Source organism: Mycobacterium sp. NGS33 (assembly GCF_059812885.1).
In genome coordinates this window covers 1-57671 of record NZ_JCALDN010000023.1, presented here as the reverse complement: position 1 = coordinate 57671, position 57671 = coordinate 1, and the positions used below count along the sequence as shown (strand labels likewise).

At 68.2% G+C, this 57671-nt stretch carries 51 protein-coding genes and 2 riboswitches (1 of these 53 running past the window's edge); of the genes, 16 read left to right on the top strand and 35 right to left on the bottom strand.

The annotated features are described in order from the left end of the window. On the top strand, positions 1-17 hold the 3' portion of the coding sequence (locus AC5Y5B_RS23195; RefSeq protein WP_500006889.1) for an NAD(P)/FAD-dependent oxidoreductase. 1369 nt of this gene lie to the left of the window's left edge; only the last 17 of its 1386 coding nucleotides appear in the window; the start codon falls outside the window, past its left edge; it ends in the stop codon at positions 15-17. Positions 18-64: 47 nt separating this feature from the next. Here AC5Y5B_RS23195 and AC5Y5B_RS23190 read toward each other — a convergent pair whose 3' ends face one another. Continuing rightward, complete coding sequence (locus tag AC5Y5B_RS23190) at positions 65-460, bottom strand: PaaI family thioesterase (RefSeq protein WP_500006921.1); 396 nt, start codon at positions 458-460, stop codon at positions 65-67. A gap of 347 nt (positions 461-807) precedes the next feature. On the opposite strand from AC5Y5B_RS23190, the gene AC5Y5B_RS23185 reads away from it, so the two are divergent. From AC5Y5B_RS23185 to mbtN, 7 genes are all read left to right on the top strand, one after another. Continuing rightward, complete coding sequence (locus tag AC5Y5B_RS23185) at positions 808-1227, top strand: BlaI/MecI/CopY family transcriptional regulator (RefSeq protein WP_112633444.1); 420 nt, start codon at positions 808-810, stop codon at positions 1225-1227. A 14-nt stretch (positions 1228-1241) separates the two neighbouring features. Further along, entirely contained in the window at positions 1242-2192 is a 951-nt protein-coding gene (locus AC5Y5B_RS23180; protein WP_112633443.1) for a M56 family metallopeptidase, read from the top strand. Positions 2193-2291: 99 nt separating this feature from the next. Next, positions 2292-3761 carry an NADP-dependent phosphogluconate dehydrogenase gene (gene gnd / locus AC5Y5B_RS23175; protein ID WP_500006882.1) on the top strand — a complete coding sequence of 490 codons (1470 nt, stop codon included), beginning with the start codon at positions 2292-2294 and terminating at the stop codon, positions 3759-3761. A 50-nt stretch (positions 3762-3811) separates the two neighbouring features. After that, a complete protein-coding gene (locus tag AC5Y5B_RS23170; protein ID WP_500006879.1) occupies positions 3812-5248 on the top strand; it encodes a GuaB1 family IMP dehydrogenase-related protein in 1437 nt (478 codons plus the stop codon). Between the two features lie 53 nt (positions 5249-5301). Next, on the top strand, positions 5302-5577 hold the full coding sequence (gene mbtL, locus AC5Y5B_RS23165; protein ID WP_112633440.1) for a mycobactin biosynthesis acyl carrier protein MbtL: 276 nt from the start codon (positions 5302-5304) through the stop codon (positions 5575-5577). After that, positions 5570-7132 (top strand): long-chain-fatty acid--ACP ligase MbtM, encoded by a 1563-nt coding sequence (mbtM, locus tag AC5Y5B_RS23160; RefSeq protein WP_500006875.1) that lies wholly within the window; start codon positions 5570-5572, stop codon positions 7130-7132. The genes mbtL and mbtM overlap by 8 nt, the downstream gene beginning before the upstream one ends. After that, a complete protein-coding gene (mbtN, locus tag AC5Y5B_RS23155; RefSeq protein WP_500006871.1) occupies positions 7133-8317 on the top strand; it encodes a mycobactin biosynthesis acyl-ACP dehydrogenase MbtN in 1185 nt (394 codons plus the stop codon). On the opposite strand, the gene AC5Y5B_RS23150 is transcribed toward mbtN, so the two are convergent. Then, on the bottom strand, positions 8284-8901 hold the full coding sequence (locus AC5Y5B_RS23150) for a GNAT family N-acetyltransferase (protein WP_500006866.1): 618 nt from the start codon (positions 8899-8901) through the stop codon (positions 8284-8286). The two genes, mbtN and AC5Y5B_RS23150, sit on opposite strands and share 34 nt — an antisense overlap. Positions 8902-9208: 307 nt before the next feature. On the opposite strand from AC5Y5B_RS23150, the gene AC5Y5B_RS23145 reads away from it, so the two are divergent. From AC5Y5B_RS23145 to AC5Y5B_RS23120, 6 genes are all read left to right on the top strand, one after another. Further along, on the top strand, positions 9209-10579 hold the full coding sequence (locus AC5Y5B_RS23145) for a hemolysin family protein (RefSeq protein WP_112633436.1): 1371 nt from the start codon (positions 9209-9211) through the stop codon (positions 10577-10579). Continuing rightward, complete coding sequence (locus AC5Y5B_RS23140) at positions 10576-11616, top strand: hemolysin family protein (protein WP_500006859.1); 1041 nt, start codon at positions 10576-10578, stop codon at positions 11614-11616. Before AC5Y5B_RS23145 ends, AC5Y5B_RS23140 begins: the two co-directional genes overlap by 4 nt. Positions 11617-11907: 291 nt before the next feature. Next, a complete protein-coding gene (locus AC5Y5B_RS23135) occupies positions 11908-14115 on the top strand; it encodes a malate synthase G (RefSeq protein ID WP_112633434.1) in 2208 nt (735 codons plus the stop codon). A gap of 98 nt (positions 14116-14213) precedes the next feature. Next, positions 14214-16274, top strand: coding sequence for a substrate-binding domain-containing protein (locus tag AC5Y5B_RS23130; RefSeq protein ID WP_112633433.1), 2061 nt, complete (start codon positions 14214-14216; stop codon positions 16272-16274). Positions 16275-16570: 296 nt separating this feature from the next. Continuing rightward, a complete protein-coding gene (locus tag AC5Y5B_RS23125; protein WP_500006856.1) occupies positions 16571-17461 on the top strand; it encodes an oxygenase MpaB family protein in 891 nt (296 codons plus the stop codon). 33 nt (positions 17462-17494) lie between these two features. Continuing rightward, complete coding sequence (locus AC5Y5B_RS23120) at positions 17495-18187, top strand: TetR/AcrR family transcriptional regulator (RefSeq protein ID WP_500006854.1); 693 nt, start codon at positions 17495-17497, stop codon at positions 18185-18187. Positions 18188-18203: 16 nt separating this feature from the next. On the opposite strand, the gene gcvP is transcribed toward AC5Y5B_RS23120, so the two are convergent. The 12 genes from gcvP to AC5Y5B_RS23060 form a co-directional block, all read right to left on the bottom strand. Then, the gene (gcvP, locus tag AC5Y5B_RS23115) at positions 18204-21041 is read right to left on the bottom strand and encodes an aminomethyl-transferring glycine dehydrogenase (protein WP_500006853.1); all 2838 of its coding nucleotides are present in this window, start codon (positions 21039-21041) and stop codon (positions 18204-18206) included. Between the two features lie 51 nt (positions 21042-21092). After that, positions 21093-21218: riboswitch (glycine riboswitch) on the bottom strand. Continuing rightward, a riboswitch (glycine riboswitch) is annotated at positions 21219-21316 on the bottom strand. 61 nt (positions 21317-21377) lie between these two features. Then, complete coding sequence (locus AC5Y5B_RS23110; protein ID WP_112633428.1) at positions 21378-22007, bottom strand: MerR family transcriptional regulator; 630 nt, start codon at positions 22005-22007, stop codon at positions 21378-21380. A gap of 329 nt (positions 22008-22336) precedes the next feature. Then, positions 22337-22831, bottom strand: coding sequence for a bifunctional nuclease family protein (locus AC5Y5B_RS23105; protein ID WP_007771374.1), 495 nt, complete (start codon positions 22829-22831; stop codon positions 22337-22339). 111 nt (positions 22832-22942) lie between these two features. Beyond that, on the bottom strand, positions 22943-23695 hold the full coding sequence (ftsR, locus tag AC5Y5B_RS23100; RefSeq protein ID WP_112633427.1) for a transcriptional regulator FtsR: 753 nt from the start codon (positions 23693-23695) through the stop codon (positions 22943-22945). Beyond that, positions 23695-24156: a glycogen accumulation regulator GarA gene (garA, locus tag AC5Y5B_RS23095; protein ID WP_369806961.1), complete on the bottom strand. Its 462-nt coding sequence runs from the start codon at positions 24154-24156 to the stop codon at positions 23695-23697. The genes ftsR and garA overlap by 1 nt, the downstream gene beginning before the upstream one ends. A 296-nt stretch (positions 24157-24452) precedes the next feature. Then, positions 24453-24851, bottom strand: coding sequence for a glycine cleavage system protein GcvH (gene gcvH, locus AC5Y5B_RS23090; protein ID WP_112633426.1), 399 nt, complete (start codon positions 24849-24851; stop codon positions 24453-24455). A gap of 28 nt (positions 24852-24879) precedes the next feature. Beyond that, positions 24880-25776: a DUF881 domain-containing protein gene (locus AC5Y5B_RS23085; RefSeq protein ID WP_112633425.1), complete on the bottom strand. Its 897-nt coding sequence runs from the start codon at positions 25774-25776 to the stop codon at positions 24880-24882. Positions 25777-25834: 58 nt separating this feature from the next. Next, on the bottom strand, positions 25835-26167 hold the full coding sequence (locus AC5Y5B_RS23080) for a small basic family protein (RefSeq protein ID WP_007170008.1): 333 nt from the start codon (positions 26165-26167) through the stop codon (positions 25835-25837). Positions 26168-26222: 55 nt separating this feature from the next. Next, positions 26223-27149, bottom strand: a complete 927-nt coding sequence (locus AC5Y5B_RS23075; protein ID WP_112633424.1) for a DUF881 domain-containing protein — start codon at positions 27147-27149, stop codon at positions 26223-26225. After that, on the bottom strand, positions 27142-27771 hold the full coding sequence (locus AC5Y5B_RS23070) for a CDP-alcohol phosphatidyltransferase family protein (RefSeq protein ID WP_112633423.1): 630 nt from the start codon (positions 27769-27771) through the stop codon (positions 27142-27144). Before AC5Y5B_RS23070 ends, AC5Y5B_RS23075 begins: the two co-directional genes overlap by 8 nt. Positions 27772-27867: 96 nt before the next feature. Continuing rightward, positions 27868-30198: an accessory Sec system translocase SecA2 gene (gene secA2, locus AC5Y5B_RS23065; RefSeq protein WP_500006844.1), complete on the bottom strand. Its 2331-nt coding sequence runs from the start codon at positions 30196-30198 to the stop codon at positions 27868-27870. A gap of 37 nt (positions 30199-30235) precedes the next feature. After that, the gene (locus AC5Y5B_RS23060) at positions 30236-31879 is read right to left on the bottom strand and encodes an acetolactate synthase (RefSeq protein WP_500006842.1); all 1644 of its coding nucleotides are present in this window, start codon (positions 31877-31879) and stop codon (positions 30236-30238) included. Between the two features lie 93 nt (positions 31880-31972). Here AC5Y5B_RS23060 and bacA point away from each other — a divergent pair, with 93 nt between their 5' ends. Next, complete coding sequence (gene bacA, locus AC5Y5B_RS23055; RefSeq protein ID WP_112633420.1) at positions 31973-33892, top strand: vitamin B12 ABC transporter pemease/ATP-binding protein BacA; 1920 nt, start codon at positions 31973-31975, stop codon at positions 33890-33892. A gap of 3 nt (positions 33893-33895) precedes the next feature. Here the strand turns inward: bacA and AC5Y5B_RS23050 are convergent, their stop codons facing one another. From AC5Y5B_RS23050 to AC5Y5B_RS23040, 3 genes are all read right to left on the bottom strand, one after another. Beyond that, a complete protein-coding gene (locus AC5Y5B_RS23050; protein ID WP_112633419.1) occupies positions 33896-35389 on the bottom strand; it encodes an FAD-binding protein in 1494 nt (497 codons plus the stop codon). A 25-nt stretch (positions 35390-35414) separates the two neighbouring features. Next, positions 35415-35915 (bottom strand): VOC family protein, encoded by a 501-nt coding sequence (locus AC5Y5B_RS23045; RefSeq protein ID WP_112633454.1) that lies wholly within the window; start codon positions 35913-35915, stop codon positions 35415-35417. 133 nt (positions 35916-36048) lie between these two features. After that, a complete protein-coding gene (locus AC5Y5B_RS23040) occupies positions 36049-36732 on the bottom strand; it encodes a TetR/AcrR family transcriptional regulator (RefSeq protein WP_205869115.1) in 684 nt (227 codons plus the stop codon). 123 nt (positions 36733-36855) lie between these two features. Here AC5Y5B_RS23040 and AC5Y5B_RS23035 point away from each other — a divergent pair, with 123 nt between their 5' ends. After that, positions 36856-37311: a nitroreductase/quinone reductase family protein gene (locus tag AC5Y5B_RS23035; RefSeq protein ID WP_500006838.1), complete on the top strand. Its 456-nt coding sequence runs from the start codon at positions 36856-36858 to the stop codon at positions 37309-37311. 5 nt (positions 37312-37316) lie between these two features. Here the strand turns inward: AC5Y5B_RS23035 and AC5Y5B_RS23030 are convergent, their stop codons facing one another. The 18 genes from AC5Y5B_RS23030 to AC5Y5B_RS22945 form a co-directional block, all read right to left on the bottom strand. Then, entirely contained in the window at positions 37317-37994 is a 678-nt protein-coding gene (locus tag AC5Y5B_RS23030; RefSeq protein WP_112633417.1) for an Rv1815 family serine proteinase, read from the bottom strand. A 93-nt stretch (positions 37995-38087) separates the two neighbouring features. Then, positions 38088-39032: a sterol desaturase family protein gene (locus AC5Y5B_RS23025; RefSeq protein ID WP_205869114.1), complete on the bottom strand. Its 945-nt coding sequence runs from the start codon at positions 39030-39032 to the stop codon at positions 38088-38090. Positions 39033-39120: 88 nt separating this feature from the next. Continuing rightward, on the bottom strand, positions 39121-40203 hold the full coding sequence (locus AC5Y5B_RS23020) for a cytochrome P450 (protein ID WP_240631755.1): 1083 nt from the start codon (positions 40201-40203) through the stop codon (positions 39121-39123). Between the two features lie 379 nt (positions 40204-40582). Continuing rightward, positions 40583-41020 (bottom strand): hypothetical protein, encoded by a 438-nt coding sequence (locus tag AC5Y5B_RS23015; protein WP_112633414.1) that lies wholly within the window; start codon positions 41018-41020, stop codon positions 40583-40585. A 156-nt stretch (positions 41021-41176) separates the two neighbouring features. Next, positions 41177-41893, bottom strand: a complete 717-nt coding sequence (locus AC5Y5B_RS23010; protein ID WP_500006834.1) for an MgtC/SapB family protein — start codon at positions 41891-41893, stop codon at positions 41177-41179. Positions 41894-42014: 121 nt separating this feature from the next. Next, on the bottom strand, positions 42015-42332 hold the full coding sequence (locus tag AC5Y5B_RS23005) for a DUF732 domain-containing protein (RefSeq protein ID WP_112633413.1): 318 nt from the start codon (positions 42330-42332) through the stop codon (positions 42015-42017). Continuing rightward, complete coding sequence (locus tag AC5Y5B_RS23000; RefSeq protein ID WP_500006832.1) at positions 42329-43723, bottom strand: PPE family protein; 1395 nt, start codon at positions 43721-43723, stop codon at positions 42329-42331. The genes AC5Y5B_RS23005 and AC5Y5B_RS23000 overlap by 4 nt, the downstream gene beginning before the upstream one ends. Positions 43724-43728: 5 nt before the next feature. After that, the gene (locus tag AC5Y5B_RS22995) at positions 43729-44967 is read right to left on the bottom strand and encodes a PPE family protein (protein WP_500006830.1); all 1239 of its coding nucleotides are present in this window, start codon (positions 44965-44967) and stop codon (positions 43729-43731) included. A 177-nt stretch (positions 44968-45144) separates the two neighbouring features. Further along, positions 45145-45471: a DUF732 domain-containing protein gene (locus AC5Y5B_RS22990; protein ID WP_112633410.1), complete on the bottom strand. Its 327-nt coding sequence runs from the start codon at positions 45469-45471 to the stop codon at positions 45145-45147. A gap of 109 nt (positions 45472-45580) precedes the next feature. Further along, positions 45581-45904, bottom strand: a complete 324-nt coding sequence (locus AC5Y5B_RS22985) for a DUF732 domain-containing protein (protein WP_500006822.1) — start codon at positions 45902-45904, stop codon at positions 45581-45583. Positions 45905-45941: 37 nt separating this feature from the next. Continuing rightward, positions 45942-47345: a PPE family protein gene (locus AC5Y5B_RS22980; protein ID WP_500006819.1), complete on the bottom strand. Its 1404-nt coding sequence runs from the start codon at positions 47343-47345 to the stop codon at positions 45942-45944. Between the two features lie 67 nt (positions 47346-47412). After that, positions 47413-48678, bottom strand: a complete 1266-nt coding sequence (locus AC5Y5B_RS22975) for a PPE family protein (protein WP_500006817.1) — start codon at positions 48676-48678, stop codon at positions 47413-47415. Positions 48679-49774: 1096 nt separating this feature from the next. Next, complete coding sequence (gene eccA5 / locus AC5Y5B_RS22970) at positions 49775-51607, bottom strand: type VII secretion system ESX-5 AAA family ATPase EccA5 (protein WP_112633406.1); 1833 nt, start codon at positions 51605-51607, stop codon at positions 49775-49777. Next, positions 51604-52803: a type VII secretion protein EccE gene (gene eccE / locus AC5Y5B_RS22965; protein WP_500006812.1), complete on the bottom strand. Its 1200-nt coding sequence runs from the start codon at positions 52801-52803 to the stop codon at positions 51604-51606. The genes eccA5 and eccE overlap by 4 nt, the downstream gene beginning before the upstream one ends. 16 nt (positions 52804-52819) lie before the next feature. Further along, complete coding sequence (locus AC5Y5B_RS22960; RefSeq protein WP_500006809.1) at positions 52820-54661, bottom strand: type VII secretion-associated serine protease mycosin; 1842 nt, start codon at positions 54659-54661, stop codon at positions 52820-52822. Further along, the gene (gene eccD, locus AC5Y5B_RS22955; RefSeq protein WP_112633404.1) at positions 54639-56150 is read right to left on the bottom strand and encodes a type VII secretion integral membrane protein EccD; all 1512 of its coding nucleotides are present in this window, start codon (positions 56148-56150) and stop codon (positions 54639-54641) included. The genes AC5Y5B_RS22960 and eccD overlap by 23 nt, the downstream gene beginning before the upstream one ends. A gap of 260 nt (positions 56151-56410) precedes the next feature. Then, positions 56411-57313, bottom strand: coding sequence for an ESX secretion-associated protein EspG (locus AC5Y5B_RS22950; protein ID WP_112633403.1), 903 nt, complete (start codon positions 57311-57313; stop codon positions 56411-56413). 103 nt (positions 57314-57416) lie between these two features. Then, positions 57417-57671 (bottom strand): WXG100 family type VII secretion target (locus AC5Y5B_RS22945; RefSeq protein ID WP_500006805.1); only part of this gene is annotated, 255 nt, incomplete at its 5' end.

Below are 57671 nucleotides of genomic sequence, written 5' to 3'. Positions count from 1 at the left end.
CCAGACGCGCCAGTTAGCCTGTCCGACAACGCAATTCAGTGACCGCCGGGCACGGCTCGCCGGTTCAGCGGATCTCGAGGTTCTGCAGTCGCACCTGACCGCGGGCGACGACGCGGTCCTCGTCGTCGGTGATGGTGACCAACCACAACTGCTGGCTGCGTCCGCGGTGGATCGGCTCGACGGTGCCGTACACCATGCCCGAGCCGATCGAGCGCAAAAAGTCGGTGTTGTTGTTGACACCCACCACATTTCCGCCGCCGCGGGTGGCCAGCCACGTGTAGGCGGCCACGCTCGCCATGCTTTCGATCATCGAGCAGTAAACGCCGCCGTGCACCAAACCCATCGGCTGCAACAGCTTGGGGGTGACCTCGAGCTGGGCGCGCGCCCCGTCGGGGCTCAGTTCGGTGAATTGCAGCCCGATCTCGCAGTCGAAGGGTGCGGAGAAGTCCGGCGGGATCATGGCGTTCTGCGGCTCTGGCACGCCCATGTGTCTACACCATGGCTCCGCAGGCGATTGCGCAGCGGGATCTGGCCCGGAAAACGGCTGAGCCCCGTGCCTTGAAGGCACGGGGCTCGCCGATCGAGTAGACCGGGGGTCACTGCAGCCCTCAGGACTCTCACACGGTCCGTTATCGCTCGACTCGATCAGCATAGGCAAGGCTGCCCTAACTTTGCAAGGGGTATTGTTCTTCTTGTTCGCCCCGGGGGCGCGCGCGGCGGCCGACACAGTGATTTGTCAGCTTTCCGTACGACCGTCGGTAGTAAGCCGGAGTACGCTGGTTTCGACGCTCAGGAGATGAACGAACTATGGCCAAACTGACTCGGCTGGGGGATCTGGAACGGGCCGTCATGGACCACCTGTGGTCCACGCCCGAGCCGCAGACCGTTCGCCAGGTCCATGAGGCGTTGTCGGCTCACCGCGATCTCGCCTACACCACGATCATGACGGTGCTGCAACGGCTGGCCAAGAAGAACCTGGTCTCCCAGATCCGGGACGACCGGGCGCACCGATACGCGCCGGTGCACGGTCGCGACGAGCTGGTCGCCGGACTCATGGTCGACGCGCTGGCCCAGGCCGAAGATTCCGGGGGCAGGCAGGCCGCGCTGGTGCACTTCGTGGAACGTGTCGGCGCCGACGAGGCCGAGGCGCTGCGGCGCGCGCTCGCCGAACTGGAAGCCAATCAACGCAATAACTCGCCATCTGCTGGCGCTGCACCGGAGGCCTGAGGGACACTTACAGTGTGTCCGCGCTGGCTTTCACCATTCTCGCGGTGCTACTGACCGGTCCGGTGCCGGCGATGTTGGCACGCGCGCGCTGGCCGCTGCGCGCTCCCCGCGCCGCCATGGTGCTCTGGCAGGCCGTGGCGCTGGCCGCGGTGCTGTCGGCGTTTAGCGCCGGTATCGCGATCGCCACCCGACTGTTGATGCCCGGCCGCGACGGGCGTCCCACGACCAGCATCGTCGGCGCCGCCGACCGCCTCGGCTGGCCGCTGTGGACGGCATATGTCAGCGTCTTCGCGCTGACCGTGCTGGTCGGCGCCCGGCTGATGGTCGCCGTGGTCCGGGTGGCCATCGCCAACCGGAAACGACGGGCCCACCATCGCATGGTGGTCGACCTGGTCGGAGTCGGGCACGGCGCGGCGCTGTCCCAGCCCTGCGCCCGCACCCGCGACCTTCGCGTGTTGGACGTCCCCCAGCCGCTCGCCTACTGCCTGCCCGGCGTGCGCAGCCGCGTGGTGGTCAGCGAGGGAACGCTGAGCACGCTCGCCGACGCCGAGGTGGAGGCCATCCTCACCCACGAGCGCGCCCACCTTCGGGCGCGCCACGACCTGGTCTTGGAAGCCTTCACCGCCGTGCACGCGGCCTTCCCGCGACTGGTCCGCAGCGCCAACGCGCTCGGCGCGGTCCAGTTGCTGGTCGAGCTGCTCGCCGACGACGCCGCGGTGCGCGCCGCCGGTCGCGCTCCCCTGGCCCGGGCGCTGGTCGCCTGCGCGTCCGGGCGGGCCCCGTCGGGCGCGCTCGCCGCCAGCGGCCCCAGCACGGTGCTGCGAGTGCGCCGCCTGGGTGGACGCGGCAACAGTCCCCTGCTGTCGGCGGCGGCGTACCTGGCCGCGGCCGCCGTATTCGTGGTGCCCACGGTCGCGCTGGCCGTCCCGTGGCTCACCGAGCTGGAACGCCTGTTCAACCTCTGACGCCGCCAAGAACCGAGCACCCCGGGCGCGTCACTGTTCGCTGTGCCACAGTGTCACCGAAAGCTTTTCGGAAAGTTCTCCACATTGAGAGGCGACAACATGAGTCCGTCGGATGCCCACTCCGGATCCAAGACCGGCACCGCGCAGATCGGCGTCACGGGCCTGGCCGTGATGGGTTCGAACATCGCCCGCAACTTCGCCCGGCACGGCTACACGGTGGCGCTGCACAACCGCTCGGTCGCCAAGACGGATGCGCTGCTCAAGGAGCACGGCGACGAGGGCACGTTCGTGCGATCGGAGACCATCGCCGAGTTCCTGGACGCGCTGGAAAAACCGCGCCGGGTGCTGATCATGGTCAAGGCCGGTGACCCCACCGACGCCGTCATCAACGAGCTCGCCGAGGCCATGGAAGAAGGCGACATCATCATCGACGGCGGCAACGCCCTCTACACCGACACCATCCGCCGGGAGAAGGCCATCCGCGAGCGCGGGCTGCACTTCGTCGGCGCCGGCATCTCCGGCGGTGAGGAGGGCGCGCTGAACGGTCCGTCGATCATGCCGGGAGGTCCGGCCGAGTCGTACGAGTCGCTGGGCCCGCTGCTCGAGGAGATCTCCGCGCACGTCGACGGCGTCCCGTGCTGCACCCACATCGGCCCCGACGGCGCCGGGCACTTCGTCAAGATGGTGCACAACGGCATCGAATACTCCGACATGCAGCTGATCGGCGAGGCCTACCAGCTGCTGCGGGACGGACTCGGCAAGACCGCGCCCGAGATCGCCGACGTGTTCGCCGAGTGGAACAAGGGCGACCTGGACAGTTTTCTCATCGAGATCACCGCCGAGGTGCTGCGCCAGACCGACGCCAAGACGGGCAAGCCGCTGGTCGACCTCATCCTCGACGAGGCCGAGCAGAAGGGCACCGGCCGCTGGACGGTGAAGTCCGCGCTGGACCTCGGGGTGCCGGTGACCGGCATCGCCGAGGCCGTTTTCGCCCGGGCCCTGTCCGGCTCGGTCGCCCAGCGCAAGGCCACCACCGGCCTGGCTTCCGGTCGGCTGGGTGAAAAGCCAACCGACGCGGCGCAATTCATCGACGACGTGAGCAAGGCGCTGTACGCGTCGAAAATCATCGCCTACGCGCAGGGCTTCAACCAGATCCAGGCGGGCAGCGCCGAGTACGACTGGGGCATCACCCCCGGCGACATGGCGACGATCTGGCGCGGCGGCTGCATCATCCGGGCCAAGTTCCTCAACCGGATCAAGGAGGCGTTCGACGACGACGCCGACCTGCCGTCTTTGATCGTCGCGCCCTATTTCCGCAGCGCCATCGAGGAATCGATCGACGGCTGGCGCCGGGTCGTGGTGAAGGCCACCGAACTCGGCATCCCGATCCCCGGCTTCGCCTCGGCACTGTCCTACTACGATGCGCTGCGCACCGAGCGGCTGCCCGCCGCACTCACCCAGGGCCTGCGGGACTTCTTCGGCGCGCACACCTACGGCCGCATCGACGACGACCCGGCCAAGCGTTTCCACACACTGTGGAGCGGGGATCGCACCGAAGTGCCCGCGTAGCGGGCGCACCGAAGGCGTGAAGGGGGCGTGAGTTTGGTGGGGCCACTGCGATGAGGTTTCTCGACGGGCACAGACCCGCATACGACCTGACCTACAACGACGTCTTCGTGATGCCCAACCGTTCGGACGTCGCGTCCCGCTTCGACGTCGACCTGTCCACCGACGACGGCTCCGGCACCACGATTCCCGTCGTCGTCGCCAACATGACCGCGGTGGCGGGGCGCCGGATGGCCGAGACGGTGGCGCGGCGCGGCGGCCTCGTCATCTTGCCCCAGGATCTCCCGATCACCGCGGTGCAGCAGACGGTGGAGTTCGTCAAGAGCCGCGACCTGGTGCTCGACACCCCGGTGGTGCTCGGGCCCGACGACTCGGTGTCCGACGCGACCGCGCTGATCCACAAGCGCGCGCACGGTGTCGCGGTGGTGGCCTTCGAGGGCCGCCCACTCGGCCTGGTGAGCGAGTCGTCGTGCCTGGGCGTGGATCGTTTCACCCGGGTGCGCGACGTCGCGATGACCGATTTCGTCAGTGCCCCCGTGGGGACGGACCCGCGCAAGGTCTTCGATCTGCTCGAGCAGTCGCCCCTCGGTGTCGCGGTCGTGACCAACGCCGACGGCGCGCTGGCCGGCGTGCTGACCCGCACCGGCGCCATCCGCGCGGGCCTGTACACCCCGGCCGTCGACGCGCACGGGCGGCTGCGGGTGGGCGCGGCCGTCGGCATCAACGGCGACGTCGGGGCCAAGGCGCGGTCGCTGGTCGAGGCCGGCATCGACGTGCTGGTCATCGACACGGCGCACGGGCACCAGGTCAAGACCATCGAGGCGATCCGGACCGTCGCGGCGCTGCAGCTGGGGGTACCGCTGGTGGCCGGCAACGTCGTCTCGGCGGAGGGCACCCGCGACCTGCTGGACGCCGGGGCCAACATCGTCAAGGTCGGTGTCGGACCGGGGGCGATGTGCACCACCCGGATGATGACCGGTGTCGGACGTCCCCAATTCTCCGCCGTTGTCGAATGCGCCTCGGCCGCAAGGGAATTGGGGGGGCACGTGTGGGCCGACGGCGGCGTCCGGCACCCGCGGGACGTGGCGCTGGCGCTGGCCGCCGGGGCCTCCAACGTGATGATTGGGTCGTGGTTCGCCGGCACCTACGAGTCGCCCGGCGACCTGATGCGCGACCGCGACGACCAGCCGTACAAGGAGAGCTACGGCATGGCCTCCAAACGGGCGGTGGCCGCGCGTAGCGGGGCGGACACCGCATTCGACCGGGCCCGCAAAGCGCTGTTCGAGGAGGGCATCTCGACGTCGAGGATGGGGCTGGATCCGGCCCGCGGCGGCGTCGAGGACCTGCTCGATCACATCACCTCCGGGGTGCGCAGCACGTGCACCTATGTCGGAGCCGCAAACCTGGCGCAGCTGTATGACCGGGTGGTGATCGGGGTGCAGTCGACGGCGGGGTTCGCCGAGGGGCATCCGCTGCCGCAGGGGTGGTGACCCAACGCAGTAAGGCTAGCCTTGCCTAACTCAGGCTGCTAACCTACTGCGCCATGACCTCCTCTTCCCCCACCTCTTCGGCCTCCCCTTCTCAAGTCAGCGCGGAACTGCTCAGCATCTTGCGCGACGAACTCAACGTCGACCCGTCCCGCGTGACGCCCGACGCACGGCTGGTCGACGACGTCGGACTGGATTCGGTGGCCTTCGCCGTGGGCATGGTGGCGATCGAAGAGCGGCTGGGCGTCTCGCTGTCGGAAGAGGAACTGCTGAGCTGCGACACGGTCGCAGACCTGCAGGCCGCGATCGCCGCGAAACCTCGCGATGAGTGAACTGGCCGCGGCGCTGACGGACGCGATGCGCACGGGCACCAGCGAACTGGTTGTCTTCGACCGCGAGACGTCGACGTGGGGCCACCACCCCTGGCCGGAAGTGCACGGGCTGGCCGAGAGCATCGCCGCGTGGCTGCTCGATCGGGGGCGCCCGGCCGCGCTGGGGCTCGTCGGCGAGCCGACGCTGGAGTTCGTCGCCGCCATCGCGGGCGCGTGGCTCGCCGGCGCCGGCGTGTCGATCCTGCCCGGCCCGGTCCGCGGCGCCGAGGGCCGGCAATGGGCGGCGTCGACGCTGACCCGCTTCCGCGGCATCGGCGTGCGCACCGTGTTGAGCCACGGCTCGCATCTGGACGGTTTGCAGGCGCTCGATCCGCCCGGCCCCGACGACATGGTCATCGAAAGCCTTGCCGCGGCAGCGCATACGGGCCGCTCCTGCTCCGCGGTCGGCACCGGCGCGAATCCGGCGATCTTGCAGGGGACCGCGGGATCCACCGGCTCGCCCAAGACGGCCATGCTCTCGCCGGGCGCGGTGCTGGCCAACCTGCGCGGGCTCAATCAGCGCCTCGGTGTGACCTCGGCCGACGTCGGCTGCTCGTGGCTGCCGCTGTACCACGACATGGGCCTGTCCTTCCTGCTCGCCTCCGCGCTGGGCGGGATGTCGCTATGGCTGGCGCCCACCGCGGCCTTCACCGCCTCGCCGTTTCGCTGGCTGAGTTGGCTGTCGGAGAGCAGGACGACGATCACCGCCGCGCCCAACTTCGCCTACAACCTGCTGGGCAGGTATGCCCGCCGGGTCTCCGGCGTGGACCTCGGTGCCGTGCGGGTGGCCATCAACGGCGGCGAACCGGTCGACTGCGAGGGATACCAGCGGTTCGCCGAGGCGATGGCCCCGTTCGGATTCGACCCCGGCGCGGCCACGCCGTCCTATGGGCTGGCCGAATCGACCTGTGCCGTCACCGTGCCGGCGCCGGGCACCGGGCTGCGCGTGGCCAGCGTCGCCGACGAGACGGGGTCGCGTCGCCATGCCGTACTGGGCGAGCCGATTCCGGGCACCGAGATCCGCATCGCGCCGCACGACGACGCCCGGGGTCAGATCGGTGAGATCGAGATCCGCGGCGCGTCGATGATGGACGGCTACCGCGACCACCCGCCCGTGGACCGCGAGACCTGGTTCCCCACCGGCGATCTCGGCTTCTTCGACGAGGGCGGGTTGGTGGTGTGCGGCAGGGCCAAGGAGCTCATCACCCTCGCCGGGCGCAACATCTTCCCGACCGAGATCGAGACGGTCGCCGCGGGAGTCCGCGGAGTCCGGGAGGGCGCCGTCGTGGCGCTGGGCACCGGTGGACGGTCCGCGCGCCCCGGCCTGATCGTCGCGGCCGAATTCCGCGGGGCAGATCAGGCTGGCGCCCGCGCCGAGATCATTCAGCGCGTCGCATCTATGTGCGGCGTCGTTCCCTCCGACGTGATCTTCATGGCACCGGGGTCGTTGCCCCGAACGTCGTCGGGCAAACTGCGCCGGCTGGAAGTCCGGCGCACCCTGGAGGCGGTGGACTAAGTGACGACGACATCCGCGACAACCGGGGCATCCGACCCCACCCTCGACGACTACCGGCGTCTGCTCGCCGGCGCCTTCAATGACCGCGTGCTGGCCTGGACGGCCGAAGCCGAAGCGCAGCAACGCTTTCCGCGTGAGCTGATCGAGCACCTAGGCGACTGCGGTGTGTTCAGCCAGAAGTGGGGCTCCGGCCCGCTGCCCGACGTGGCGCGGCTGGTGGAATTGGCGCTCGCGCTGGGCGGGTTGTCGTCGGCCGGCATCGGAGTCGGCGTCAGCCTGCACGACTCGGCCATCTGCGTGCTGCGCCGATTCGGCAGGTCGGACTACCTCAAGGACCTCTGCGAGCGGGCAATTCGTGGCCAGGTCGTGCTGTGCATCGGGGCCTCCGAGGAATCGGGCGGCTCGGATCTGCAGATCGTTCGCACCGAAATATCTTCTCGGAATGGCGGTTTCGCCATTCGCGGCATCAAGAAGTTCGTGTCGCTGTCCCCCATCGCAGACCACATCATGGTGGTGGCGCGCAGCGTCGACCACGACTCCACCAGCAAACACGGCAACGTCTCGCTGATCGCGGTGCCCACCGCGCAGGTCAGCGTGCAGCGCCCCTACCGCAAGGTCGGCGCCGGGCCGCTGGACACCGCCGCCGTGCACATCGACACCTGGGTGCCCGCCGACGCCCTGATCGCGCGGGCCGGCACCGGGCTGGCCGCCATCAGCTGGGGCCTGGCGCACGAACGGATGTCGATCGCCGGGCAGATCGCCGCGTCGTGCCAGCGGGCGATCGGAATCACGTTGGCCCGCATGATGACTCGACGTCAGTTCGGTCACACGCTGTTCGATCATCAGGCGCTGCGGCTGCGGATGGCCGATTTGCAGGCGCGGGTCGATCTGCTGCGGCACGGTCTGACCGGCATCGCGGCGCAGGGCCGCCTAGACCTGCGGGCCGCCGCGGGAATCAAGGTGACCGCGGCCCGCCTCGGCGAGGAGGTGATGTCGGAGTGCATGCACATCTTCGGCGGCTCGGGCTATCTCGTCGACGAGACGCCCTTGGGGGCGTGGTGGCGTGACATGAAGCTGGCCCGGGTCGGGGGCGGCACCGACGAGGTGCTGTGGGAGTTGGTGGCCGCCGGGATGGCGCCCGATTACCGCGGCTACGAGGCGATGGTCGGGGCATTCAGCGCGTAGAGCGCCATGCGCCGGTTCGTCGTGTCGTGCTCACCGAGGAACTCACACCCCACGTACTCGCACAGCCTGCGCGCGGTGGTGTTGCGGTGATCGGGGTCGAACATGACCCGCCGGCACCGCGGCTCCATCGAGAAGACGCTGGCCACGATCCGGGGCAACAGCATCGGGCCCAGGCCTCGGTTCACCAGTTTCAGGTCCGCGATGGCGGCGTGCAGTCCCAGGTCGTACGGCTCGGCGTCATAATAGCGGGAGATCAAATCCTTTGCACCCCAATATAATTCGAGGTAGGCGCAATCCCTGCCGCGGATGCTGCCCAGCAATGGCAGTGAATACGTCCCGTCCAGCTGGGCGCTCAGGTGCTGCCGCCACCGCGGCGCGGGCCAGTCGTATTCCCACGCCTGCGCCAGATGCGGGCGATTCATCCACTCGGTCACCATCTCCACGTCGTCGAGCTGCGCAACGCGCATCTCGAAGGGCGGATCCAGCGTGGGGACCGGTGGTCGGGGAATGCGAGCGACCTCATCGGGGATATCGAAGCGTTCGCGCGGAAGAACATGAATGGACGGCGTCTGAGCGTCGGACATAGTGCGGCAGAGCCTACCGGGTAAGGTTAGGCAACCCATACTCTGGCCGTGCGATGAGCCGAGCTGACCGGAGTGGCCCGGACTGGGCGGCGCCGTGCGGCCGCGGCCCGGGCTAGCATAAGACAGCAAAGACGGAAGCAACCGCGACCGCCCCGCCATCTGGCAGCGAAAGGATCGACGTGCCGCAGGCACCCGTGCAGGCCATCGGCTTGCGGGCGCACGGGCCGTCAGACGAATCGCCCGACGCGGAGCCTCCCCCGGCGCGTTCCCCGCTCGTCAACGCTTTCCCGCCGGGGCGGCGTAGGCCATGAACGTCACCGTCGCCGTGATCAGCGTTGTGGCGATCGCGGTGCTCATCTTCGGCAACGCCGTCTTCGTTGCCGCGGAGTTCTCGCTGACCACCCTGGACCGCAGCGCGGTCGAGGCCAACGCCCGCGGCGGCGGACGGCGCGATCGCTGGATCCGCCGCGCCCACCACCGGTTGTCGTTTCAGCTGTCCGGCGCCCAGCTGGGCATCTCGGTGACCACGCTGGCGGCCGGTTACCTGACCGATCCCATGGTGGACGACCTGCCGCACCCGTGGCTGGATGCCATCGGCATACCCGACAACGTCGGCGACGCGATCATGGCCTTCCTGGTGCTGGTGATCGTCACGTCGGTATCGATGGTGTTCGGCGAGCTCGTCCCCAAATACCTCGCGGTGGCCCGGCCGCTGTCCACGGCCCGCGCAGTCGTGAGCGCCCAGCTGCTGTTCTCGCTGCTGCTGACCCCGGCGATCCGGCTGACCAACGGCGCGGCCAACTGGGTCGTGCGCCGGCTGGGCGTCGAACCCGCCGAGGAGCTGCGGTCGGCCCGTTCACCGCAGGAGCTGTTGTCGCTGGTGCGTTCGTCGGCGCGCAGCGGCGCGCTGGACGCCGCCACGGCCGCCCTGGTGCGCCGATCGCTGCAGTTCGGCACCCTGAGCGCCGAGGAGCTGATGACGCCCCGGTCCAAGATCGTGGCGCTGCAGACCGATGACACGGTCGCCGACCTGGTGACCGCGGCCGCCGAGTCCGGATTCTCCCGCTTCCCCATCGTCGACGGCGACCTGGACGAGACGGTCGGCATCGTGCACGTCAAGCAGGTGTTCGCCATCCCGCGCGCCGAACGGGCCCGCACCCGGCTGATCACGGTGGCCCAACCCGTTCCCAAGGTGCCGTCCACCCTGGACGGCGACGCGGTGATGGCCGAGATCCGGGCCAACAGCCTGCAGACCGCGCTGGTCGTCGACGAATACGGCGGCACCGCAGGCATGGTGACCGTGGAGGACCTGATCGAAGAGATCGTCGGCGACGTCCGCGACGAGCACGACGACGCCACCCCGGACGTGGTGCCCGCCGGCAGCGGCTGGCGGGTGTCGGGCCTGCTGCGCATCGACGAGGTGGCCGCCGCCACCGGATTCCGGGCGCCCGAAGGCCCCTACGAGACCATCGGCGGGCTGGTGCTGCGCGAGATCGGTCACATCCCGGTGGCCGGTGACACGGTCAAGCTGCCCACGCTGGACGCCGACGGCCTGCTGGACGCGGTGACCCGCTGGCAGGCGACGGTCATCCGGATGGACGGCCGCCGGATCGACCTGCTCGAGCTGATCGAACTGAGCAATCACGGCGAGGTCCCCGCCGCCGGGGGGCGCCGATGAGCGACACCATGGGCCTGCTGCTGGCCTGCCTGCTGATCGGCATCAACGCGTTCTTCGTCGGCGCGGAGTTCTCGCTGATCTCCGCGCGCCGCGACCGCCTCGAGGCGCTGGCCGAACAGGGCAAAGCGGCCGCGGTCACGGTGATCCGCGCCGGGGAGCAACTGCCGTCGATGCTGGCCGGTGCCCAGTTGGGCGTCACGGCCGCGTCTCTGCTGCTCGGGCGGATCGGCGAGTCGGCGGTGTCCAACGTGCTGCGAACCGCGCTGGGGCTCACCGGCATTCACCCGGCGCTGCTGCACACGCTGTCGTTCGCGATCGCGCTGGCGATCGTGGTGACCCTGCACGTGCTGCTGGGCGAAATGGTGCCGAAGAACATCGCGCTGGCCGGCCCCGAGCGCACCGCGATGCTGCTGGTCCCGCCGTATCTGGCCTACGTGCGCGCCGCCCGGCCCTTCATCGTGTTCTACAACAAGTGCGCCAACGTGGTGGTGCGCGCGTGCGGCGTCGAACCCAAGGACGAGCTGGAGATCACAGTCTCGCCCGTCGAGCTCAGCGAGATGATCGCGGAATCCGAATCCGAAGGCTTGCTGGACCGCGAGGAACGCACCCGGCTGACCCGGGCGCTGCAAATCCGCCACCGCGTCGTCGGTGACGTGGCGGTTCCCCTGGCCGCAGTGCATGCGGTACCGGTGGCCGCGGCGGGTTCGGGGCCGACCGTCGGGGCGGTCGAGCAGGCCCTGGCCCAGACCGGCTACTCCCGGTTCCCGGTGGCCAGCGTCAGCGGCGTGTTCGTCGGATATCTGCACATCAAGGACGTGCTGACGCTCGACGACGATCCGCTCACCGTCATCGATCTGGCGATGGTGCGGCCGCTGCCGCGGCTGTCCCGGTCACTGCCGCTGGCCGATGCGCTGTCCCGGATGCGCCGCAGCAACAGCCATCTGGCGTTGGTGACCGACGAAACCGGCGCCGTGGTCGCGATGGTGGCGATGGAAGACCTGGTTGAAGACCTCGTCGGGACCATGCGCGAGGCGTAGCGACACTGGCCGGCCGGAACGCTCGCCCGCAGCCCGTATGATCTTCACGGCTACCAGTTAAGAAGGTGCTGGAGAGCGAACGACCGCTGGCGCGCGGAACATGCGTTGCTGGACACAGATCCCGGTGCTCGCCGCAGCGTCGTTCTTGGGGCTGTCAGCGCGGCCTGACCTGCACCTGGCGGGTCGGGCGAATAACGCTTGCCACGCTGCGCTCGGTAGGCTGATGACATTGCCAATCTGGGCCCGTCCGGCCCACGGACGGTCCAGTGCGGCCCATGACGGAGGAGAATCATGACTGATCGCGTGTCGGCGGGGAACCTGCGGGTCGCCCGGGTGCTCTACGACTTCGTGAACAACGAGGCGTTGCCCGGCACCGACATCGACCCGGACAGCTTCTGGGCGGGCGTCGACAAGGTGGTCACCGACCTCACCCCCAAGAACCAGGATCTGCTGCGCCGGCGTGACGAGCTGCAGGCCCAGATCGACAAGTGGCACCGGCAGCGCGTCATCGAGCCGCTCGACATCGAGGCGTACCGCAAGTTCCTCACCGAGATCGGTTACTTGCTGCCCGAACCCGCCGACTTCACCATCACGACCTCCGGCGTCGACGACGAGATCACCACGACTGCCGGCCCGCAGCTGGTGGTTCCGGTGCTCAACGCGCGGTTCGCGCTGAACGCGGCCAACGCCCGCTGGGGCTCGCTGTATGACGCCCTGTACGGCACCGATGTCATCCCGGAAGACGACGGCGCCGAAAAGGGGTCGAGCTACAACAAGGTCCGCGGCGACAAGGTCATCGCCTACGCGCGCAAGTTCCTCGACGAAGCGGTGCCGCTGGAGTCCGGGTCGTGGGCCGACGCGACGGGCCTGTCCGTCGAGGACGCCCAGCTCAAGGTCGCGACCGCCGACGGCTCCGTCGGCCTGGCCAGCCCGGAGAAGTTCGCCGGCTACACCGGCGAACTGGGCTCGCCCAGCTGGTCGGTCCTGCTGGTCAACCACGGACTGCACATCGAGATCCTGATCGATCCGGAATCGCCGATCGGCAAGACCGACTCGGCGGGCATCAAGGACGTGGTCCTGGAATCGGCCATCACGACGATCATGGACTTCGAGGACTCGGTGGCCGCCGTCGACGCCGACGACAAGGTGCTCGGCTACCGCAACTGGCTCGGCCTGAACAAGGGCGATCTGTCCGAAGAGGTCAGCAAGGACGGCAAGAGCTTCACCCGGGTGCTCAACGAGGACCGCACCTACTCCACACCCGACGGCGATGGCGAGCTGACGCTGCCCGGCCGCAGCCTGCTGTTCGTGCGCAACGTGGGGCACCTGATGACCAACGACGCGATCGTCAGAACCGAGGCCAACGGCGAAGAAACAGAGGTGTTCGAGGGCATCATGGATGCGCTGTTCACCGGCCTGACCGCGATCCACGGGCTCAAGACCGGTGAGGCGAACGGCCCGCTGGCCAACAGCCGCACCGGATCCATCTACATCGTCAAGCCCAAGATGCACGGCCCCGACGAGGTCGCCTACACCTGCGAGCTGTTCAGCCGCGTCGAAGACGTCCTCGGTCTGCCCCAGGGCACCCTGAAGGTCGGCATCATGGACGAGGAACGGCGCACCACCGTCAACCTCAAGGCCTGCATCAAGGCCGCCGCCGACCGGGTCGTGTTCATCAACACCGGCTTCCTGGACCGCACCGGCGACGAGATCCACACCTCGATGGAGGCCGGCCCGATGATCCGCAAGGGCGCGATGAAGAGCACCGCGTGGATCAAGGCCTACGAGGACGCCAACGTCGACATCGGGCTGGCGGCCGGCTTCAAGGGCAAGGCCCAGATCGGTAAGGGCATGTGGGCGATGACCGAGCTGATGGCCGACATGGTCGAACAGAAGATCGGCCAGCCCAAGGCGGGCGCGACCACCGCGTGGGTGCCCTCGCCGACCGCGGCCACCCTGCATGCGATGCACTACCACTACGTCGACGTGGGCGCCGTGCAGGAGGAGCTCGCCGGCAAGAAGCGCACCAAGATCGAGGAGTTGCTGACCATCCCGCTGGCCAAGGAACTGGCCTGGGCTCCCGAGGAGATCCGCGAAGAGGTCGACAACAACTGCCAGTCCATCCTGGGCTACGTGGTGCGCTGGGTCGCCCAGGGCGTCGGCTGCTCGAAGGTTCCCGACATTCACGACGTGGCGCTCATGGAAGACCGTGCCACGCTGCGGATTTCGAGTCAGTTGCTGGCCAACTGGCTGCGCCACGGGGTGATCACCGAGGAGGACGTCCGGGCCAGCCTGGAGCGGATGGCCCCGCTGGTCGACGAACAGAACGCCAAGGACGCGGCATACCTGCCGATGGCGCCCAACTTCGACGACAGCCTGGCGTTCCTCGCCGCCCAGGATCTGATCCTGACCGGAACGCAGCAGCCCAACGGTTACACCGAGCCGATCCTGCATCGCCGTCGGCGGGAAGCCAAGGCACGCGGCCCACAGTCGAACTGAGCCCGCTCAATTCGGGTTCGAGCATGGCATAGGGCCGCCGGTGACTAAGATCGGCGCCGAGTTAACGATGGATCGACGGAAAGGCCGAGGGCACTGCTATGGGTAGGCACAGTGCGCCCGACCCTGACGACTCCCTCGACGAGCCATCTCGCGACGACGTCGTCGACGAGCCGTCTCGAGGCGAAGAGGCAGGTGATCGCCGCCGGGCTACCGGCCGCGACGAGGAAGCCGACCTCTATTCCGACGAGGGCGACTATTCCGACGAAGGTGACTATGCCCACGAGGGTTACTACCCGGCCGAGGATGCCCTCGTAGACAGCGCCGACGACTACCCGGAATTCCCGTCACGGCAGGCGGCCCCGTCGACTCCGGAGCCGCCGGCCGCATCGCCGTCGCTCTTTCGGGGCGGGCATCGCGGGCTCGGCGATTGGCGGGGCGGTCACCGCAGCGAGGCCGGCCGCCGCGGCGTCAGCATCGGCGTGATCGTGGCGCTGGTCGCGGTCGTGGTCGTGGTGGGATCGGTGATCCTGTGGAGCTTCTTCGGTGACGCGTTGTCCAAGCGTTCGCACAAGGCGGCCGGCGGCTGCGTCGGGGGCCAGGAAACGGTGCCCGTCGTCGCCGATCCGTCGATCGCCGACTCCATTCAGCAACTCGCGGAGAGCTACAACAAATCCGCGGGGCCCGTCGGTGACCGTTGCATCGTGGTGAACGTCAAGCCGGCCAACTCCGACGCCGTGCTCAACGGTTTCATCGGCAAGTGGCCCGCGGAACTGGGCGGCCAGCCTGCGTTGTGGATTCCGGGCAGTTCGATTTCCGCCGCGCGACTCGCCGGGGCCACGGCGCAAAAAACCGTCACCGAGAGCCATTCCCTGGCCACCTCGCCGGTGCTGCTGGCCATCCGGCCCCAACTCGCGTCGGCCCTGGCCAACCAGAACTGGGCGGCGCTGCCCGGGCTGCAAACCAATCCGAATGCGTTGGCGGGGTTGAATTTACCGGGGTGGGGTTCGCTGCGCTTGGCGCTGCCGATGAACGGCAACGCGGACGCATCGTTTCTGGCCGGAGAGGCGGTGGCGGCAGCGTCGGTACCGCCCGGCGCCCCGGTGACGCAGGGCACAGGCGCGGTGCGCAGCCTGTTGAGCGCGCAACCCAAGCTGGCCGACAACTCGCTGACCGAGGCGATGAACGCGCTGTTGAAGCCGGGTGACGCCGCGACCGCGCCGGTGCACGCGGTGGTCACCACCGAGCAGCAGCTCTTCCAGCACGGACAGTCGTTGCCGGACGCCAAGGACGCCTTGGCGTTCTGGCTGCCGCCCGGGTCGGCGGCGGTCGCCGACTACCCCACGGTGCTGCTCAGCGGTTCGTGGCTGACCCGCGAACAGGCCTCGGCGGCCAGCGAGTTCTCGCGCTTCATGCACAAGTCCGACCAACTGGCCAAGCTGGCCAAGGCCGGCTTCCGCGTCAATGGGGTCAAGCCGCCCAGCAGCCCCGTCACCGATTTCCCGGCGCTGCCGGCCACGCTGTCGGTCGGTGACGACCCGGTGCGCGCCACCCTCGCCGAGGCGATGGCCAGCCCGTCGAGCGGGCAGGCCACGACCATCATGCTCGACCAGTCGATGCCCGGCCAGGAAGGCGGAAAAACCCGGCTGGCCAACGTCGTCGGAGCGCTGCAGGACAAGATCAAGGCGCTACCCGCGACCGCGGTGGTGGGGCTGTGGACGTTCGACGGCCACGAGGGCCGTTCGGAGGTGGCCAGCGGGCCGCTGTCCGACCCCGTCAACGGTCAGCCGCGTTCGGCCGCGCTGGCCGCCGCGCTGGACAAGCAGTACTCGTCGGGCGGTGGTGCGGTGTCATTCACCACGCTGCGGATGCTCTACCAGGACATGCAGACCAATTATCATGCGGGCCAGACCAATTCGATCCTGTTGATCACCGCAGGGCCGCACACCGACCAGACGCTGGACGGTCCGGGGCTGCAGGACTTCATCCGCAAGAGCGCCGATCCGGCCAAGCCCATCGCGGTGAACGTCATCGATTTCGGCGCCGATCCGGACCGGACGACCTGGGAAGCGGTCGCCCAGCTCAGCGGCGGCAGCTATCAGAACCTCGCGACGTCGGCGTCCCCGGACCTCGCGTCGGCGGTCAACAACTTTCTGAGCTGACCCGCTCGTCGTCACCCGTCCGCGGGCCGATGGGCTCGGTGATAGAGCCGGTCGCCGCGACCTACCGCCTGGTGGGGCCGGGCCTGTCGTCCGCCGGGCGGGCGCGCAGGGAACAGCCCGGTCAGTCGCGGTCAAAGGTCATGTAGCCACGCTCATCCCGAAGGAATCCGTTGCCGGCCCTGTCAAATGACTCCGGTCTGTGCCAGACTCGACGATAGAATCTTCCTTGATTTCTATCAGGGGCGGGGCCGAGGGATCCGAATCCGCCTGAACTGTCGGTCACAGAAAGGCGCAGCATGGCCCATCCCCTGCCCACCGGTCCGCAGGACGCACCGCTCCCGCCGGATCCAGGTGCCCGGCGGGCGGACACCGATTCCCTCGACACGTCGTTTCTGGCAGAGGAGATATCGCCCTGGCTGTCCCCGGCGTACGGGGCGGCGAACGTCGTGATGCAGCTGGCGAATTCGGGCGTGGCCTACGGCGTGATGGAAAGCAAGGTCGACAGCGGCAACCTGTACAAGCATCCCTTCAAACGGGCCCGCACCACCTTCACCTACATCGCGGTGGCCATCGCCGGAAACGCCAACGATCGCAAGGTCTACCGGGAGGCGGTCAACGCGGCGCACGCTCGGGTGCGCTCCGGGCCGCAAAGCCCGGTGCGCTACAACGCCTTCGACCCCGCCTTGCAACTCTGGGTGGCCTCCTGCATGGCCGCGGTCTTCGAGGACACTCGCAAGCTGCGGGGTGGCCGATCGCGGCGCGACCCCGAGGCGGTGCACCAGGCCGCGTCGGTATTCGCGACCATGCTGCAGGTGCCGCGGGACATGTGGCCCGCCGACCTGGCGGCCGCGGGCCGCTATTGGCGCGATCAACTCGATCGACTCGACTTCGACGACCGGATGCGCAGCTATCTGATCGGCATCGCGCGCCTCGATTTCCTGCCCGCGCCCATCTCGGCCCTGTTCGGCGGATGGAATCTGTTCATGACGCTGGGCTACCTGCCCCCGCAGCTGCGCGACAAGCTCGGGTTCGCATGGTCGGACGCGCAGCAACGCCGATTCGACCGCTGGCAGCACATCTTTGGAGTGCTGGACATGTTCACGCCGCGGTTCTTGGCGCGTCTCGGTTTGCAGGCGGTGGTGTGGGACATGCGGGTGCGGCACCGCATCGGGGCCACCGTGGTGTGACCCGAACCCTCACCCATCAGAAGGAGGAGCGGCATGACGACGACGGCGAGTTTCCTGCAACCCGGCAATGGATCCGGCGCGGCGCCGAAACCAGATGCGGCACACCGGGAGCTGGTCGACGGTCTGGCCACCCTCGATCCGACGGCCCGCACGATCGTCACCGCGGCCCGCACCTGCTTTACCGAGCGCGGATTTTCCAACACCACCATGCAGGACATCGCCGACACGGCCGGTGTCGGTGTCGCCACGGTGTACCGCCGGTTCCGGCACAAGCGAAACCTGGTGCGGCTCACCATCATGGACGAATCGCTGCGGCTGAGCACGCTGGTCTCCGAGGTCGCCGGCCGGGCGGCGACACCGGAAGAAGGGATCGCCGAAGTCTTCGCCGCCTTCGTCCACGAGGCCTCCGCGCCCAAGCTGCTGACCCGAAGCATCCGCGAATCACCCGCTGCGGGGGAACTGACCGCCTACCTGACCGACGAGAACCTGATCGCCATGACCGGCGGCTACATCGCCACCTGGCTGCGCCGCTGGCAGGAGCGCGGCGAGCTGGCGGCCGATCTGGACACCGAGATCGTCGGCGAAATGATCGGGCGGCTGATCATCTCGCTGGTCAAGACGCCGAATTCGGCCATCCCGATCTACAACATGCACCAGGCCCGCGATTTCGCCCGCCGCTACCTGGTGCCGCTGGTGTTGCGGGCCCCGGCGGCGACGCCCGGCTGAGGGCGGGCCGGGACCGTCAGGCGTACGCCTCCACCGGGGGGCACGAGCAGACCAGATTGCGGTCGCCGTACGCGCCGTCGATGCGACGCACCGGCGGCCACACCTTGGGCCGGAACTGGGTGCCCAGCGGGTAGGCGGCCTGCTCCCGGGTGTACGGGTGATCCCAATCGCCGACGACCAGGCACTCGGCCGTGTGCGGTGCACCGCGCAGCGGGTTGTCGTCGACGGGCCACTCCCCCGCGCCCACCCGGTCGATCTCGCCGCGGATGGCGATCATGGCGTCGCAGAACGCGTCGACCTCGGTCAGGCTCTCGCTCTCCGTGGGCTCCACCATCAGCGTGCCGGCCACCGGGAAGCTCATGGTCGGAGCGTGAAAACCGTAGTCCGCCAACCGTTTTGCCACGTCGTCGACGGTGACTCCGGTGGACTTGGTGATGCCGCGGAGGTCCAGGATGCATTCGTGGGCGACCATGCCGTTCTCGCCGGTGTAGAGCACCGGGAAGTACTCGTCGAGGCGGCGGGCGATGTAGTTGGCCGACGTGATCGCCGTCAGCGACGCCGCGCGCAAGCCCTCGGCCCCCATCATCCTGATGTAGGCCCAGCTGATCGGCAGGATGGAGGCCGACCCGTAGGGCGCCGCGGACACCGGCTGGCCCTGCGGGAGGTCGGGGGCGTGCGGGTGCCCGGGCAAGAACGGCGCCAGGTGCGCGCGCACGGCCACCGGCCCGACCCCTGGTCCGCCGCCGCCGTGCGGGATGCAGAACGTCTTGTGCAGGTTCAGGTGGCTGACGTCGCCGCCGAACTTGCCCGGCCGGGCCAGCCCGACCAGCGCATTGAGGTTGGCGCCGTCGACGTAGACCTGGCCGCCGGCGTCGTGGGTGGCCGCGCAGATCTCGGCGATGTCGTGTTCGTACACGCCGTGCGTGGACGGATAGGTGATCATCAGCGTGGACAGCCGGTCGCGGTGTTCGGCGACCTTGGCGCGCAGGTCGTCCAGATCCACGTCGCCGTTGGTGTGGCAGGCCACCACGACCACCCGCATGCCGGCCAGGGCCGCCGACGCCGCGTTGGTGCCGTGCGCGCTGGACGGGATGAGGCAGATGTCGCGGTGCGGTTCGCCGCGGCTGGCGTGGTAGTCGTGGATGGCCAGCAGGCCGGCGTACTCGCCCTGCGACCCGGCGTTGGGCTGCAGCGAGACGGCGTCGTAGCCGGTGATCTGCACGAGCCAGCTTTCAAGGTCGGCGATGAGACGCCGCAGCCCCGAGGTGTCGGACGCCGGCGCGAAGGGATGCTGGCGCGCGAATTCCGGCCAGGTGATGGGTTCCATCTCCGCCGCGGCGTTCAGCTTCATGGTGCACGACCCGAGCGGAATCATGCTGCGGTCCAACGCGATATCTTTGTCGGCGAGCGCGCGCAGGTAGCGCATCATCGCCGTCTCGGTGCGGTACTGGGTGAAGGCGGGATGGGTGAGGAATTCCGACGTGCGGGTGATGATGCCGGCACACACGGGCTCGGCGGCCTGAACTCCGAAGGCCTCGAGCACCGCGGCGACGTGGTCGTCGGTGGTGGCCTCGTCGCACGCCACCGACACGTGGTCGTCGTCGACCCGCCAGAGGTTGATGCCCTTGGCCTTGGCCGCGGCGATCACCTCGGCGGCGCGCCCGGGCACCCGGGCCAGCACGGTGTCGAAGTACTTGTCGTGCACCAGCGCTGTGTCGGCCGCCGAGGCGAGCGCGGCGGCGATCGCCTCGGCGTGACCGTGGACGCGGCGCGCGATCGCGGTCAGCCCCTCGGCGCCGTGGTAGCTGACGTACATCGCGGCCATCACCGCCAGCAACACCTGCGCGGTGCAGATGTTGCTGGTCGCCTTGTCGCGGCGGATGTGCTGTTCGCGCGTCTGCAGCGCCAGGCGGTAGGCGGGCGAACCGTCGGCGTCCAGCGATACCCCGACCAGCCGGCCCGGCAGCTGACGCGCGTGGCTGGCGTGCACCGCCAGGTAGCCGGCGTGCGGACCCCCGAATCCCATTGGCACGCCGAATCTTTGGGTGCTGCCGAACGCGACGTCGGCGCCGATCTCACCCGGCGGCGTGATCAGCGTGCAGGCGAGCAGATCCGCGCCGACCGCGACCAAAGCGCCGCGCTCGTGGGCCTGCTCCACCAGCTGCGCCCAGTCGGTGACCCGGCCGCTGGCCCCCGGCAACTGGGCGATGACGCCGAAGAAGTCGCCGTCGGGCAGGCCGTCACGCAGGTCGACGGTGACGACCTCGATGCCCAGCGGCTTGGCGCGGGTGGCCACGACGGCCGCGGTCTGGGCGAAGACGTCGACGTCCACGGCCAGCCGGTTGGCCTTGCCACGAGCGGCTCGGTGCATCAGGGTCATGGCCTCCGCCGCGGCGGTGCCCTCGTCGAGCATCGAGGCGTTGGCGACCTCGAGGCCGGTGAGGTCGGCGACCATGGTCTGGAAGTTCAGCAACGCCTCGAGCCGGCCCTGGCTGATCTCGGGCTGGTACGGCGTGTAGGCGGTGTACCAGGCCGGGTTCTCCAGGATGTTGCGCAGCAACACCGGCGGGGTGAGCGTGTCGTAGTAGCCCTGCCCGATCATGGACACCGCCACGGTGTTGGCCTCGGCCAGCGACCGCAGCTCGGCCAGCGCCTCGGTCTCGCTGGCCGCCGGCGGCAGCCGGTCCAGACCCGGGGCGACGCCGCCGTGACCGACCCGGTCCAGGATGCCCGCCGGAACCGCCTTGGCGGCCAGCTCGTCGAGCGAGTCGACACCGATGACGGCGAGCATGGCCGCGACGGCCTGGCTGTCCGGGCCGATGTGCCGAGCTGCGAAAGTGAATTGATCGGACACTGGAACTCCTGAGTAGACGGGCGAAGACGTATCAAGGCAGAGGACTAACGGCCCTCTCCCTCTGTCTTCACCCGTTTCGCCGGGCGCCTGAGAGATTCGGCGCCCGATGCTGCCCGAGCGCCTTTCCCCATCGGCGGGTGCGGACCCACGGGTCCACACCGCTTTCCAGAGGCATCATGATGTCGCGCGGTCCGGGTGCCTGAGAGGTTGACGGAGAGGTGTTGCTCCTTCGGCGTCCGTGACTGGCAGCCACGAAACTCTCCCGCACGAAAGCGATGCGCAGCCCAGCTTACTCGGCCGCGCGAAGCGCGACATCGTGTGTGGTTCGGTGCGCCGTCAGCCGATCTTGCGGTCGCGGTGCTTGCGCCGGGACGCCAGCTCGTCCTCGGGCTCGGCGATCGATTCGCCGCCGTCGGCCCGCTCGCCGGGGAAGTCCGCGATGACGCCGGTCAGCTCGCGCATGGCGCCGGACACGGCGATGCCGAACACGCCCTGCCCGCCCTGCAGCAGGTCGACGACCTCTTCGGCCGAGGTGCACTCGTAGACGGTGGTGCCGTCGGAGAACAGGGTGATGTTGGCCAGATCCTGGACGCCACGCTGACGCAGATGGTCGACGGCGACGCGGATGTTGTGCAGCGAGATCCCGGTGTCCAGCAAGCGCTTGACGATCTTGAGGACCAGGATGTCCTTGAACGAGTAGAGGCGCTGGCTGCCCGAGCCCGCCGCGCTGCGGATCGACGGGACCACCAGCGAGGTGCGTGCCCAGTAGTCCAGCTGCCGGTACGTGATGCCGGCGATCTGGCAGGCGCTGGGACCGCGGTATCCGACCAGCTCGTCGGGCACGGAGTCGTCCGGGAACAGGCCGGGCTGTACGGGCGGGCTGGCTACGGTGACGCTGCGGTCACTGGGCGCCGGGTTACCGCTGTCCGCTAGGTTGAGCTGCTCTTGGCGTGGCTGCTCGCTCACGGTGGTTCCTCTCCGCGATCGCGCTCTCGTCGTTGGCTGCGTCTGAAGGCTGCATCGCAGCCACGTTTGCTCAAGCCCGAGTGCTAGTAGAGCTTACGCTCTCCGATAGCCGCCGCGCCTGTAGTCGCGATCAAAGTATGGCCGCCGCGGGGCCAAGTCGGCGAGCTATCCGCCAGCGTGTCGAGATCACGGTGCGCTTTGAGATGCATCCGTGATGTCGCCATCCAGGCTAAACCAGTCGGCTCGTCGATCCCAAAGCGCTGGTAGCGGGCCAGACACGATTGCCCCCCTCCTCGACACCGCGCCACGCGCGCTGCATCGTCGGCGGGTTAGGTGGCCTTGAAGTCGTCCGGGGACACGCTGTCGAGAAATTCCTTGAACTTCTCCACCTCGTCCTCCCGGACCGCGGTGCCGCCCTCTTCGTCGCTCTCGTCCGGAATCAGCAGGCCTGCCTGGGCGAGCACGCCTTCCTCGACGTAAATGGGCACGCCGACCCGCAGCGCGATCGCCACCGAGTCCGAGGGACGGGCCGACACGGTGATGTTGCGGTCGAACACCAGATCGGCGTAGAAAGTGCCCTCTTGCAGATCGACGATCCGCACCTCTTTCAGCGAATGCCCAAGGGCGGCAATGACATCCCTGATCAAATCGTGTGTCAACGGGCGAGGGGGCTCGACGCCTTGCTGCTCGAGCGCGATGGCGGCGGCCTCCGACTGACCGATCCAGATCGGAAGGTAACGGTCGCCATTGGTTTCGCGCAGTAACAACACCGGCTGGTTCTGCGGCTGCTCTACGCGAATGCCGACAACACGAACTTCACCCATTTGTGTCTGCCCTCCGCATTGTGGCGCCGGTTGAATTGGTTACTCGCCAGGACGGCGAGGTCAAAAAGCCGCCTACTGCCGAAAACCAAGCTGTCGACCGAAGTCTAGTCCTCAGCGATCCAGAACGTCGCGAACGGCGGATTTGATCAACGACGTGTGCAACGTGATGGCGAGCGCCGCGACCTCGCGCGCTAAATCGTCGGCGCGATCGCGGGCGCCGGCCTTGCCGGCTTTGACTACCGGCCCGGCGATTTGGGCAATCAGGTCGGACTGCCGGTCGGCGGCCGAACGGAAAGCCCGCAAGTGCCGCGGCTCGACACCGTAGTCCGACAGGGCCCGGGCGCATTGCAGGATGACCACGGCGTGCTCGTCGAAAAATCCGGCGGGCCCGGTGGTGATGACTCCCGCTTTGAGAAGCGCGGTCAGCAGCTCGTCATCCACGCCCGCGCGCTGCAGCAGCTCCTCGCGGCTCAACCGGACGTGGGTCGGGGCCACCGCCGAACTGTCCGAGCGCGCCTGTTCCCCGGCGGCATCTCCCGTTCCCGCCACCGACACCAACCGCGGGACCGAATAGGACGTCTTCACGGGCGGCAGCTCGCCGTCGGGCTGGGCGTCCAGTTGCGCCCTGATGACCTTCAGCGGCAGATAGTGATCGCGCTGCGCGGTGAGGATGAACCGCAATCGCGCGCAGTCATATGCGGTGAACCTTCGATACCCCGACGCAGCCCGCTGCGGCGTCACCAACCCCTCGGCCTCCAGGAAGCGGATTTTGGAGATGGTGACATCGGGGAAGTCCGGCCTCAGCAATTCCAAGACCGCCCCGATCGACATCCCGGCCAGCGCCGAGCTATCGGGTGCGCTCACTAGCCTGAAGATCCTCCATCCTCACCCTGCTTGGGTCCGGTCAGAAACACCAAGCGGAACTTGCCGATCTGCACCTCGTCACCGTTGGCAAGCACCGCCGAGTCCACGGGCTCACGGTTGACGTAAGTGCCGTTGAGACTACCAACGTCGACCACGCTGAATTCGTTGTTTTCCAACCTGAATTCGGCGTGCCGGCGGCTGACGGTCACGTCGTCGAGAAAAATGTCGCTATCGGGGTGGCGCCCGGCGGACGTGGTGGCCTGATCCAGCAGAAATCGCGAACCGGCGTTCGGTCCCCGCTTGACGACCAGCAACGCCGAGCCCGCCGGCAGCCCTTCGACTCCGGATACCGCGCTCTCGGTTCCCGCTTGCGCGGGAGCGTCCAACTCGTTGAGGAAGTCCGCACGGAAGACCGAAGTCGTCTCTACCGTGACTTCGTCCGAGTTCTGGTCGTTGTCCATGTCCGTCACGCGCTGCTCCTCACTGGCTGCTGTGGCGTTGTCTGTCCGGGCCGCTCGGCCGGCTTGTGCACCGGGTTTCTTTCCCCGGTATGCCGATTACTGCCGTTTCGTACTGTCAAAGTGTCTGTCACGTGTCTTTCAGCGATCCTCGAAGGAATTCAAAGGTCGATGTGTCGACGGTACCGCGCACCGGCCTGCAATGCGCCTACCACCTGACGAACCGAAACTCCGATTCCCCCGTACCCTGGCCCCGCCGCTCGCCGGCGGGTGCGGGGCTGCAGGGACAGTAGCAATCGTCATTCGGTCAGCGTTCCGCGGTAGGCCTCGGCGTCGAGCAGCGAAGAAATTGTCGAGTCCAATTCCCCGACCTCGGATACCTGTACATCCAGCAACCAACCGGCGCCGTACGGGTCGGAATTCACCAGTTGCGGGCTGCCGTCCAGATCGGTGTTGACCGCCGAGACTTTGCCCGAGACCGGGGCATACAGGTCCGACACCGATTTGGTGGATTCGACCTCGCCGAAGGATTCGCCCGCGGTCAATTCGGTGCCGACGTCGGGCAGCTGAACGAAAACCACGTCGCCCAACGCCGATTGCGCAAAATCGGTGATGCCCACCCGCACGGTGTCATCCCCACTTCGACGAACCCATTCATGTTCGGCGGTGTAGCGCAGATCGGGCGGGATATCGCTCACGAGTGATCCTGTTCTGTTCGGGTGATGCTCACTTGACGGGCTGAGCGTATTGGTGCGGTTTTGGTTGCCGCAAGGTGGTCACGTCCACTCGATCGGCCTGCTGGACCGACATGCGCCCACCGACGCGCTTGACGGTGTCCTGCGCGCCGCCGGGAATGTTCATCGCCGCGGCCAGGGTGGGTGGATCGCCAATCGCCAGAATCGAATACGGCGGCGACAGCGTTTTGGAGTCGATGGTCAACGACCCGGGCGTGCCCACCACCCAGGTGTCGACACCCACGCGCACCGATTGGTGTGCGTCGTTGACCTCGATCGCCTCGGCACCGGCGGCACGCAGCTCGTTGACCACGTCGAGCATCGCCTCGGGCGACACGCCGGGCCCGGGGTCCTCGATCGTGACGGTGACGCCGGGCCCGGTGGCACCGACGGCCCCGACCAGAATGGACAGGGCCGCCAGCCTGGACTGCGCGGACTGGATGGCGGCCTGGTCGTTGTTTCCCGACGCCTGCAGCGAATTCAGCGTGTTCTGTAGCTCGTTCACCTCGGTGTTGAGCGTGCCCTCGCGCTGCCGCAACGAATCCAGCAGCACCAACAGGTCCGCGGGCCGCGCCGTCTCCAGCGAGTCGCCCGTCTCGGTCTGACGGACCTGGGTGACGATCGCCAGGCCCAGCAGCAGGCACAGCATCGCGGCCAGCGTTCCGAACGCCATCCGGGACCGACCGCCGCGCACCATCGCCGACAGCCCCGTGCGGTGCACCGCCCCGATTTCGGGGCGGGGGCTTTTCGCGGCCAGCTCGTGGCGGCCGCGCGGGGTTCCTTGGTCCGGGGTCGCGGCGGGCCCGGGGCCCGCAGGCCCGGTTGACTCGTCACCACTGTGGCCGGCGGCTGACTGGCCGCCGGCTCGGTCTTCGGGATCCTGGCTCACGTTGACCTCGACTCGCCGCTTGTCCTCACCGCTTCGCCTCCGCATCGTCGCCCGCGCGTCACGCCCCGAACAGCCTGCGGCGCAGCGCGGCCGCATTGCCGAAGATGCGGATACCCAGCACGACGATGATGGCCGTGGACAACTGCGTGCCCACGCCCAATTGGTCACCGACGTAGACGATCAGGGCGGCCACGAAGACGTTGAACACGAACGAAATCACGAAGACCTTCGGATCGAAGATCCGTTCCAGGTATGCGCGCAACCCACCGAACACGGCGTCCAGCGCCGCGACCACCGCGATCGGCAGATAGGGCTGGACGACTTCTGGCACCGCGGGGTGAAAAACGAGGCCGAGCACGATGCCGATCGCCAGCGCTGCGATACCGATCATGCGTGGTTTCCCGTCCGCGTCTCGCACAGGGGAATGCGTCTGTTCAGGACTTTTCTCACTGTGGCCCAATCTGCTTGGCGAACTTGACATCCCGGATCGATCCGGCAGGCAGCGACAGACCGTCGGCGGCATCCACCGTAACCACGACACCGTAGGAAATCTGCAACAGCCTCAGTCGCTGCATGCCGGGGCTGTTGTCGAAGACATCGCGCATCGCCCGCGGCGGCCCGATGGCCAGGACCGTGTACGGGCTGCTGGTGGGGGTGTTGTCGACCAGGATGGCGCCGCCGGCCTGCCGAATGGTCACGTTCGGACCGATCCGCACACCGCCGACGGAGATCGCCTCGGCGCCGCTCGCCCACAACGAGTTGACCAGCAACTGCAGATCGCGGTCCAGGATGATCTGCCTGCTGCCGCTGACCCGCTGCTTGGAGACGTCGGAAAGGTTCGGGCTGGCGCCGGGATCGGTCACGGTCACCTTCAGGCCGGGCCCGATGATCGCCGTGCTGGCCGCGGCCAGGCTCAGCGCGTCAAGGCGTTTCAGCAGCCGCTGCCCCTCGGCGTCGTCGGCCAGGGCGTGGCGCTGCACGTCGTCGACTCGCGTCGCCAGCTCGCCGCGGCGCTGGTTCAACTTGCCCGCAGCAGCCTCCGCCGACCGCACGTTGCCCAGCAGCAGCTGCTGGGCCGTGCGCACCCCCGGGGCCACCGAGCGGGCCTGCGCGACGGCCGCGGCGAACACCGTCGCGATCAGCAGCGCCGCCAGCGCCTGCCAGAGCCAGCCGACCACCCGTCCGCGTCCGGCGGGTGGTGCGTCGGCGGCGCCGCGCTTGGCCGCCGCCGCGGCGTAGCCGGGATCGAGGTGCTCGGACAGCAGGGCGCGCAGCAGCGACGGCACCGGGATCAGTGTCGGCCGCGACGCGCCATGCGCGCTGTGACCGGCGTTGGGGTCATAGCCGCCGAGCAGGCGGTCGGTATCAGCCATGGTCGGCCACCTTCGCCGCGGCCGACGGACGCGAAGCGCGATCGACCTTGGGCATGCGCCGCAGCACGAGGACCATCTGCGCCGCATACTGCGCGAACGCCCACAGGTAGGCATACATGCCCCAGATCAGGAACGCCCATCCGCAGGCCCCGATCACGCGGCTCCACAGCGCGTCCCAGGTGCCCAGCAGCACCAGCGGAAATCCGGACATCAGGGCGAACGTCGCGGCCTTGCCGATGTAGGTCACCGGCAGCGCCGTCAGGCCGCGACTCCACAGCAGCGGCAGCGTCGCCGCCAGCAGGCCGTCGCGGGCGAGCAGGACGATGACGAACCACCAGGGCACGATCCCGCTGAACGCGAGCACGAGGGGCACGGCCACCATGTAGAGGCGGTCGACCGCGGGGTCGAGCAAGACCCCGAGCCGTGAGGACTGATCCAGCAGCCGGGCGATCTTGCCGTCGGCCCAGTCCGAGGCGCCGCTGAACATCAGGATCCCGACGGCCCACCCGTACGCGTGGGCGACCAGCAGGGCGTAGACGAACACCGGGATCAGCGCCAGGCGAACAGCGCTGAGCGCGTTGGGCACCGTCAGCACCCGATTGGGCGGAAGCACCGGCTCCATGAGCCGTGACCTTAACGCGACTGGACGACGAATGCCCGGCTGGGCGCACACTCGAGCGCGAACGCCCCGCTGGCCGCGCCACCGGCGCGACTCAGCTCAGCGGAACACCCCGGGCAGGCTCAGGGTGGATAGGGTGTCGTCCGACAGCGGGTTGTCGTTGACCATGTAGGTCCACGTCGACGTCGGCCGCGCCAGCTTGGACAGGTCCAGTCCCGGTTCCTCGTCGAGGACGTTGGCGGTTTCGAACGTCTGCTGGGCCGCCTCGATGGCGTCGGCGGCCAGCGACGCGAAGGCGTCGACCGCCAAGCGGTGAAACTCGTCCAGCGGGTTCTGCCGGCCCAGCGCGCGCAGATGGATGCTTTCGCGGATGTCGGCCAGATACGCCAGATGGTCGGCCCAGCCGCGGTCGAGGTGATAGAGCATGATCTGGCGGCAGATCGTCTCCAGGCGCTCTTCGGAGATTCCCTCCGTGTCGGCCAGCTCCTTGTAGCGCTTGGGCGCCAGCTCGGCCAGTTCCTCGCGTGCGGTTGGGTTGCGCAGCAACGTGTTTCGTCGGTCGACGATGATGGCGCGTTGCTGGGCGATCAACTGGTTGTAGCGCCAGGTGTTCGCGTGTACGTCCAGCATGCGGCCCTCGGCCACCCGCTGGGCGTGGTCGAGCAGGCCCGCCGCCTTGGGGCTGACGATCCGGCCGTCCTCGTCGGTTTCCATCGGCAGCTTGTTGTGGTCGAGGTTGGCCGCCACGACGTCGTCTTCCCAGCTCGAGAAGAACACCGACGACCCCGGGTCGCCCTGGCGCCCGGCGCGCCCGCGCAGCTGGTTGTCCAGTCGCTGGGTGTGGTGCCGCCCGGTTCCGACGACGTGCAGCCCGCCGAGTTCGGCGACCCGGTCGTGATCGGCCTCGTCGGAGCCACCGAGGCGGATGTCGGTGCCGCGCCCGGCCATCTGCGTCGAGACGGTGACGACGCCGAACTTGCCGGCCTCGGCGATCACCTGGGCTTCCTCGGCGTCGTTTTTCGCGTTCAGCACGACCGCGGGCACGCCACGGCGCAGCAGCCGCTCGTGCAGGTCCTCGGACTCGGCCACGTCGCGGGTGCCCACCAGCACCGGCTGCCCGGTCTCGTTCACCTCGGCGATGTGGGCGACGATCGCGTCGTTCTTGGCCGCGGCGGTGATGTACACCCGGTCGGACTCGTCTTCGCGAATGTTGGGCTCGTTCGGCGGAATTGGTGACACCCCGAGCTTGTAGAACTGGCGCAGCTGCTCACCGGCGGCCAGCGCGGTGCCGGTCATGCCGCACACCGTCGCGTAGCGATTGATCAGCGCCTGCACGGTGATGGTGTCGAGCACCTCGCCCGTTTCGGTGGTCTCGATGCCCTCCTTGGCCTCGACCGCGGCCTGCAGGCCGTCGGGCCAGCGCTGCAGCTGGGCGATGCGCCCGCGCGCCGCGTTGATCAGGTGCACCGCGTCGTCGCGGACGATGTAGTGCACATCGCGCTGCAACAGGACGTGGGCGTGCAGCGCGACGTTGATCTCGGTCAGGGTGGTGACGACGTGTTCCTCGGAGTACAGGTCGATCCCGCCCAGCGCCTTTTCCACCTTGCGGGCGCCGACCTCGGTGAGGTGAACGTTGCGGCTGTCGGCGTCGGTGTCGTAGTCGGTGCCGGCCTCCAGCTGGCCGGCCAGCTTGATGATCTCGAGCCGCGGCGTCTCCCGGTGGGTCGTTCCCGCCAGCACCAGCGGCACCAGCGCCTCGTCGACCAGCACCGAGTCTGCTTCGTCGATCAGGGCCACGTCGGGGTTGGGCGACACCAGGTCGGCGACGTCGGTCACCAGCTGATCGCGCAGCACGTCGAAGCCGATCTCGTTGACCGAGGCGTAGGTGACGTCGCAGCCGTAGGCGGTGCGCCGTTCCTCGCTGGTCGACTCGGCGGTGATCCAGCCGACCGTCAGGCCCATGGCCTCGATGACCGGGCCCATCCATTCCGCGTCACGACGGGCCAGGTAGTCGTTGATCGTCACCACGTGCACGTGCCGCCCGGCCAGCGCGTATCCGGCCGCCGCGATCGCGCCCGCGAGCGTCTTGCCCTCGCCGGTGGCCATCTCGATCACGTCACCGGCCAGCATGCGCAGCGCGCCCAACAGCTGCACGTCGAACGGCCGCAACCCGCTCGCCCGCTCGCCCGCCTCCCGGGCGATGGCGAGGAATTGCGGGATGTCCTCGGAGTCCGCGAGGTCGTCCAGGTTGAGCAGCCCGGCCGCTTTGCGCAGCTGCTCGTCGCTCAGCCCGGCCGCCTCGTCGTCGTACTCCGACGAGTCCTTGACCTGGGTGAGCGAGCGGCTGCGGTCCTTTTCGGTGCTGGCGCCGAGCAGCTTCCAGAAGCGGCTGCTCAGCCTGCCGGGTTGAGCGCGGGTCGTCTTAGGCACAGGTCAACGGTACGCGGTGGCTCACCGCGCGGATTCATCACGCGAGGTTGGACCGGCGTGGATACGCGACCTCGGGGTCGGTCAACACATTGACGACGGCAGGCAGCCCGCTGCCGAAGGCCCGCTCCAGCGCGGGCCGCAGCTCGCCGGGCGCGGCGACCAGTTCGCCATGCCCGCCCAGGGCGCGCGCCACCTCGTCATACCGCGTTCCGGGACGCAGTTCGGCCACCACCGAGTAGCCGTACAGCGCCTCCATGGGGTGCTTCTCCAGCGCCCAGATGCCGTTGTTGCCGATCACGGACACCACCGGCACGTTGTGCCGAACCAGGGTGTCCCATTCCATGCCGCTGAAGCCGAAGGCGCCGTCGCCCTGCAGGAGCACCACCTGGCGGTCCGGGTGGGCCAGCTTGGCGGCCAGCGCGTAGCCGGGGCCCGAACCCAGGCAGCCGAACGGTCCGCTGTCCAGCCAGCAGCCGGGCTGATAGCTGTCGATCACCCGCCCGGCGTACGAACCGAAGTCGCCGGCGTCGATGACGACGATCGCGTCGCGGTCCAGCATCGGCGCGAGCTCCGCGTAGACCCGCATGGGATGCAGGGGGATGCGGTCGTCGGCGAGTTCGGCCTTCTCCTTGGCGCGCGCCGCGGTTTCGGCGGTGCGCAGTTCGTCGATCCAGTCGCGATGGTCGGTTCCGGTCGCGGGCGCCAGCGCCGCGAGGATCGTCAACAGGTCGCCGTAGAGCTCGGCCGCCACCGGTCGGGGATGGCGGCGCTCGGGTTCCACCCGGTCGACCACGATGAGCTCGGTTTGTGGCCCGAAAACCGCGCCGAAGCCGAGCCGGAAATCCATCGGCACGCCGACGATCAGCGCAACGTCGGCCTCCCCCAACGCTTTTCCGCGGACCCTGGAGAACGCCAGCGCATGGTCGGCGGGTAGCGCGCCACGGGCCATGCCGTTCATCAGCACCGGGATGTGCAGTTCCTCGGCGAGGCGCAGCAGGGCGGCTTCGCCGTGCCCCCACCACAGGTTGGTGCCGGCCATGATCACCGGCCGCTGCGCCGCGGAGAGCAGGGCCGCGGCCCGGCTCAGGGCGTCGCCGTCGGGCGCGGGCCCGGGTGGCAGGTCGACGAGGGCGCCGGGCCGGCCGTCATCGTCGGACATCGAGAACACGTGGTCCATCGGGAAGTCGACGAAGCCGACACCCGACGGCGCCCCGACCGCGGCGCGCAGCGCGTCGTCGACGAGCCGGCCTGCGTCGTCCGCCGACTGTGCGGTGGCCGCGAAGCGGGCCAGCGGCGCCACGAACGGCACGTGGTCGATCTCCTGCAGCGAGCCCATCCCCCAGCGCTGCGCCGGGGCCCGGCCGCCCAGCACCACCAGCGGCGACTGGTTCTGTTGCGCCGCGGCCATCGCGCTCATCCCGTTGGTGATGCCCGGCCCCGCGGTCAGCGCGGCCACGCCCGGTGACCGAGTCACCTTCGACCAGCCTTCGGCGGCGAAGGTCGCCGTCTGCTCGTGGCGGGTGTCGATCAGCCGGACCCCCTCCTCGCGGCACCCGTCGTAGATGGAAAACAGGTGTCCGCCGGATAGCGTGAAGACGGTATCGACGCCGCTGGCCCGCAGACGCCGCGCGACAAGCCGGCCGGCGTGCAATGTTTGTCCGGGGATGGCGTCGGTAGTCATGACCGCAGCCTAACCAGATTCGTCAGGTACCTTCGCCGAAGGATTTGAAGTTGAGGAGCGTTCGACAACCTCGACCGTAAGGAGACGTCGACGATGGGTCCAAAGCCCTTCAAGCCATCGATCAACTGGTCGGCGGCACCCATGGATTCGTTGCGGTGGATCGCCATAGCCTGGGTGGTCAGCGCGGTCTGTCTGTTCGGCGTCCTGATCGCCTTCCGCTATCTCACACCCTGGGGCCGGCAGTTCTGGCGGATCACCCGCGGTTACTTCGTCGGCGCACGCAGCGTGCGCGTGTGGCTGATGCTGGGTGTGTTGTTGCTGTCGGTGCTGCTGTCGGTCCGGTTGGTGGTGCTGCTCAGCTACCAGGGCAACGACTTGTACACCGCCGTGCAGAAGGCGGTGCAGGGCATGGCTGCGGGCGACGACAACGTCAAACAGTCTGGTGTACATGGCTTTTGGATGTCGCTCACGATCTTCAGCGTGCTGGCAACCCTCTACGTCATCCGGTTCGCGGCCGACGTCTATCTGACGCAGCGGTTCATCATCGCCTGGCGCATGTGGTTGACCTCCCACCTCACCGACGACTGGCTGGAGGGCCGGGCCTACTACCGGGATCTGTTCATCGACAACACCATTGACAACCCCGACCAGCGCATCCAGCAGGACATCGACATCTTCACCGCCAACGCCGGCGGAACCCCCAACATCCCGTCCAACGGGACGGGCAGCACGTTGCTGTTCGGGGCGGTCAACGCGGTGGCCTCGGTGATCTCCTTCGCCGCGATCCTGTGGAACCTGTCCGGGGACCTCGATCTGTTCGGTGTGGTGTTGCCGCGAGCGATGTTCTGGACGGTGCTGGTCTACGTGCTGATCGCGACCGTCGTCGCGGTGTGGCTTGGGCGCCCGCTGATCTGGCTCAGCTTCAACAACGAGAGGCTCAACGCCGCCTTCCGATACGCCCTGGTGAGATTGCGGGACGCCGCCGAGGCGGTCGGCTTCTACCGCGGCGAGCGGGTCGAGCGGGCACAGCTGTGGGGGCGGTTCACGCCGATTATCGGCAACTACCGCAATTTCGTCCGGCGGACCATCATCTTCAACGGGTGGAACTGGTCGGTGTCGCAGGCAATTGTCCCGCTGCCCTGGGTGATTCAGGCGCCACGGTTGTTCGCCGGCAAGATCGATTTCGGCGATGTGGGCCAGACGGCGACGGCGTTCGGCAACATTCACGACTCGCTGTCGTTCTTCCGCAACAACTATGACGCGTTCGCGTCCTTCCGGGCCGCCATCATCCGATTGCACGGGCTGGTCGACGCCAACGACAAGGGCCGCGCGCTGCCGGCGATTCTGGTCAAGGCCAGCGAGGAGGCGGCGGTCGAGCTGCGCGGCATCGAGGTGCGCACACCGGAGGGCGACCAGCTGGTCGACTCGCTGGACATCCAGCTCGACCACGGCGAATCGCTGGTGATCACCGGCCGCTCCGGGGCCGGCAAGACCACGCTGCTGCGCAGCCTGGCCGAACTGTGGCCGTACGCCTCGGGAACCCTGTGCCGCCCGGACGGCGACAACGCGACGATGTTCCTCTCGCAGCTGCCGTATGTGCCGCTGGGCAGCCTGCGCACCGTGGTCTGTTATCCGAACTCGCCGGATACCGTCCCCGACGAGCAGCTGCGCGAGGTGCTCACCAAGGTGGCCTTGGCGCCGCTGATCAACCGGCTCGACGAGGACCATGACTGGGCCAAGGTGCTGTCGCCCGGCGAGCAGCAGCGGGTCGCCTTCGCGCGCATCCTGCTGACCAGGCCGAAGGCGGTCTTCCTCGACGAGGCCACCTCCGCGCTGGACGAAGGGCTGGAATTCGCGTTGTACCAGTTGGTCCGGACCGAGCTGCCCGAGTGCGTCATGGTCAGCGTGAGCCACCGGCCCACCGTCGAACAGCACCACGAGCAGCAGCTGCATCTGCTCGGCGGCGGCCCGTGGCAACTGGGCCCGGTCGAGAAGGAACCCGCGCGGCTCTAGCGGCTACGCTCCCCCGGCCCGTTGCGCCGCGTGCGCTCCGGCGCGGCGCCCGAAGAACGACCCTTCACCCAGCTGCGTTCCGCTCGCATAACCCTTGCCGTCCTGGGCGAGGTTGGACGCGCACGCGCCGGCGGCGTACAGCCCGGGCACCACGGAGCCGTCTTCGCGCTGCACCTGGCCGTCGACCGTCACCGCGAGGCCGCCGATGGTGAACCCCGAGTACATCGCCCGTCCGAGCGACAGATCGAACACCGCCCACGGGCCATGGTCCTGTGGCGCAAGGAATTCCGGCTGCTTGTGAAAATCGGGATCCTCGCCCGCGGCGGCGTTCTTGTTGTAGCGGTCCAGCGTGGCCGCGAGGTTGCCCTCCGGAATGCCAAGCGCGGCTTCCATTTCCGCGATCGTCTCGTACCCGTCCAGGAAGCGGATCAGCGGCATGGCGGGCATCTCGGTGTGCGCCTCGTCGACGATCAGGTATGCCGTCTGGTCCGGCTGCTCCAGCACGAAGGCCGACGTCCGCGAGTGGTAGGAATCCTCGGTGACGAACCGCCGGCCCTCCTTGTTGACGATCACACCGGTCAACAACACCTCGGGCGGATAGGCGGCCGCGGTGATGAACAGCTCGTCCATGTTCTTGGTGGCCCCACCCGCCGAGACGCCCATCCGGATGCCGAGTCCGTCGTCGTTCGGGTTGCCCAGGATGTAGGGCGCCACGACGCCGTGGTGTTTGGTGCGTCGCTCCTGGCCCAGCGCGGGCGTGTGCTCGGCGACCATCTCCGGATTCATCGCGAATCCGCCCGCCGCGATGATGACGGACTTGGCCTTGATGGCGCCGGTTTCGGTGAAGTGTTTCCAGGCCACGCCGACGACCGCGCCGTCGCCATCGGTGACCAGGTTGGTCACCCCGGTCTCGTAGCGGATCTGCACGCCTAGGGCGTCGGCGCGCTTGAGCAGCAGGTCGACAACCATGCTCGCGCCGCCTAATTCGCCGGGCACCGGCACCGAGTGCCCGCGCGGCGCCGGCTTGGCCCGCTCGCAGAAGGGCCAGACCTTCTCATTCCCCGTGTAGCTCAACCCCTCGGTGCCCGGCGGCACCACGACCTTGCCCGGGTAATAACTGCGCTCGAACTGAAAGCCCAAGTCTTCCAGCCAATTGAAATGCTCGACGCTGCCCTCGCAGTACGCGCGGATCTTGTCGAGTTCGGGTTCGCGCGACACCTCGACCAGATACTTGTACATCTCCTCGACGGAATCGTCTTGACCGGTTGCCTGCTGCACCGCGGTCCCGCCGCCGAGGTAAAAGTGGCCCCCGGCAAGCGAAGTGGTGCCGCCCGCCGCGGCCGCGCGTTCGAGCACCAGCACCCGCGCGCCGGCGGCCGCCGCACTGACCGCGGCGCAGCCGCCGGCAATGCCGAACCCGATCACCAAGACGTCGACGTCATCCGACCACGCGGTCACGTCGTCGGCACTGACTGTTGCCGGGATCTCCGTGCTCATTGGCGCCACTCCTCGCTGCCGCGGCTCACCGCTGCTCCTGTTTGATGTAGTCGTAAAAGGCCCGCATCTCGGGCGCAACATACGCCAACTCCACGTACGGCACGCCCGCCTGCGGCGCGGACAGGTAGACGAAGCGGATGCCGCCGGGCATCACGCCTCGCTGCACCACCGCGGCGCCCCGCTCGCCGGCCTCGCTCACCGCCACTTCGAGTTGCTCGGGGCTTTCGACCTCCATGCAGATGTGGTGCAAACCCGGCCCACAATCGGACAGGAAGTCACTATAGATGTTCTGGCCGCGGACCGGCTGGATCAACTCCAATTGCATGTCGCCGAGGTAGCTCAGCGAGATGCTGGCAAAGAAGTCGGCGGGTTCGCCGCGATAGCTGCAGGCGTCGGGAGCAAAGTGCACCTCGGGTATGCGTATCCACTTACGCACCCCTAACAGGCCGGTGAGGGCCGTTTCGGTGGCATCAAGGTCGGCGGTCACCCAGGCGATCTGCGTCGGGGATTCGAGAGGAAGCGTCATCGTCTCGCACAATAGTCCAATCGCCGGTCCGCCAGAAAGGGCCCAAAAGACTTTGCCACGGCTCGCCCGTCCGGCCACCTGGCCAGCGGGTGAACACGTTCTAATTCCGGCGGTCCGGGGCGCCGCGCGCCTTTCAGTGCTGGCCCAGTACGTCCACCAGCATGCGCAGCTGGGCATCGAAGACCGCCTGCGGGTCGGTCAGGGTGTCGGCGCCGTATTGCCCGAACACCTCGAGGCTGATGGCACCGAGCACCCCCGCCCACAGCAAAAAGCACTTGGCCAGCACCTGGTCGTCACCGGGGAACCCGAATTCATGACGGATGCGTTCGAAGTCGGATGACATCGGTTGCGGGGCAAGGTCATTCGTCAGCCGGATGTCGCCCGTGGCGATTCCGGCCGCGACCGCATCGAACAGCGCCGCCACCACCCGGGTACCCACCGCAACCGTGCGCTCGGGCGGCGCGTGATACCCGGGCACGGGACTGCCGTACAGCAGGGCCCAGCGGGCGGGGTGCGCGACGGCCCAATCGCGGGTCGCCCGCGCGATGGCGACCACATCGTCGCTCCACAGGTCTCCGACGGACTGGCGGGCGCGATCCACGGCGTCGGCCAGATCGGAATAGGCGTCGACCAGCAGCAGGGTTAGCAGTTCGTCGCGGCTGGACACGTAGCGGTACACCGCCGAGGACACCATGCCCAGGTCGCGGGCTATCGCCCGGACTGACAATCCGGCGGCGCCGCGGTCGACCAACTGGCGGCGACCGAGTTCGATGATGCGTGCCTCGATGTGCTCGCGCGATTCCTGGCGTTTGCCCACGTAGCCAGTCTGGCACAAACCGAGAACACCGCTCTTGCTTTCCGGCGCGGGTCGTGGCAGCATTCTCTCAACAGAGAGCACCGCTCTCGGAATTGGGACCACGATTCGCTGAGAGGTCACCACATGTCCCCGCGATACGAAGAACCGAACCGGGCCGCCCGCGCCGCCAACCGGGTCATCCGCTGGCTGGCCGACGCGGGGATCAGCATCGCCGGCACCCGGGCGTTGCGGGTCCGCGGCCGCACCACCGGAAAGCCGCGCGCCGTGGTGATCAACCTGCTGACCGTCGACGGCGTCGACTACCTCGTCTCGCCGCGCGGCAACACCCAGTGGGTCCGCAACGTCCGCGCGGCGGCCGTCGTCGAGGTGGGTCCCCGCTGGCACCGGAGAAGCCTCCGGGCCAGCGAGGTCGAGGACGCGGCCAAGCCCGAGGTGCTGAGGCGCTACCTGGCCCGGTGGCACTGGCAGGTCAAGGACTACGTCGCCGGTTTGACGCCGGACAGCAGCGACGAGCAGTTCCGCGCCGCCGCACCGACGATTCCGGTGTTCGCGCTGACCCCGATCGGCGCGGCCGGCTGAACAACCTAGTGCGCGTTGTCGCGCACTCCGAGGTCCTCGCGGACCTCCTGCGAGGTGGCCCCCCACGACACGGCGGCGGGCAGGTCGCCCCAGACGCTGTTGAAAATCCCGACGAGCTGCCCCGGACCGCCGTTGGGCGCCAGATACACCGGTCCACCCGAATCGCCGTTGTGGCTTTGCACGCCGTGCGACATGGTGAACCAGCCGTTGTTCACGCTCTCGACCGTCCCGCAGGTTTCGCCGGTGATCACGCCGAAATGGCAGACGGGCTGCCCGGGTGCGAGCGCCAGCCCGGGGTCCGAAACCAGCGGCCGGCCGCCCGGCAGGATGTTGTTCGCCGTCACGCTGTTGTCCAGCACGATCGCCTCGTAATCGCTGATCGTCTGGCTCGTGGACACCGTCGTCCCGCTGGGGGTGTTGTCCCGGAAGGCCGCCATCCGGCCGATGACGGCGCCGCCCCGGTCCGTCACCACGCCGGCCCCGCTCCGGCAGTGCCCCGCGGTGAACGCGATCTTGAGGGCGGGGTCGACGTAGCCCAGCGTGCAAACCCGGTTGTCCTGGCGTATCTCCATGCCCGGATACACCACGACGTCGGCTTTGGCCTGCGCGGCCGGCAGCAAGGAGGCGAGCGCCGCGACAGTAGTCGACGCGGCGAAAGCGCGCGTTGCCAGTCGATGCACCATGAACTCCGATCCATCGGGCCGATACTGACGGGAGGCGGGGCTACGGCGTAACCCTCCTCCACGCTCAGCTTTTCGCGCCGGCCCGCGCAAATGTTACAGCGAGGTCACGAGGCCGGTGGTGGCCTCGGCTTCACGGGCCGCCCGCGGCAGCCAGCCCGGCGGGCCGAACACGTACCCCAGCCGGTCGCGCAGGCGCTTCGCCGATCGCCAGTCGCGGGCGATCGCGACGTATTCGCGGGTCTGCAGCGTCCAGATGTTGAACGAGTCCACGGGCTTGGTGAGACCGTAGTGCGGCCGGAACAGCTCGGCCTGGAAGGTTCCGAAGAGCCGGTCCCAGACGATGAAGATGCCGCCGTAGTTCTTGTCGAGATACACCTTGTCCATTCCGTGGTGCACCCGGTGATGCGACGGTGTGTTGAACAGGAACTCGAACGGTCGCGGCAGCTTGTCGATGCGCTCGGTGTGGATCCAGAACTGGTAGATCAGGTTCAGGGAGAAACTGAAGAACACCATCCACGGCGGAATCCCCAACAGCGGCAAGGGAATCCACATCAGGATTTCACCGCTGTTGTTCCATTTCTGGCGCAGCGCGGTGGCGAAGTTGTAGTACTCGCTGGAGTGATGGGCCTGGTGGGTCGCCCAGATCAACCGCACGCGGTGCGCGATGCGGTGATAGGCGTAGTAGAGCAGGTCGACACCGAGGATCGCGATGACCCAGGTGTACCAGCGGGTCGCCGACAGATGCCAGGGCGCCACGTAGGCATAGATGGCGGCGTAGCCGAACAGCGCGAGCGTCTTCCAGCCGGCGGTGGTGGCCACCGACACCAGCCCCATCGAGATGCTGGCCACCGAATCGCGGGTGAGGTGCGCCCCCGACGCCGGCCGCGCTGTATCGCCCGTCTCGGCCGTCAGATGCTCGAGCTTTCGGGCCGCGGTCCATTCGAGGGTCAGCAACAGCAGGAAGAACGGGATGGCGAACAGCACCGGATCCCGCATCTGCGGAGGCAGCGCGGCCAGGACGCCTGAGAGGGCACTCACACAGGTAAGACTACGACGAGCGCGGCGCCACCAGTGCGCGTCGGTCGCCGCTGACGCGGCCGCGGATCAGCGGGGCGAACCCGGTGTTTCACCTCCAGCGCAGGGGCAACGACCTGAGCGCAAACGACGCCGCGGGGAAGCGGATCTCGGGCTGGTAGCCCGGCGGCAGTTCAAAGTCCGGAATCCGCTCGAGCCACTCGTGAATCACGATGGTCAGTTGCATCCGCGCCAAATGGGAACCGATGCAGCGATGAGGTCCGCCCCCGAACCCCCAGTGCCGATGCACCCTTCCATCCATCACCAGGTCGTCGGTCGAGATCGCGTCGCTGCCGTCGCGGTTGATCGCGGCAGTGCACAAGCGCACCGGCGTTCCCGGCGGCAGCGTCATGCCGCCCACGTTGACGAAGTCGGTGGTGACCCGCGCCGCCAGTGGCGCCGCCGGCTCGAGTCGAACGATCTCCTCGATAAAGGGTCTGATCTTGCCTGCATCACGGCGGAGATCACGCCGGAGTCGGGGGCGACGAGCCAGTTCGAATAGGGAGAAACCGATCGCCGCGGCCACGGTGTCCAGCCCGGACAGCACCAACAGGTGGCTCATGCCGAGCAACTCGAGGTCAGTGAGGTCGCCGGGACCGGTCATCACTTCGGACAGCAGGTCCGATCCCGGGTTCTTCCGCCGTCGCTGAACAACGTCTGTGAAGTAGGCCAGCAGCTCGCACCCGCCTGGTTTCCCCTCTACGCCGGCATCCTTCCAGCCGATCACGCGGTCCCGGTCTTCGAGCGGCAGCCCGAACAGGTCCATGAAGACCTGAAACGGGTAGAGGCGCCCGAAGTCCGCCATCGCCTCGCACGCGCCCCGGTCCACCAGGGCCGTGATCATTTCGCCGGCGTGGCGCTCCATAACGGGCTGGAACCGGGTCAATGCGTGGGGGCTGAAATACGGCTGCAAAATTTTGCGGTAGCGGGTGTGCTCGGGCGGATCGAACGCCGAAGGTAACACCGGCACGGCGCTGTCGGGCGGCTGAAGGGCCAGCTGTGCTGAGAAGAGGTTGGGCTGGCTCAGTGCCGCCAGCACGTCTTCGCGGCGGGTCAGGTAATAGGCGCCGTTCATGAAGACGACCGGGCCGCTATCCCGCAATATCTTCCACCCGAGGCCGCGATCGGTGCCCATCGGCAGCGCGGAAGCTTGCAGCCGGGGCAGGTGGAAGGTGGGCGGATCATTGTGGCCGGCGCTTTGGCTGCGGGGGTTGTGCGCGGGAGCGGCTTCTGCCGTCTCCAATCTGAAATTCATTGTTACCGCGCCTGTTTGACGGCCGTGCGGGCGGGTTGAATTTTGCGTGTAACCACGAATGTCCTTCCGAGACAATGGCGTTGAGAAAAGTGGCTGCCCGCGGAGCGCCCGTCATCAAGCCTGACGACGAGAAGCGTCGGGCGCCGTACGATTCGGGACGATCAGCGAGGACCCGTCGAATGCCTCGGCGTTGCGAGCGCATGGACGGGGAATGGATTCGGGATCGGCCCTTAGGGCTCGACTACCGACCGCGGGCCTCTCAGCAGCGAAGCATGCAGAACTGGATCGACCTGTCCGTGCCGCCGGCAGCGGAATCCATTGCAGCCCGGCACGTTTGCCCCGGAGGGGGTTGTGCTGTCGTCATCGACACGGCCGTGAAGGACAGGGGCAACAGCAGCCAGCCCCACGGCACCGACACGTGGGGCCAACTGACGGGCCGATCCCGGGTCATCCACGAGTTGCGAAATGGCTTTTTATCGGCCGGGAGGGAGCCCTGAACGAAGCCGCGCTCCCCGTCGTCGGCGAGCTGGAAGGCAACATCAGGCCGCGTCCGGGCGGCGTGCGCGTCGACACTGTGGGCCCTGTGAGTCCACGCCGCGGGCTCCGGCATGGCGGCAGCGGCCAATTGGGGACGCAATGAGGACCCGACGATCAACGCGACGAATGCGCTCAACGCGACGACGAGGGCGACCGTCAAGCGCCATCGTCGGCCCTGACGACCCTTCCAAAGGCCCACAGTGGCAGGACTTTACGATCCGAGTCTGATGTTCTGCCGCCAGCGAGCTGTGAACATCTTCAAAGCCCGGTGCAGGTTACTCACAGAGGGCCGCGGCCGCCCGCGCTACGTGAGCCCTCAGCGACGATCGTCGGACTGCGCTTCGTCCCCGGCATACCACTGCACCGCGCGGACGCCGGGCAGCAGCGACAGTTCGGCCACCAGCCGCTCCAGCCGGGCCGGGGCATCGCCGTTCATCAGCAGGTGGGCCGTCAGCGCGACCTCGTCGCCGTCCGGGTTGCCGGTGTGGATCCCGCGCAGCGTGATGTCGTTGCTGCCGGCGTGCTGGACGATCTGCGCTCGGGCGTACTTCTCGTGCTTGGGACGGCAGATGACCTGCACCAGATAGGGCAACAGGCTCTCGTCTTCCTCGGCGCTGTTGTCGCGGTCGATCAGCCGGCCGAGTGGGCGTCCCAACACATGGATGCCGATGACGGTGGCCGTGCCGATCAGCGCGAACACCAGATGTCCGGAAGCGGCCAGCACGCCGATCGCCGCCGAGCACCACAGGGTGGCCGCCGTGTTCAGGCCCCGGACGTTGACACCCTCCCGCAGGATCACGCCACCGCCCAGGAACCCGATCCCCGACACCACATAGGACGCGACCCGCGTGGGGCTGCTGTCGGAGGTGGCGGCCGCGTACAGGACGAACAGGGTCGCGCCCCCGGCGACCAGCGCGTTGGTACGCAATCCGGCCCGACGCGCCCGCCATTGCCGCTCCAGGCCGATGAGGGCGCCGCAGCCGACGCCGACACCCAGCCGGAGTGCGAAATCGAGAGCGCTCAGCGTCTCCAACGACACGCTCCTTCCCGGTTGCAAGACGGCGAAGGGAACTGAACCAAATCCGGGTTAACGGCAAGTGGAGCCCGACCCAACCGCTGACATTGGGAGTGTCCCGCGCGCGGCGAGTCCCAGGCTAACCGGTTTTGGGCGTCAGGTGGTGCGGGCAGTAGGCGTTCGATGCGAGAGCCGCGAATGTGGCCGCGGCGTCCAACGTCATCCCGGGATTCTGCTCCTTGATGTCGCTGACGACCTGCAAACCCGTCTCGCCCCTGCCCATCAACCCACACACCGCTTTGGCGGACGCGATGACTTGACCGGGGCTGCTGTAGGTGATGCCGGAATTGCCGAGGCTGGCCAGGAACGCGGCGTCATCGCCCTCGGGGTCGGCATGGGCGAGCGCCGCGAAACTGATCGCGCCGGCGGCGCCGAGCAGCGCAAGAAGGCCTCTCATGCCGTCCCCGCCCTTCCGGGCGGGGCGCCGGGCCGGGTCACGGTGGCCTTGTCCGCGCTGGACACGTGCACCGCATGGATGCCGGGCTTTTTCGACAATTGGTCGAGCAGAGCGTCGAGTCCGGCCTTGTCGACATTCCAGTGCTGCACGGCTTCCGGCTGCTTTTGCAGCTTGGCGATGACGTCGTCGAGTTTGACCGGCTCGGTGCTCCTCGTCGCGCCACCGGCGCGCGCGCGGACATCCCTGACGCTGACGACCTGCGGGGCGACGGCGCCCAGGGCGCCTCCGGTCAGGCTTCCCAGCGCCATGCCGCCGAGTAGGCCGCCCGGGATCCCGGCGGCGGGCGCCGCGGCCAGACCGGCGGTCGGGAGGCTGCTGGCCAACCTGATCGCCGGGGTCGCCGACGCCCAGGTCGGCGGCACCGAGAGTTTGCCCACCACGTTCGCCTCGCCCATGCCCGCCGATGCCGCGCTGGTCAGGCCGGCGCTCGCCGAACGCACACCGAGCCCGGCGCCGAGCGCGGACTTCGGAATGTCCAGGCCCTCGACCGGGGGTTTGTAAAACATCTTGAACTCGGTCATGGCGAGGTTGATCGGGCTCATGCTGTCGTTGGCGACGGTGCTGAACCGCCCGATGTCGGCGAGAATCCCGAAGGTGTTCTGCCACGTCGTCCCGGCCAACGGGGAACCCGTGAGCGTGTTGAGCACCTGGTCCCAGAATTCCATGTAGCCGCGGGAAGCGTTGCCGAGCGCCTCGAGCAGCTGGCTGATGACGCCGGACGGCGCGGCCTGCGCCGCCGCGTCGGTGGCGCTTGCCAGTGCGCTGGCCTGGCCCACCGCCGCCGACTGGGCGGCGATTCCGGTCGCATTGGTGGTTTCGGGCGGCTCGGCGAAGGGGGCAAGTCGGGTGGCGGCGGCAGAGGCGGTGGCGTAACCGAACATCGCGGCGGCGTCCTGTGCCCACATTTCGCCGTATTCGGCCTCGGTGGCGGCGATCGCAGTGGTGTTCTGCCCGAACACGTTGGTGGACAACAGCATTGCCAATCGTGCGCGGTTGGTAGCGATCTCGGTCGGTGGCACCACCGCCGCGAAGGCGCTCTCATACGCCGCCGCGGCCGCGGTGGCTTGGACGGCCGCCGTCTTGGCCTGCGCCGAGGTCATCGAGATCCAGGCCACGTAGGGCACCGCCGCGGCGGCCATGGCGACCGCCGACGGCCCGGCCCACGCCTCGTTGGCCAGGCCCTCGACGATCGAGCCGTAAGACGATGCGGCCGACTGCAATTCGCTCGCCAACGCGTCCCACGCGGCGGCGGCCGTCAGCATCGGCCCCGCCCCCGGACCCAGGTACATCTGGCCGGAGGTGATCTCGGGTGGCTGGAGAGCGAAATTCATCGCGCTCAATCCGCCGGTACCACAATGATTGTGGCGGTGGTGGCAACGCCATCGGCCGCCGCGGCGAGCCCGGTAGTGCCATTGCTGACGGTGCGCACCCCGGCGCCCGCCAGGGCGCGTCCGGCCAGACTGGCCGCGGCCATCTCGCCGAACATGACTTCGTGCGACATCGCGGGGATCGCCGGGACAGCCCCCGCGCTCGCGCTCGGCAGTACCGAGGCGACCGTCTTCATCACGGGTGCGGCTGCGGCCCAGCCTTGCGGAACCGACAGCGATCCCACCAGGGTCGCGCGGCCCATCGACCCCGCCACGCCGCCGATCTCCGGTGTCACCGCGGAGACGTAACCGCCCCGCAGCGGCGCCAGCGGCGAGAGCCCGCCGGCGACGGCCTTCCCGCCGCCGAGCAGTTCGGCCACGCCCGGCGCGTTCTGGGCCAGCCCCAGCGCCTGAAGGGACAGCAGCCACCAGCCGCCCGGCAGGATGATCGCCCCGATGGGGCTGTAGGCGCCGGTGACGGCGGCGAAAAATGGCCGCAGCGCGGCGGTGATGGGGTAAATGGCTTCGATGATCGATGCCGCGGGCGTCGCCGCCGCCAACGGGGTCGTCGCCAGGCCTTGCAGCATCGTGGGCAGCACGTTGGTCAGCGCGGGCAGCTGGGTTGCGACGTCCGACGCGGCATTCTGTGCCATCGCTGCGGATTGCGTCGCCACCGCGGATGGATCGGTGGTCGGCGGCGGCTCCGCGAAGGGCGACAACTGCGTGGCCGCGGCCGACGAGGCGGCGTAGGCATACATCGCGGCGGCATCCTGGGCCCACATCTCGGCATACTCCGCTTCGGCCGCCGCGATGGCCGCGGTGTTCTGGCCGAGGATGTTGGTGGCGATCAGCGTCATCAACAGGCTGCGGTTGGCAGCGATCACCGGTGGGGGCACCGTCGCAGCGAACGCGGTCTCGTAGGCCGCGGCGGCGAGCCTTGCCTGCATCGCGACCTGCTCCGCCTGTGCAGCGGACTGGGCCGCCCAGGCCACGTACGGGGCGACCGCGGCGCTCATCGACGTCGCCGCCGGTCCTAACCAGGACCCGACCGTGAGGCCTGAGATCGTCGAACTATAGGCCGCCGCAAAGGAATACAGCTCGGCTCCCAGCGCATCCCATGCCGCGGCGGCGGCCAGCAAGGGCCCCGATCCGGCGCCCACGTACATCCGTCCCGAATTGACCTCTGGTGGCAGCGCCCCAAAGTCCACCCGTCGCCTCCCGTCCTCCTCTGGCGCCAGGGTAGGAGCGGATAGGCGACCGACCGGCAAACAAGCTCCGGCTCAAATCGAATTCATGAGTTTCACATGCGGTACATATCTATGTTTCATGTGAGTACGGCAGGTGCTGCGCACCGTGCGGCGCTTCGCGGGTCGTCGCGCCCGCGGCTATCGTTTTCCGGTGAGTTGCTGCGGGCAATAGTATTTGGCCGCGATCGCCAGGAAAGACGTGGCGTGCTCGTTGGTCAGTCCGGGGTTTTCGCCCTTCAGCTCGTCGAGCATCTGTGGGCCGAACTCGCCGTTGGCCATCGACACGCACACCGCCTTGGCGAACTTGATCGCCCCGTCGGGGGTCGAGTAGGTGATGCCCGCACTCCGCAGGGAGGCCAGGAATCCGGCCTCGTCGACGCCGGCCGCCGCAGGGTCACCATGGGCGAGCGGGGCCATCGCGATCGCGACCGAAACGCCGACACCGAGCGCCAGCAGCAGTCTCATGACCGGTGATTGTCCCACGTGTCGGGGATGACCGCGGTGGCGAGCGGCGCATCACAGACTTGTTGAGCGGCAACTCGTTTCACAGATCACCGCCTCGCCCGCCGGGGCGTCAGGCCTTCGAAAGCTGCTGGGGGCAGTAGTACTTGGCGGAGAGCAGGGCGAAATTCGATGCCATCTCCATGTCCATCCCGGGGTTGTGGGTCTTGACGTCGTGGACCACCTCGAGGCCCGACTCGCCGTTGTTCAGGCACGAACACACCGCCCTGCCGGCCGCGGCGGCCGAGCCGGGGCTGTTGAAGCTGAAGCCGGCCTGCTGCAGTGCGGCGACGAAACCGCCGTCGTCCCCGTCCGGCACCGGCGGAGGATCGGCGTACGCCGGTGCGGCCAGCCCGACCATCGAAAAAGCACCAAGCAGCGCCAGTAGTCGTTTCATCTGTCACCCTTCCGTCGCGATGGATTACCTTTGCCGCTCAACCCAATTGGGCATCGGCGGGTATGACCTTTGACTTGTCGCCCTTCTTCAGATGCACCGCGTGGATGCCCGGCTTTTTGGCCAGCTGCTCGAGAAGCGCGTCGAGGTTTTCTTGATCGACGTTGTGGTGCTGCACGGTTTCGGGCTGCTCTGAGATCTGTGCGACAAGGCGTTTCAGTTGTTCGGGTGATTGCTTGTCTTTGAGGTCCTTGATGGGAGTCATCCGGTTGCGCACACCGGCACGCGCCACCGTGGGTCCGCCGGATCCGACGGCGCTGCCGAGCATCCCGGCCAGCCCCATCGAACTGAACAGGCTCCCCTGGCCCAGCGCGGCCGCCGGCACGGCCTCGGTTCCGGCCGCCGACAGGGCGGCCGCGACGGTCCTGATCGACGGGGTGGCCGTGGCCCAGCTCGGTGGGATGGACAGCTTGCCGACCAGGGTGCCGGCGTTGCCCATGCCGGCGATCGGGCTGATCGAGCTGTACAAGGTGCCGCGACCGAAACCCAGCGCCCCCAGGCCGGCGCCCAGCGCGTCTTTCGGCAGCGCCCCATATCCGATGGGCGGGGCGAACTTGAGCCATTGCGACATTGGGAAGTTGACCAGCAACCCGATGTCGTTGAACTGCGTGGTCAGGCCTAGCGGCACCTTCACGGCGTTGTACAAGCCCGTGTAGAAGCTCGACCCACCCGGCAATCCGTTCAAAAGATTGGTGACGAACTGGTTGTAGAGATAGGCGAGGTTCGCCGGGCCTGAGAACAATCCGCTGTAGGGCAGGGTGGTCGTGGCGGCGCTCGCCGCGGTGTTGGCGACGTTGGCGGCCGGGGTGCTCGCCGCCGACGTTACCGCGGCCGCCTGCATCGGCTCGGCCGCCTCATTGGTGGTCTTGGGCGCCGGGCTGAACTCCGTCAGGTTGTTCGATGCCGTCGCCGACGAGGCGAAGTAGGTGTCCATGGCGGTGGCGTCCTGAGCCCAAAACTCGCTGTATTGCGCCTCATTCGCGGCGATCGCCGACGTGTTCTGGCCAAAGAGGTTGGTCGCCACCAGCTGTGCGAGCAGGGCCCGGTTCTCCGCGATCACCGCCGGCGGCACGTGCGCGGCGAAAGCCGTCTCGTAGGCCGCGGCGGCCTCGGTCGCCTGGATCGCGGATTGCGCGGCCTGGGCGGCGGTCTGCTGCATCCAGGCCACGTACGGGGCGGCCGCGCTTGCCATCGCAATCGACGACGGACCCACCCACGGCCCGGCCGTGAGGCTCGAGAGCACGGACGAGTACGACGTTGCGGTGGACTGTAATTCGGTGGCCAGGTTCTGCCAGGCCGTCGCCGCGGCCACCAGCGACCCAGCACCCGGACCACTGTACATCCGGCCCGAATTGAACTCCGGTGGAAAGGCTCCGTAGAACATCTCGCGTACCCCTACCTTCGCTTCCGGCCGGACAGTGTCTGGCTGCCATACGATTTCGTCATCGCGATCACTCCTCGACGTACGGGATCACGATGATGGTGGCGGCGGCCGGATCGGCTTCGGCGGCAACGCCGCCCAGCGAACCGGCCGCGGAGGCGGCGGCGCCGCCGGGCCGTGTTGCGGCGGCCGCGACGGCGCGTCCGGCCAAGCTGGACAGGGCCATCTGGCTGAACGCGCCCTCTTCGCCGGCCATCGCGGCCGGTGCCGCGGCCATGTTGGTGGGCAGCACCTGGGCGATGGTTCGGATCGCCGGGGCGGCCTCAGTCCAGCCCTGCGGCACCGACATGCCGCCCACCAGGGCGGCTTTGCCCATCGACCCCGACGCCTGCCCCGCCCCGACCGCGGAGCTGAGCATGGGCTTGACGGCGCTGGCGCCATTGGTCAGCGGGGCCAACGCCCCGGAGATGGCCTTGGGTCCCGCGAGATAGGCGGCGGCGCCTTGCCCGTTCTGCCCCCAGGCGTAGGCCTGGCCGAATGACAGGAACGGACCGCCCGGGATGCTGCTCCAGGACTGCGGGGAGAACGGTCCGGTGGCGACCGACCAGAACTCGTTCCAGTTCGTTATCGCACTCGGCAGGGTGAGTGACGAACCGGACGTCGCCGTTGTCGTGGTGCTGGCATTGCTCGCGACCTGTGCCGCCGGCTGCATCGTGGTGCTCAGTTGTGCGAGGTGGCTGACGGTATTCGCGCTGGACTGCCCGGCGCTCTGGGTGACCGCGGCGGCCTGCGTGGTGCTGGCCGACTCGTTGGTGGTCTGCGGCGGCTCGGCGAACGGGGTCAGCGCAGCGGCGCTGGCTGAGGTCGCCGCGTAGGTATACATCGCGGCGGCGTCCTGCGCCCACATCTCCATGTAGTGGGCTTCGGTGGCGGCAATCGCCGGGGTGTTCTGGCCGAGGATGTTGGTCGCGATCAAAGTGGCCAGCAGCGCGCGGTTGGCGGCGATCACCGGCGGCGGAACTGTCGCCGCGAAGGCGGCCTCGTAGGCGCCGGCGGCCAGTTTGGCCTGGGCGCCCGCCTGTTCGGCTTGCGCGCCGGTGACATGGATCCAGGCCACGTAGGGCGCGGCCGCGGCCGCCATGGCGATAGACGATGGGCCCGTCCACGGTCCCGTTGCCAGAGTCTCGATGGTCGAGTTGTACGACGCCCCAGTGCTTTGCAGCTCGGCGGCCAATTCGTCCCATGCCGCCGCGGCGGCCAGCAGGGGCCCCGATCCCGCACCCACGTACATCCGCCCCGAGTTGTATTCCGGCGGATAAGCCCCGAAGTCCAACATCTAATGCCTCCGGTCCCTCATGCGGCGGCTGGCGCACGCACCGCGTCGCGGCCGGGGCATCGGCACAGTGGGCGCAACCCGCAAGGAATGCGCCGGAATCGTTATAGGACACATGTACAAACCCCATGTGCTACAGGCAACAAAGCCATACCGCTCCTAGCTGTGAATCGGCGCCCAAATGGCGTACGAACGACTAGTCAAGCCACGCTGCTATTTCACTGACGATGCTGCCGATCGGTTATTTCGGCGGGCGTTCCCGTCAGGTAAACATTTGTAAAAAACACATATCGGGGCCATCGACGGTCTGTGAGAGACCGCCTCCCACCACCGAAATTAGTGGCGCGCATCACTTTCCGAGCCACTTGTGGGCAGCATTAGACAACGGTCGAAGTAAATGAACGTGCAAGCCACAAGCGGCGTAAACCACAAGCTGAAGATCGGCGTCGTCGCCAATCTGATAAAGCGCTAGAAACTATTTCTTTGGCGTCTCGCTACTAATATCGGCGACCTCCATATCAATCACCACCCAACGCGAAGCCGGACATTTCCGGCGCATTTGCGTTCCCTGGATTCAATTAAGACCAACGCCGACGACGCTGTGCGGCAGTTGCATGACGCACCCCGTGGGGCCGGGCGTGCAGCCCCGCGGAGCCGGACCGCTCGCGGGCGACCTGTGGCGACGACCCGCCGGTCGGACGCCGAAGGCCCGCACCCCCCGGACCGGCACGCCCCCGGCGGCCTGCCCATCCGTGACCGTGGTCGTGTGCCAAGACCGCCCCGCGGGCCATTGTTCTTCTCGACTTCACCTATACGAGTAGACGTGGCCAATCTGCTGTGGCACTGATTAGCTACTGACAATTTCCTGTGCGGCAATCTCGCTAGCTCACATGGCTTTTTGGGCGCCTGTGAGGCGGTGTCTGCCCGCTTCTGCCGTTGCTGGGGCTCAGCAATTTGCCAACGGGCCGTACCGTTGGTCGATTTGATTTCGATGCGCGCGCTCTCAACCGGCGGGCGGGCGGCCCATCACTGTCGGCACGAGCTCGTTTTCATGACCGCCGGGCATGGCCCCAGCGGCGCGACAGGGCCTCGGAGCCGGCTAGTCCGACTTCTTCTCGGCTACCGCCGCGCTGAGACCCTCGGCGAGGTCCTCCTGGGTCAGTTCCTTGAACCGCAACAGTTGACGTTCGCTGAATTCGGTCACATCGCTGGCCAGCACCGCATCCAGATCCTCGTCGTCCAGCCGGAAACTGCGGTGATCGCGGGCCTTCTCCACCACGTTGCGCACGAAACCGGCGTTGCCGAGCGTATCGATGCCGCGGATGAGATCGCCGTCCTCGGAATAACTTTCGTCGAGATAGAACTTCGTGTACGACGGCAACAACGCCTGGGCCGACTCGTCGGTGATGACGTCTTCGTTCTCCTGGCCCATCAACCGCGTCAGCGCGACCAGCTCGTCGGGGGTGTAGCTGAAGAACTCGATGACGGTCGAAAACCGCCGTCGCAGACCCTGATTCACTTCCAGCATCTTGTCCATGGCCTTGGCGTAACCGGCGCCGAAGACCACCAGCTCGTCGCGATGGTTCTCCATGTACAACAGCAGCGTGTTGATGATCGCGTTGCCGTACGGGTCACCCTGCTGGTAGCCCTTCTCGTGCAGCGTGTGCATCTCATCGAAGAAGACCGCGCCTCCCAGGGCGCCCTCGAGCATCTCCTCGGTGTTCTTCTCCGCGTCGGCCATGTACCGGCCCAGCAGCTTGGTGCGGCTCGTTTCCACCACCACGGGTTTGCGCAGCACGGTCAACCCGCACAGCTGCTTGCTGAAAGCCCTTGCCACCGAGGTCTTTCCGGTGCCGGGCGGGCCGAGCAGCAGCGTGTGGCGCGAGGTGACCGGCACCGGAAGGCCCATCTTGGCGCGGGCCAGGTTCACCTTGGTCGTCGACTTGATGAGCTTGATCTCGCGCTTGGCGCGTTCCATGCCCAGCATGGCGTTGAGCTCGGCATCGCCTTCGGCCAGGTACTTCGCCGCCTCCTCGGCGTGGCGAGCGGCCTCGGTCTCGGCCCGGGTGGGCGCGCTGTCCTGGTCCCACGGGTCGGTGCGGGCCTCGATCGTTTCCGGATCGGTCAGGACCAGGCGGTAGTTGGGGTTGTCCAGCGCCTCGCGCGCCGGCGTGAACTTCGGATCCCTTGAGTACACCCGCCGCAACAGCTCGACGGCCTCGTCCTCGCGGCCCAGGTGCCGCAGGCACATGCCCTGGGTGTACAACGCGATGTTGGCCGCGCCCGGCACCCGATCGCCTTCGATGGCATCCTGCCCGCGGCGTAACGCCTCCTCGAACACACCCAGGGAAGCCAGCGCCGTGGTGGCCATCGCGGCACCGGCGGCCTTCAGCTCGGGCTGCCGCCAGCTCTTTCCCTCGGCGAACTCGTTGAGCACGTCCGGCCACCGAGCGGTGCGAAAGTACAGCACGCCGCGCACGTAGCTGACCAGTTCCTCGTCGACGGGCTGGCGGGGCTCGACGCTGTCGATCAGTTTCGAGGCTTCCTCGTAGCGTTTCGCCTCGGCCAGAACCGCGGCGTACGCGCATGCCAATGTCTCCACACTGGTCACCGCCAGCCGCAGGAACAGGCCGTCGGAGACCTCGGGACGGAACTGCAACTCGGTGACCCCGAGGCGGCGAGTCTCCCACCCGAACGTCCGGATCGACGACCACGCACCGGCCAGCACGTCAATGCTCTGCTCCCCCACCAGGATTCGCGCCAGCCAGGCGTCACACATCCCCGGATCCAGGTTGGTCGCGGTGGCGAACATCTGCGCCGCAACCTGTGGATTGTGGCTGGGCTGAAGGCCGTTGACCGAGACGCCGGAGGCCAACAGCCCGGCGACCATCGCGTTACGGGCGCCTTCGGCGGTGGATTGCGGCCTCGTCATTGCGCTACAGGAACGCCCGCCGAGCTCCCTCGCAGCTGGTCGACGGATAACGCAAGGTCCTCGTCGTCGGCGCGCAGCGGACGACTCGGCACGACCAGCAGGGGGCGCGCCGTGGGGGCGGGCAGGCTCGCTCGCACCGCGGCCAGTTGGCGTCCGGTGAGCCGGTTGAGGCCCGACGAGACGTTTCTGCGCAACCGCTTCTCGGTGTGGTAGCGAACCCACGCCGATACCTGCGGCCGGCCGCCGCGCGAGGTGAGCCGGATGGTGAGCACGGTGGCGAAGGTCTCGTCGTCCCACAGCTCGTCCAGCTTGTCGGTGGTGATGTCCGACGGCGACAGCCACAGGCTGGTGACGAAACCGTTGAAATGCTTGAGGCGGCGCCAGCCGGGGCGGCTCCAGGTCGGTTCCAGGTCGGCGAGCACCGCGCGGTCGACTTCGGCGAGCTCTTCCGCCGTCAACGGCTTGGCCGCGCAGGTCAGCCCGTCGAGATCCTGGGCGAGCCGCTCGGTGGCCGCCACCAGGGTGGAGGCCAGCGAATCGCGCGCGGCCACCGCGGCGACATTGCGCTGCGGATTCATCCGCAACACCAGCCAGGTGCGGCGAATGTACGAGGTCGGCTGATCGTTGGCCACCTCCCATTCCTCGGGCCCCCAGTCGTCCAGCTTGGACAACTCGGCGGCGTTACCGCCGCGGCGGACCTTCACCGACACGATGTCGATGTCGTCGAGGTGGATGTCGAACTGGCGCAGGCCCGACGCGACCGCCGACACCAGCAGGGTGGGGGGCGAATTCCGGTGGCGCAGGCGCGAGGCCGACTCGTCGTCGCCGCCGTTGATGGCGATCACCGTGACCAGTTGGCCGTCGTGCTGGCGCACGCCGACCGTGTCCCGCCCGAATTTGCGGTGGTGATCGACCGCCGGGGTGCAGCCGGCGGCCAGCGCGGAACCCGGGTCGGCGGACCAGTCCCACAGCCAGGTGGCCAGCCCCGACGTCACCGTCAGCCCGTGATAGGTCACCAGCGACAGCAAGGTCACCAGCACGGCCAGGCCGACACCCACCCAGAACGCGATGCGATAGGTGCCCTGCCAGGACTCGGGACAGTGGCTGGCCACCACCATGATCACGACGTCGACCACGAACACGGTGGTCAGCCGCGGCCACGACAATGACAACCCAAACCTGCGCTGACGCTTCATGAAAGGTGCTCCGCCCCTATTGCTGTTTCCGCGATCGCTTCATCAGCATCGCCGTACCGAACACTCCGCCGCCGATGAGTAGTGCGCCGAGCAAGCCGCCGGCGGCCACCCACACTGGCACCATATCCCTGGGCGGGACGGGTTTCGGAATGTTCAGCGGTGCCGACAGTTGCTGCGGTGGTTTCACCGGACCGTCAGGCACGTCCCAGGTCAGTGCCGCCACCGGGTCGACGACGCCGTGACCGACCTGGTTATCCACGCCGCGCGCCGGCGCGCGGGCGGTGCGTGTCAACCGGTTGATGACCTGATACGCCGATAGCTGCGGGAACTTCGCCCGAACGAGCGCCGCGACCCCGGACACGATCGCCGCCGAGAAGCTGGTGCCCGACGGCACCAGCAGCGTGTTGTCGGGCCCGTCGATCGCGTTGATCAGGCCGTCGTCCCGGGGCGACAGGCCGATGACGTCCGTTCCCGGCGCGGCGATCCCGACCCACGGTCCGGCGACGCTCGTCGACGCCTGGCCCTGGTTGCCCTGGCTGAGCGGGCGCCCGTCGTTGTCCACGGCGCCGACCGTCAGGACGTAGTCGCTGAACCACGACGGCGTCACGACCGTGGTGACCGCGTTCCAGTTGCGAGGATCGTTGGGCTGCAACGGATCATGGGGCGGATTCTGCTTGCAGTCCTTCTTGCTGGTGTCACCGGCCGCCGCCACGATGACGGCGTTCTTGTCGACCGCCGCGTAGCGCACCGCCGCGCCCAGCGAGCGCTGGTCGATGATGTTGCGCGCGCTCATGCAGGTCACATCGGAGATGTTGATGACCTGTGCCCCCATGTTGGCGGCATGCACGATCGCCCGCGCCATCGTCTGGACGTTGTCGATCTTCGCCGAGGTCTGTGGGTCCTCGTCGCCGGTGTAGGCGTCCTTGAGGCCGAAGGCCTGGCTGGATTGCCGGATCGCGATGATGTCGACGTCCGGGGCCACCCCGCTGAACGCGTCCGGACCGGCCTTGGCGGGCGGCGGCGGCGGCGGTGGTGGCGGCGGGTCCAGCGGTTGCGGGCCGCGCCGATTGTCGACGTTGGCCACGTGCCCGCCACCGGAGTAGCCGGGAATGGTCACCGTGCCGCCGCCCTGGGCGGCCGCCGGCGCCTGCCCGTTGGGGCCCGGCCCGGCCTGGGCCGGCCCCGGGGGTGGGCCGGCGGGCGCTGGGGCCGCCGGTGGCGGCGGCGCCCCGAAGGGACCTGGAGGCGGTTGCTCCTGCGGTGTCGGCGGGACCATCGTGACGGTCTGGGGCAGCGGTGACAGGGTCACGGTCTGCGGCGGCGGCGCTTTCGGCGGTGGTTCGGTGGTGGGGATGGTGACCGGCTTGCGCGGCGCCGCCGGCGGCACCCCGGCCCCGTTGGCCGAGGCCGCACCGATCATCGACGCCACGATGGTGCCGTGCGCGTCGCAGTCGGACAGGCCGTCGCCGGCCATGATGTAATCACCGCCGGCAATCAGGTGGGGAAACCGCGGGTGCGGCGTCACGCCCGTGTCGATCACGGCCACCTTCACGCCGGCACCACGACCGAACTGCCAGGCCTCCTGCAGGTTCAGCATGTCCATGTACTTGGGTTGCAGCCGGAAGTCGGTGCCGGGCAGCACGCCGACCTCGGTGCAGTACGAGTTCTGCTTCATCGGCGCCCCCGGCCCCGGCGGACCGTCCGGCGGCACAGCCCCCGGATCGATCGTCGGGGGCGAGATCGCGTACGCCGGAGGCAAACCGGCTAACGCACCCGACGCGAGCAGCGTGGCGGCGATGGCCGCAGCGGACGCGCGACCCCGCCACACCTTGCCGTTAGCGATAGCGGATAGCTGCATAGACATTCATCAACCACAATGCCAGCGGGAAAATTGGCATCAGGCAGAGGTATTCAATCCATTCCACGAATTTGCGGAATAGCGGGCTGTAGACCGTGTTCGGCACCACGGCCGCCGACGTCAGTCCCGCGGCCGGCAGCAGCACCAGGATCGCCGCGCTGATCGAGACCGCGAGCGGTGACTGCAGCACCAGCGCGTAGCGCAACACCACCGCACCGACGATCAACACCGCCGTTCCGGCCAGGGTGATCGCCTGCCAGCGGTCGACGTAGGAGCGGCCGCGCAGCATCAAAAAGCCCGCGCAGAACCCGGCCAGCAGGACGGGCAGCCAGCGTTGTCCGGTGTGCGGGTCCGACAGCGCGGCCAGGGAGACGATCATCAGCACGCCGAGCCCGATCAGCAAACCCGACAGGAAGGACCGGGCGCGTTCGGCCTGGGTCAGCACGTCGCGGACCGAGGCGGGCCCCTCCAGGACCGGAGGACCGCCGTCGGAGCGCACCACGGTGGTGGGCAGGTCGGGCCGGGCCTCGAACACCCATCGGCTGGTGGCCGACGGGAAGACGGGCAACCGGATGCCGGCCAGCCGCCGGGAGATCGCCGGCGCGCTTTGGTAGATCATGACGGACACCAGCACGACGCAGGTGAACAGCGTCACGGCGCTGGTCATCGCGACCATCCGCGCCAGCGCGGCCACCGCCGTGATCAGGCTGACGGTGACGATCGCGGTGTAGATCGCCAGCCGGCGCCCGGTGAAGCGCAGCGCGAGGATCGCGGCGATGGTGAGGACGCCGAATCCCAATACCCCGTGCGGCGATCCGACGCCGCCGGGCGGGGCGGCCGCGGCCGCGATCGAGAGGGGCGCGAGGCTGCTCAACAGCATGGTGTCGCCGACGCGCCGTTCCTGCTGCGTGCTCGCCCGCATCAACAGCATCAGCGAAACGCCGAGCACCACCGCGCCGATCACGCCGGCGTAGACCGTCGGCAGCCACGAGTTGTGGTGCCAGCGCCACCAGCCGAGCAGGCCGGCGGCGGTCGTCACCCCGACGGCCACCATCGTCGCCCCGACCTGCACCGCGACGACCGGGTCGATGGCGGCGAAGCGCTTGCTGAGGTCCGCTGCGACGGCGGTGGAGATGTGCTCGATGACCTGCGAGCGGTGCTCGGTGTCCGGGATGAAGCGGATCCACAACCGGTCGCCGTCGTAGACGTCCTGCTCGCTCAGCGATTGGGTGGCCCGCAGCGGCGAGCCGTCCACCAGGCACAGCGCCCAGCGGCCCCGGCCCGACGCCTCCAACGGGGACTCACCGAGTTCGCGCAGCCGGCTGTTGACCACCTTCAGCAACGGGTCGGTCATCACCGAGACGGGGGCGTTGGCGTCCAGCAGGACGCCGATCTGGACACCCGCGCCGGCCATCACGCCGACGACGACTGCCTGAGGCTGCGAGATTCCCTCTACGTCAGGCTGTGGTACTTCAACTACCGCAGTCATCGCCCTGTACTCCCTATCGTGATGAATGTGTGAGCCCGTGCCGCCAGTCGCGCGCGGGCGTGCGCCGGTGTCCTCGCCGAGGTGCTGCGGCCCCCCGCGAAGTGCATCCCGACTAATTGGAATTCCATCTGCCTCGCCTTGCGATTAAGAGTCGTCGTTGAAACCGGTTGGAGATTTGCTGATGTCTTTCAGAGAAGTATGCCGTGTTCGCAGCTCAACCGCATGTTGAGTGCAAAGACATTGGTGAACTCTGTGTTTCGTCAGACCCTGCTGTGGGTTTTCCACTCGCCGTAGGGAAGCGTGTCGAGCACGGTCTTGACGCCGACCTGCACGAGCTGGGGGGTCGCCGGGCAGATGGCCAGCCACGCCTCCCCCGAACCCGCGGTGCGGGCCTGCTGATAGAGCGCGATGCGTCCGCCGGAGCCGTCTTTGAGTGACAGCACCGACGCGCTGGGGCCCTTGGCGTCGTCCTGGTACTGGCGGGCGTACACCGCCACCTCGGCCGCGGGGTCGGACAGCGCCTGGCCGAGCGCGGCCACGGTGGCGGCGCTGATGCCCATCCGGCGCAGGTCTCCCCCGGAGAACACGTTGAAGCCGGACTCCTGCCAGGACTTGGTCGCTTCCAGCATTTCCTCGAGCGGCACGTTGACGGCGTTGATCGCGGCGGGCTCGGCGTGGTGGATGGATTCGAGGGCGTCGATCACCAGGGACGCGATCGAGGCGCTGTCGGCGACGGCGACGTCGTCGACGGTGATCTCGCCGCCGACCCGAACCGCCGACACCCAGTGCTGTCCGCGGCGGGCCAGCACCACCCGAAACTCGTTGTCGGGGATATCGCGCGACCCGGGGGGCTGGTTCTCGTCATCGAGCACGCCGTAGGCCAGCTTGCCTCGGGACAACAGGGCGACCACCTCGAGGTCGGGCGCCGCGAGCACCCGCATTCGCGCGGCCACGTGCTCGTTCACCTGGTCGTTCTCGACGATGCCCTGCTCGCGCATCACCGCCATCCCGGGATGTTCGTTGAGCCAGTCGCTCGAGTCCGTAGACACGTATGGCCGGCACCGCAGCTCGGGCGCGACGTGCCGGATGTCCAGCAGCGCCTGGAGCATCCAGAAACCGTCGACGTTGACAGTGATGTCGGTGCGGGTGCTCTGTTGGTCCATCACTTCCCCAATTGGTCCCTAGTACTTCACGCCAAACTTCACGGTAACCGCAGGACGCGGCAGCACACCGACGGGTGGTGTGCTGCCGCGCCTGAAGTTGCGGTTAGGCCCAGCTGGACCCAACGGCGCTGTCGGTGCTGGCCATGTTGCTGCCCGCGGACTGAACCTTCTGTCCGTGGGAGTTGGCCTGCTCGTAGATGACCTGGAAGTTGCGACCCAACTGGGTGATGAACTCCTGGCATGCCACCGAACCCGCACCGCCCCAGAAGTCGCCGGCAGCAAGCACATCGCGAACGATGGCCTGGTGCTCGGCCTCCAAGGACGCGGCCTGGGCGCGGATCAAGGCACCGTGGGCGTC

What these genes read in the sequence shown, in the direction of transcription:
- AC5Y5B_RS23120 (WP_500006854.1), top strand. Translation starts at nt 17,495, where the DNA reads ATGACGACGACGGCGAGTTTCCTGCAACCCGGCAATGGATCCGGCGCG.
- AC5Y5B_RS23150 (WP_500006866.1), bottom strand. Translation starts at nt 8,901, where the DNA reads ATGTCCGACGCTCAGACGCCGTCCATTCATGTTCTTCCGCGCGAACGC.
- AC5Y5B_RS23125 (WP_500006856.1), top strand. Translation starts at nt 16,571, where the DNA reads ATGGCCCATCCCCTGCCCACCGGTCCGCAGGACGCACCGCTCCCGCCG.
- AC5Y5B_RS23030 (WP_112633417.1), bottom strand. Translation starts at nt 37,994, where the DNA reads ATGGTGCATCGACTGGCAACGCGCGCTTTCGCCGCGTCGACTACTGTC.
- AC5Y5B_RS22960 (WP_500006809.1), bottom strand. Translation starts at nt 54,661, where the DNA reads ATGCAGCTATCCGCTATCGCTAACGGCAAGGTGTGGCGGGGTCGCGCG.
- AC5Y5B_RS23035 (WP_500006838.1), top strand. Translation starts at nt 36,856, where the DNA reads ATGTCCCCGCGATACGAAGAACCGAACCGGGCCGCCCGCGCCGCCAAC.
- AC5Y5B_RS22980 (WP_500006819.1), bottom strand. Translation starts at nt 47,345, where the DNA reads ATGTTCTACGGAGCCTTTCCACCGGAGTTCAATTCGGGCCGGATGTAC.
- AC5Y5B_RS23080 (WP_007170008.1), bottom strand. Translation starts at nt 26,167, where the DNA reads ATGATCGGTATCGCAGCGCTGGCGATCGGCATCGTGCTCGGCCTCGTT.
- eccA5 (WP_112633406.1), bottom strand. Translation starts at nt 51,607, where the DNA reads ATGACGAGGCCGCAATCCACCGCCGAAGGCGCCCGTAACGCGATGGTC.
- AC5Y5B_RS23140 (WP_500006859.1), top strand. Translation starts at nt 10,576, where the DNA reads ATGAGCGACACCATGGGCCTGCTGCTGGCCTGCCTGCTGATCGGCATC.
- AC5Y5B_RS23020 (WP_240631755.1), bottom strand. Translation starts at nt 40,203, where the DNA reads ATGGGCACCGATCGCGGCCTCGGGTGGAAGATATTGCGGGATAGCGGC.
- garA (WP_369806961.1), bottom strand. Translation starts at nt 24,156, where the DNA reads ATGGACAACGACCAGAACTCGGACGAAGTCACGGTAGAGACGACTTCG.
- AC5Y5B_RS23135 (WP_112633434.1), top strand. Translation starts at nt 11,908, where the DNA reads ATGACTGATCGCGTGTCGGCGGGGAACCTGCGGGTCGCCCGGGTGCTC.
- AC5Y5B_RS23170 (WP_500006879.1), top strand. Translation starts at nt 3,812, where the DNA reads ATGAGGTTTCTCGACGGGCACAGACCCGCATACGACCTGACCTACAAC.
- bacA (WP_112633420.1), top strand. Translation starts at nt 31,973, where the DNA reads ATGGGTCCAAAGCCCTTCAAGCCATCGATCAACTGGTCGGCGGCACCC.
- AC5Y5B_RS22990 (WP_112633410.1), bottom strand. Translation starts at nt 45,471, where the DNA reads ATGAGACTGCTGCTGGCGCTCGGTGTCGGCGTTTCGGTCGCGATCGCG.
- AC5Y5B_RS23045 (WP_112633454.1), bottom strand. Translation starts at nt 35,915, where the DNA reads ATGACGCTTCCTCTCGAATCCCCGACGCAGATCGCCTGGGTGACCGCC.
- AC5Y5B_RS23060 (WP_500006842.1), bottom strand. Translation starts at nt 31,879, where the DNA reads ATGACTACCGACGCCATCCCCGGACAAACATTGCACGCCGGCCGGCTT.
- AC5Y5B_RS22950 (WP_112633403.1), bottom strand. Translation starts at nt 57,313, where the DNA reads ATGGACCAACAGAGCACCCGCACCGACATCACTGTCAACGTCGACGGT.
- gnd (WP_500006882.1), top strand. Translation starts at nt 2,292, where the DNA reads ATGAGTCCGTCGGATGCCCACTCCGGATCCAAGACCGGCACCGCGCAG.
- AC5Y5B_RS23050 (WP_112633419.1), bottom strand. Translation starts at nt 35,389, where the DNA reads ATGAGCACGGAGATCCCGGCAACAGTCAGTGCCGACGACGTGACCGCG.
- AC5Y5B_RS22975 (WP_500006817.1), bottom strand. Translation starts at nt 48,678, where the DNA reads ATGTTGGACTTCGGGGCTTATCCGCCGGAATACAACTCGGGGCGGATG.
- AC5Y5B_RS23070 (WP_112633423.1), bottom strand. Translation starts at nt 27,771, where the DNA reads ATGGAGCCGGTGCTTCCGCCCAATCGGGTGCTGACGGTGCCCAACGCG.
- eccD (WP_112633404.1), bottom strand. Translation starts at nt 56,150, where the DNA reads ATGACTGCGGTAGTTGAAGTACCACAGCCTGACGTAGAGGGAATCTCG.
- AC5Y5B_RS22985 (WP_500006822.1), bottom strand. Translation starts at nt 45,904, where the DNA reads ATGAAACGACTACTGGCGCTGCTTGGTGCTTTTTCGATGGTCGGGCTG.
- AC5Y5B_RS23190 (WP_500006921.1), bottom strand. Translation starts at nt 460, where the DNA reads ATGATCCCGCCGGACTTCTCCGCACCCTTCGACTGCGAGATCGGGCTG.
- AC5Y5B_RS23185 (WP_112633444.1), top strand. Translation starts at nt 808, where the DNA reads ATGGCCAAACTGACTCGGCTGGGGGATCTGGAACGGGCCGTCATGGAC.
- AC5Y5B_RS23105 (WP_007771374.1), bottom strand. Translation starts at nt 22,831, where the DNA reads ATGGGTGAAGTTCGTGTTGTCGGCATTCGCGTAGAGCAGCCGCAGAAC.
- mbtL (WP_112633440.1), top strand. Translation starts at nt 5,302, where the DNA reads ATGACCTCCTCTTCCCCCACCTCTTCGGCCTCCCCTTCTCAAGTCAGC.
- mbtM (WP_500006875.1), top strand. Translation starts at nt 5,570, where the DNA reads ATGAGTGAACTGGCCGCGGCGCTGACGGACGCGATGCGCACGGGCACC.
- AC5Y5B_RS23075 (WP_112633424.1), bottom strand. Translation starts at nt 27,149, where the DNA reads ATGGCTGATACCGACCGCCTGCTCGGCGGCTATGACCCCAACGCCGGT.
- AC5Y5B_RS23005 (WP_112633413.1), bottom strand. Translation starts at nt 42,332, where the DNA reads ATGAGAGGCCTTCTTGCGCTGCTCGGCGCCGCCGGCGCGATCAGTTTC.
- AC5Y5B_RS23145 (WP_112633436.1), top strand. Translation starts at nt 9,209, where the DNA reads ATGAACGTCACCGTCGCCGTGATCAGCGTTGTGGCGATCGCGGTGCTC.
- AC5Y5B_RS23130 (WP_112633433.1), top strand. Translation starts at nt 14,214, where the DNA reads ATGGGTAGGCACAGTGCGCCCGACCCTGACGACTCCCTCGACGAGCCA.
- AC5Y5B_RS23000 (WP_500006832.1), bottom strand. Translation starts at nt 43,723, where the DNA reads ATGAATTTCGCTCTCCAGCCACCCGAGATCACCTCCGGCCAGATGTAC.
- eccE (WP_500006812.1), bottom strand. Translation starts at nt 52,803, where the DNA reads ATGAAGCGTCAGCGCAGGTTTGGGTTGTCATTGTCGTGGCCGCGGCTG.